At 58.0% G+C, this 55,902-nt stretch carries 45 protein-coding genes and 1 pseudogene; 28 read left to right on the top strand and 18 right to left on the bottom strand.

The annotated features are described in order from the left end of the window. The 3 genes from BN874_RS08660 to BN874_RS08650 all read left to right on the top strand — a co-directional run. The coding region (locus tag BN874_RS08660) for a GTPase (RefSeq protein ID WP_034432117.1) at window positions 1-1,136 on the top strand (1,136 nt) is incomplete at its 5' end. Then, the gene (locus BN874_RS08655; RefSeq protein WP_230314376.1) at window positions 1,114-2,415 is read left to right on the top strand and encodes a YcjF family protein; all 1,302 of its coding nucleotides are present in this window, start codon (window positions 1,114-1,116) and stop codon (window positions 2,413-2,415) included. The genes BN874_RS08660 and BN874_RS08655, both read left to right, overlap by 23 nt. Beyond that, window positions 2,412-2,735: a DUF3301 domain-containing protein gene (locus BN874_RS08650; RefSeq protein ID WP_034432100.1), complete on the top strand. Its 324-nt coding sequence runs from the start codon at window positions 2,412-2,414 to the stop codon at window positions 2,733-2,735. Before BN874_RS08655 ends, BN874_RS08650 begins: the two co-directional genes overlap by 4 nt. Window positions 2,736-2,741: 6 nt before the next feature. Here BN874_RS08650 and BN874_RS08645 read toward each other — a convergent pair whose 3' ends face one another. Next, complete coding sequence (locus BN874_RS08645) at window positions 2,742-3,884, bottom strand: MFS transporter (protein WP_034432099.1); 1,143 nt, start codon at window positions 3,882-3,884, stop codon at window positions 2,742-2,744. Window positions 3,885-3,987: 103 nt separating this feature from the next. On the opposite strand from BN874_RS08645, the gene BN874_RS08640 reads away from it, so the two are divergent. Beyond that, on the top strand, window positions 3,988-4,809 hold the full coding sequence (locus BN874_RS08640) for a carbonic anhydrase (RefSeq protein ID WP_034432116.1): 822 nt from the start codon (window positions 3,988-3,990) through the stop codon (window positions 4,807-4,809). An 11-nt stretch (window positions 4,810-4,820) separates the two neighbouring features. Here the strand turns inward: BN874_RS08640 and aroC are convergent, their stop codons facing one another. Next, window positions 4,821-5,927: a chorismate synthase gene (aroC, locus tag BN874_RS08635; protein WP_034432097.1), complete on the bottom strand. Its 1,107-nt coding sequence runs from the start codon at window positions 5,925-5,927 to the stop codon at window positions 4,821-4,823. 224 nt (window positions 5,928-6,151) lie between these two features. Between aroC and BN874_RS08630 the strand changes: the two genes are divergently transcribed. Continuing rightward, entirely contained in the window at window positions 6,152-9,370 is a 3,219-nt protein-coding gene (locus BN874_RS08630; protein WP_034432096.1) for a serine/threonine-protein kinase, read from the top strand. Between the two features lie 74 nt (window positions 9,371-9,444). Here the strand turns inward: BN874_RS08630 and BN874_RS24395 are convergent, their stop codons facing one another. Next, complete coding sequence (locus BN874_RS24395) at window positions 9,445-9,717, bottom strand: hypothetical protein (RefSeq protein ID WP_154724825.1); 273 nt, start codon at window positions 9,715-9,717, stop codon at window positions 9,445-9,447. Between the two features lie 253 nt (window positions 9,718-9,970). On the opposite strand from BN874_RS24395, the gene BN874_RS08625 reads away from it, so the two are divergent. Together BN874_RS08625 and BN874_RS08620 are read left to right on the top strand one after the other, a co-directional pair. Beyond that, window positions 9,971-10,927, top strand: coding sequence for an endonuclease/exonuclease/phosphatase family protein (locus BN874_RS08625; RefSeq protein WP_034432095.1), 957 nt, complete (start codon window positions 9,971-9,973; stop codon window positions 10,925-10,927). Between the two features lie 103 nt (window positions 10,928-11,030). Beyond that, window positions 11,031-12,011: a serine hydrolase gene (locus tag BN874_RS08620; protein ID WP_195912143.1), complete on the top strand. Its 981-nt coding sequence runs from the start codon at window positions 11,031-11,033 to the stop codon at window positions 12,009-12,011. Between the two features lie 57 nt (window positions 12,012-12,068). Here the strand turns inward: BN874_RS08620 and BN874_RS08615 are convergent, their stop codons facing one another. From BN874_RS08615 to BN874_RS08585, 7 genes are all read right to left on the bottom strand, one after another. Beyond that, a complete protein-coding gene (locus BN874_RS08615) occupies window positions 12,069-12,383 on the bottom strand; it encodes a DUF6763 family protein (protein ID WP_034432093.1) in 315 nt (104 codons plus the stop codon). 222 nt (window positions 12,384-12,605) lie between these two features. Further along, window positions 12,606-14,543: an acetate--CoA ligase gene (gene acs / locus BN874_RS08610; RefSeq protein WP_034432091.1), complete on the bottom strand. Its 1,938-nt coding sequence runs from the start codon at window positions 14,541-14,543 to the stop codon at window positions 12,606-12,608. A 137-nt stretch (window positions 14,544-14,680) separates the two neighbouring features. Next, on the bottom strand, window positions 14,681-15,637 hold the full coding sequence (gene gluQRS, locus BN874_RS08605; protein WP_420886116.1) for a tRNA glutamyl-Q(34) synthetase GluQRS: 957 nt from the start codon (window positions 15,635-15,637) through the stop codon (window positions 14,681-14,683). After that, window positions 15,595-16,023 (bottom strand): RNA polymerase-binding protein DksA, encoded by a 429-nt coding sequence (gene dksA / locus BN874_RS08600; RefSeq protein ID WP_081756255.1) that lies wholly within the window; start codon window positions 16,021-16,023, stop codon window positions 15,595-15,597. Before dksA ends, gluQRS begins: the two co-directional genes overlap by 43 nt. 198 nt (window positions 16,024-16,221) lie before the next feature. Further along, window positions 16,222-18,012: an acyl-CoA dehydrogenase gene (locus BN874_RS08595; RefSeq protein ID WP_034432090.1), complete on the bottom strand. Its 1,791-nt coding sequence runs from the start codon at window positions 18,010-18,012 to the stop codon at window positions 16,222-16,224. Between the two features lie 86 nt (window positions 18,013-18,098). After that, window positions 18,099-19,049 (bottom strand): electron transfer flavoprotein subunit alpha/FixB family protein, encoded by a 951-nt coding sequence (locus tag BN874_RS08590; protein ID WP_034432089.1) that lies wholly within the window; start codon window positions 19,047-19,049, stop codon window positions 18,099-18,101. Between the two features lie 18 nt (window positions 19,050-19,067). Further along, on the bottom strand, window positions 19,068-19,817 hold the full coding sequence (locus BN874_RS08585; protein ID WP_034432088.1) for an electron transfer flavoprotein subunit beta/FixA family protein: 750 nt from the start codon (window positions 19,815-19,817) through the stop codon (window positions 19,068-19,070). A gap of 196 nt (window positions 19,818-20,013) precedes the next feature. On the opposite strand from BN874_RS08585, the gene BN874_RS08580 reads away from it, so the two are divergent. Beyond that, window positions 20,014-20,472: a MaoC family dehydratase gene (locus BN874_RS08580; protein ID WP_034432087.1), complete on the top strand. Its 459-nt coding sequence runs from the start codon at window positions 20,014-20,016 to the stop codon at window positions 20,470-20,472. Window positions 20,473-20,524: 52 nt separating this feature from the next. Here BN874_RS08580 and BN874_RS22430 read toward each other — a convergent pair whose 3' ends face one another. The 4 genes from BN874_RS22430 to BN874_RS08560 all read right to left on the bottom strand — a co-directional run bounded on the left by BN874_RS22430 (window position 20,525) and on the right by BN874_RS08560 (window position 26,910). Further along, complete coding sequence (locus BN874_RS22430; RefSeq protein ID WP_051497607.1) at window positions 20,525-23,191, bottom strand: bifunctional serine/threonine-protein kinase/formylglycine-generating enzyme family protein; 2,667 nt, start codon at window positions 23,189-23,191, stop codon at window positions 20,525-20,527. Window positions 23,192-23,250: 59 nt separating this feature from the next. Then, entirely contained in the window at window positions 23,251-24,147 is an 897-nt protein-coding gene (locus tag BN874_RS08570; protein WP_154724824.1) for a PP2C family protein-serine/threonine phosphatase, read from the bottom strand. 107 nt (window positions 24,148-24,254) lie between these two features. Continuing rightward, complete coding sequence (locus BN874_RS08565; protein ID WP_034432086.1) at window positions 24,255-24,716, bottom strand: peroxiredoxin; 462 nt, start codon at window positions 24,714-24,716, stop codon at window positions 24,255-24,257. Window positions 24,717-24,921: 205 nt separating this feature from the next. After that, window positions 24,922-26,910 (bottom strand): SDR family oxidoreductase, encoded by a 1,989-nt coding sequence (locus BN874_RS08560; protein WP_034432085.1) that lies wholly within the window; start codon window positions 26,908-26,910, stop codon window positions 24,922-24,924. A gap of 116 nt (window positions 26,911-27,026) precedes the next feature. On the opposite strand from BN874_RS08560, the gene BN874_RS08555 reads away from it, so the two are divergent. Further along, window positions 27,027-27,512, top strand: coding sequence for a hypothetical protein (locus tag BN874_RS08555; protein WP_154724823.1), 486 nt, complete (start codon window positions 27,027-27,029; stop codon window positions 27,510-27,512). A 29-nt stretch (window positions 27,513-27,541) separates the two neighbouring features. Here BN874_RS08555 and BN874_RS08550 read toward each other — a convergent pair whose 3' ends face one another. Then, window positions 27,542-27,802 carry an acyl-CoA-binding protein gene (locus tag BN874_RS08550; RefSeq protein WP_034432083.1) on the bottom strand — a complete coding sequence of 87 codons (261 nt, stop codon included), beginning with the start codon at window positions 27,800-27,802 and terminating at the stop codon, window positions 27,542-27,544. A gap of 184 nt (window positions 27,803-27,986) precedes the next feature. On the opposite strand from BN874_RS08550, the gene BN874_RS08545 reads away from it, so the two are divergent. The 3 genes from BN874_RS08545 (at window position 27,987) to BN874_RS08535 (ending at window position 31,265) form a co-directional block, all read left to right on the top strand. Then, window positions 27,987-29,456 carry a wax ester/triacylglycerol synthase family O-acyltransferase gene (locus BN874_RS08545; RefSeq protein ID WP_034432108.1) on the top strand — a complete coding sequence of 490 codons (1,470 nt, stop codon included), beginning with the start codon at window positions 27,987-27,989 and terminating at the stop codon, window positions 29,454-29,456. A gap of 76 nt (window positions 29,457-29,532) precedes the next feature. Further along, window positions 29,533-29,937 (top strand): phasin family protein, encoded by a 405-nt coding sequence (locus BN874_RS08540; RefSeq protein ID WP_051497605.1) that lies wholly within the window; start codon window positions 29,533-29,535, stop codon window positions 29,935-29,937. Window positions 29,938-29,993: 56 nt separating this feature from the next. Next, window positions 29,994-31,265, top strand: a complete 1,272-nt coding sequence (locus BN874_RS08535; protein WP_051497604.1) for a patatin-like phospholipase family protein — start codon at window positions 29,994-29,996, stop codon at window positions 31,263-31,265. Window positions 31,266-31,274: 9 nt separating this feature from the next. On the opposite strand, the gene BN874_RS08530 is transcribed toward BN874_RS08535, so the two are convergent. Next, window positions 31,275-31,904 (bottom strand): TetR/AcrR family transcriptional regulator, encoded by a 630-nt coding sequence (locus BN874_RS08530; RefSeq protein WP_034432081.1) that lies wholly within the window; start codon window positions 31,902-31,904, stop codon window positions 31,275-31,277. A gap of 129 nt (window positions 31,905-32,033) precedes the next feature. Here BN874_RS08530 and BN874_RS08525 point away from each other — a divergent pair, with 129 nt between their 5' ends. From BN874_RS08525 to BN874_RS08450, 16 genes are all read left to right on the top strand, one after another. Beyond that, window positions 32,034-33,692: a long-chain-fatty-acid--CoA ligase gene (locus BN874_RS08525; RefSeq protein ID WP_034432079.1), complete on the top strand. Its 1,659-nt coding sequence runs from the start codon at window positions 32,034-32,036 to the stop codon at window positions 33,690-33,692. 284 nt (window positions 33,693-33,976) lie between these two features. After that, complete coding sequence (gene leuS / locus BN874_RS08520) at window positions 33,977-36,604, top strand: leucine--tRNA ligase (RefSeq protein WP_034432105.1); 2,628 nt, start codon at window positions 33,977-33,979, stop codon at window positions 36,602-36,604. A gap of 9 nt (window positions 36,605-36,613) precedes the next feature. Next, on the top strand, window positions 36,614-37,120 hold the full coding sequence (locus tag BN874_RS08515; protein WP_081756251.1) for an LPS-assembly lipoprotein LptE: 507 nt from the start codon (window positions 36,614-36,616) through the stop codon (window positions 37,118-37,120). Then, window positions 37,117-38,136, top strand: a complete 1,020-nt coding sequence (gene holA, locus BN874_RS08510) for a DNA polymerase III subunit delta (protein WP_034432075.1) — start codon at window positions 37,117-37,119, stop codon at window positions 38,134-38,136. Before BN874_RS08515 ends, holA begins: the two co-directional genes overlap by 4 nt. A 23-nt stretch (window positions 38,137-38,159) precedes the next feature. Next, window positions 38,160-39,053: a hypothetical protein gene (locus BN874_RS22425; protein ID WP_154724822.1), complete on the top strand. Its 894-nt coding sequence runs from the start codon at window positions 38,160-38,162 to the stop codon at window positions 39,051-39,053. Window positions 39,054-39,326: 273 nt separating this feature from the next. Further along, entirely contained in the window at window positions 39,327-39,998 is a 672-nt protein-coding gene (locus BN874_RS22420; RefSeq protein WP_051497602.1) for a PGRP and LysM peptidoglycan-binding domain-containing protein, read from the top strand. Window positions 39,999-40,016: 18 nt separating this feature from the next. Continuing rightward, window positions 40,017-40,520, top strand: a complete 504-nt coding sequence (locus tag BN874_RS08495) for a hypothetical protein (protein ID WP_034432074.1) — start codon at window positions 40,017-40,019, stop codon at window positions 40,518-40,520. A 26-nt stretch (window positions 40,521-40,546) separates the two neighbouring features. Next, entirely contained in the window at window positions 40,547-42,886 is a 2,340-nt protein-coding gene (locus BN874_RS08490; protein ID WP_034432073.1) for a hypothetical protein, read from the top strand. 133 nt (window positions 42,887-43,019) lie between these two features. Beyond that, complete coding sequence (locus BN874_RS08485; protein ID WP_051497601.1) at window positions 43,020-44,300, top strand: glutamate-5-semialdehyde dehydrogenase; 1,281 nt, start codon at window positions 43,020-43,022, stop codon at window positions 44,298-44,300. Window positions 44,301-44,348: 48 nt separating this feature from the next. Then, window positions 44,349-45,026 (top strand): nicotinate-nucleotide adenylyltransferase, encoded by a 678-nt coding sequence (gene nadD / locus BN874_RS08480; protein WP_034432071.1) that lies wholly within the window; start codon window positions 44,349-44,351, stop codon window positions 45,024-45,026. 16 nt (window positions 45,027-45,042) lie between these two features. Next, complete coding sequence (rsfS, locus tag BN874_RS08475; protein WP_034432069.1) at window positions 45,043-45,399, top strand: ribosome silencing factor; 357 nt, start codon at window positions 45,043-45,045, stop codon at window positions 45,397-45,399. Window positions 45,400-45,417: 18 nt separating this feature from the next. Next, window positions 45,418-45,888, top strand: coding sequence for a 23S rRNA (pseudouridine(1915)-N(3))-methyltransferase RlmH (gene rlmH, locus BN874_RS08470; protein ID WP_034432068.1), 471 nt, complete (start codon window positions 45,418-45,420; stop codon window positions 45,886-45,888). A 1-nt stretch (window position 45,889) separates the two neighbouring features. Then, window positions 45,890-46,471: a Maf family protein gene (locus BN874_RS08465; protein WP_034432067.1), complete on the top strand. Its 582-nt coding sequence runs from the start codon at window positions 45,890-45,892 to the stop codon at window positions 46,469-46,471. Window positions 46,472-46,505: 34 nt separating this feature from the next. After that, complete coding sequence (gene rng, locus BN874_RS08460; protein WP_034432066.1) at window positions 46,506-48,008, top strand: ribonuclease G; 1,503 nt, start codon at window positions 46,506-46,508, stop codon at window positions 48,006-48,008. After that, a complete protein-coding gene (locus tag BN874_RS08455) occupies window positions 48,005-51,853 on the top strand; it encodes a YhdP family protein (RefSeq protein ID WP_081756250.1) in 3,849 nt (1,282 codons plus the stop codon). The genes rng and BN874_RS08455 overlap by 4 nt, the downstream gene beginning before the upstream one ends. A 20-nt stretch (window positions 51,854-51,873) precedes the next feature. Further along, window positions 51,874-52,695 carry a carbon-nitrogen hydrolase family protein gene (locus BN874_RS08450; RefSeq protein ID WP_034432063.1) on the top strand — a complete coding sequence of 274 codons (822 nt, stop codon included), beginning with the start codon at window positions 51,874-51,876 and terminating at the stop codon, window positions 52,693-52,695. A 47-nt stretch (window positions 52,696-52,742) separates the two neighbouring features. Here BN874_RS08450 and clpB read toward each other — a convergent pair whose 3' ends face one another. Next, a complete protein-coding gene (gene clpB / locus BN874_RS08445) occupies window positions 52,743-55,340 on the bottom strand; it encodes an ATP-dependent chaperone ClpB (RefSeq protein ID WP_034432062.1) in 2,598 nt (865 codons plus the stop codon). Between the two features lie 197 nt (window positions 55,341-55,537). Then, window positions 55,538-55,902 (bottom strand): annotated as a pseudogene (locus tag BN874_RS25535) (hypothetical protein); the annotation flags it as partial.

Genomic DNA, 55,902 nt, shown 5'->3' with positions numbered 1-55,902 from the left:
GCGAGATCGTGGTGGCAGTGTTCGGCGAGATCAGCGCGGGCAAGTCCTCGTTGATCCGCTCCCTGTTGCCGGGTACCGAGATCGCCGTTGACGTGCGCGGTGGCACCACCCGCAGCGTGAACTACTACATCTGGACCAGTTCCGCCGGTGACCGCTTGATTTTGGCGGATCTGCCGGGGTTGAATGAAGCGGATGGAACCATGGATCCCTTGGCCCGTGACGAGGCATTACGCGCTCATGTCGTCCTCTACGTTTGTGAGGGCGACCTGACCCGCGATCAGTACCAGGCGCTGCGCACTCTGGTCGATCTGGGCAGCCCGCTGATCGTGGCGCTGAACAAGATGGATCGCTATACCAGGCGGGAACTGGAACTGGTGCGCGAACGACTGGCTGAGAGGGTCGGCGAGCGCCTGGAAGTGGCGCCAGTGCAATGCGGCGGGATGGAGGAAGTCACCCGCATTTATCACGACGGTCGCGAGGAAACCAGTGTGCGTGAACGCCCGGCGCAGACTGATGAGTTGCGCCGCGCCCTGCAACGCTATCTCGACAGCGATCCGCAGGTGCTGGATGCGCTGCGTGACACCGCCGTGTTCGTGCTGGCGCAGCAGAAGCTGGATACCGCTGTCGCCCAGCACCGCCGCGAAAAAGCCGATGCCATTGTCCAAGGTTATTCGCGCAAGGCCGTGTTCGGCGCACTGGCCGCAGTCAGTCCCGGTACCGACGTGCTGATTCAGGGCTATCTGGGCTTTAATCTGATGAAGGAATTATGCGCACTGTACGAAGTGCCGGCGCGTGAGGTGGATATGCAGCGCTTCCTGGATTTGGCCGGCAACCAGCTCAAGCGCAGCCTCAACCTGTTGCTGGCTCTGGTCGGCAACGTGTTCAAGGCTTTTCCCGGCATGGGCACCGTGGTAGGTGGCATGATGCACGCTGTGGTCTATGGGCTGATCTTCGAGAGTCTGGGCAAAGCGGTCGCCCGCTCTCTGGAAAGCCGTGGCGATCTGGCAAGCGGCCCCGCCTTGCGGATGTTCGAGGATAACCTGAGTGAAGATTTGGAAGCGCGTGCAAAACGATTGGCCCAACTGGTTTGGGCGCGGCAACGGGAGGGTGACAGTGCCGGAACCCCTCCCGGTTAACGGCGATGCCCACTTGGCGCTGGCTCGCGACAGCCTGCGGGAACTGCTGGACGACAAACGGGTACCGCCGCCGGTGCGGGCGGCGCTGGCTGAGGAGTACCAGCAACTGCAAGTGCTGCTGGACAAGATTGAACACGGCCATGTTCACATCGCGGTGTTCGGGCGGGTCAGCGTCGGCAAGTCGGCACTGCTGAACGCCTTGCTAGGCGCAATGCGGTTCTCGACCAGCCCGTTACACGGCGAGACCACCCGCGCCGACCACGCCCGCTGGCAGGAGTACGACGCCGGCGGCGTATTCCTGATTGATACGCCCGGCATCAACGAAGTGGCGGGCGAAGCGCGGGAACAACTGGCGCACGATGTAGCCACCCGCAGCGATCTGGTCATGTTTGTGGTGGACGGCGACATCACCGACACCGAGCTAAAGGCGTTGCGGCAGGTCAAGGGCGTGGCGCAGCGGCTGGTGTTGGTGCTGAACAAAATCGACCGCTACACCCGCGCCGACCGCGAATTGTTGTTGCAGACGCTGCGCGAGCGCACTGAGGGGCTGATTCAACCCCAGGATATTGTGATCGCCGCCGCCCAGCCGACCGAGCGCATCGTGATTCTGGTGGACGCTGACGGCAATGAAACTGAAACCCGCCGCTGTCCTCCCGCCGACGTCACCGCCTTGCGCGAGCGGATTTGGGACATCCTCAAAGCTGAAGGCAAAACCATGGCGGCGCTCAACGCGGGACTGTTTGCCGGGCGCTTTTCCGACCGGCTGAGCCGCGAGATCATCACCATCCGCCATGATGTCGCGGATAAGATAGTACGTAATTATTGCCTGGGGAAAGGCGTGGCGGTGGCGCTGAACCCGATTCCGGTGGCCGACATTCTGGCGGCGGTCGCCACCGACGCCGCAATGATTCTGCATCTGAGCCGGGTGTACGGCCTGCCGATCAGCCGCACCGAAGCCGGTTCGCTGCTCAAAACCATCTTCACCCAACTGGTGTTTCTGATGGGCACGGTGTGGGGAATGAACCTGGTGGCGTCAGCGCTCAAAGGCATCAGTCTGGGGCTGTCTACGGTAGTAACAGCCGGAGCGCAAGGCGCGGTAGCCTGGTACGGCACCTATGTGGTAGGGCGCGCCGCCGAGCAGTATTTCGCTCAGGGCAAATCCTGGGGCGAGGGCGGGCCGAAGCGGGCGGTGCAGGACATTCTTGACAGCCTGGATCGGGAATCGCTGCTGGCCCAGGCGCGGGATGACATCCTGGCCCGATTGAAACCGCTGCTATGAGCTTTTCCTTCCTGCTCGGATTTTTCGCTTTATCCGGCATCGGCTTATGGTTCTGGCGCGACAGCCTCGGCGCCCGTGAACACGCCTGTGCCGCCAGCGCCAGAGCCTGCCAGCAGAGCCAGGTGCAACTGCTGGACGATACCGTAGCGCTGGAACGGCTGTGGTGGCGGCGCGACCGCGATGGGCGATTGAAGCTGGAGCGATTGTATCTGTTCGAGTTTAGCGACACCGGGCAACATCGCCGGATCGGCAGCGTACTGCTGGTGGGCTGGCGGGTGGAAGTGCTGCATATGGAAGGCGGCGATCTGCTGGTGCCGTAATCCCGCTCACACCCGCAACCCTCGCCATGCCACCCACCAGCCCAGCGCGCCTAACGCCGTTGCCAAATCGAACATCGCCACCGCTCCCAATCCTTGCCACAGATAACCCGCAGCCAGACTCCCCACCGCATTGCCCGCACCGAAACTCAAACTGCTGTACAACGCCTGGCCGCGTCCTTGGAGCGATCCGGGAAAGAATTGGTGAATCAGATGCATGGACACCGCATGGAACACCCCGAAACTGAAGGCGTGCAGGGTCTGGGCGAACAACAGGATCGGCAGCTCACCGGCAAAATGACCGATGAGCCACCAACGCAGCGTGGCCAGCGCCAGTGCCGCCAACATCAACCGACGCGGCCCGAAGCGCGGCAGCAACCGGTGCATCAGCAGGAACATTCCCACCTCGACCGTCACCCCCAGCCCCCACAACAGGCCAATGAATTCGCGGGAATAACCGTAGCCTTCCAGATACAACGAGAAGAAGCCGTAATACGCGCCGTGGGCGGCCTGATTGAGAAAGCAGGCAGTAAAAAAAGCGATCACCGCAGGCTGGCGCAGCACCTGGGCAAGCGGTGGCGCAGCCTGAGTCAGTGGTGCGGCGGGTCGATCCGGCACCAGCAAGCTGTTCAACCATATTGCAATAAATAACCCCAGCATCAGCGCCGGCACGAGGCTAATACCCCAGTCCCGCACCAAAAAGCCCACCCCAACTGCGGCTACGACAAAACCCACCGATCCCCACAACCGCACCTGGCTGTAATGGTGGGTGTGTTGGCCGAGATGATTGAGGGTGACCGCCTCAAACTGGGGCAGCGCAGCATTCCAGAAGAAGCTGAACAGCAGTCCCACCAACGCCAGTCCGAGATAGGAATTCCCCGCTGCATAGACCCCGGCGAAGCTCAGCGCCGTCGCCAGACAGGCCCAACGCACCATCCGCATCCGCCAGCCGCTGCGATCCGCCAGCCAGCCCCACAGATTGGGCGCGACCAGCTTGGTGGCTTGCGGGATTGCGGTTAATTCGCCGATCCGCGCCGGATCAAAACCCAGCGCTTGCAGATACAAACCCCAATACGGTAGCAACACTCCCAAGGCGGCGAAGTAGAACAGATAAAAACCGGACAGACGGGCGTAGAGACCGAGAGTGAGCATGGGAGATCGGGTGAAAATTCAGTGCAGCTTGCCGACAACAGCGAGCGGAACTTCTACAATGCGCCCTGATAACGACAAACTGATTGCTACAGGGGGAATTCTCATGTCCGAGCCCATTTTTTCACGCCGTGATTTTTTGCGGCTGTCCAGCATGGCCACCTTGGGCGCCACCGTAGCCGCCTGTGCCGGTTACCCGGCGCTGGCGGAACAGGACATGCCACCGCAAATACCCAAGACACCCGGCGGCGCTACGGTCGATCCGCCCACCGAGACCGGACACAGCACCACTGAAGCGGCGATGACTTCGCCGCAGCAAGCCTTGCAGCGGTTGATGGATGGCAACCAGCGCTTCGTCGCCAACCGTCTTACTGACCCCAATCGTTCGCTCCAGCGGCGCGCTGAAATCGCCAAGTCGCAGCAACCTTTCGCCACCATTCTCGGCTGCGTGGATTCGCGAGTGCCGCCAGAGCTGGTTTTCGACCGTGGTCTGGGCGATCTGTTTGTGATTCGCACTGCCGGTCAGGTGATCGATGAAGCGGTGCTGGGCAGCATCGAGTTTGGCAGCTTTGAACTCAAGATTCCGCTGATTATGGTGCTGGGGCATGAACGCTGCGGGGCGATCAAGGCCAGCATCGAAGTGCTGGAACACGGTGGCGGCGAGCATCGGCGCGGTAAGGGCGAACCCGCCGCCGTGCCGGGTGAGATCGGCTACCTGGTCAAAAGCCTGAAACCCGCTATTGACAAAGCCCACGCCTGGGGGATGGGCGATCTGGCCGAAAACGCCATGCGGGCCAACGTTTCACTCACCGTGCAGCGCCTGAAAAAATCACCGGTGCTGGCCGCCGCTGAAGAGAGCGGGCGATTGAAAATCGTCGGCGCCCGCTACGATCTGGACAGCGGCATGGTAGAGATGCTGTTCAATTGATCCAGGCAGGGTCAGAGGCTGCGGATCGCGCCGGGAATCGTCGGCGTAGCCGTGCGCACATCCAGATTCTGGGCCCGATGACGCAGGGCGTGATCCATCAGCACCAGCGCCAGCATCGCCTCAGCAATCGGGGTGGCGCGGATCCCGACGCAGGGATCGTGGCGACCCTGGGTCACCACCTCCACCGCCTCGCCCTGGAGATTGATGGTGCGCCCCGGCAAGCGGATGCTGGAGGTCGGTTTCAGCGCCATGCTGGCAACAATATCCTGACCGGTGGAAATTCCACCCACAACCCCACCCGCGTTATTGCTCAGAAAACCTTCCGGGCTGAGTTCATCGCGATGTTCGGTGCCGCGCTGTTCCACGCTGGCAAAACCCGCGCCGATCTCGACACCCTTGACCGCGTTAATACTCATTAGCGCGTGGGCAATATCGGCATCCAATCGGTCGAAAACCGGCTCGCCCCAGCCCACCGGCGCCCCAGTAGCGACTACCGTTACCCGTGCGCCGATGGAATCGCCGGATTTGCGCAGCGCGTCCATAAACTGCTCCAATTCCGCCACCTTATCCGGGTCTGGGCAGAAGAACGGGTTATTGTCCACTTCTTCCCAGACCAGTCTGACCGGTCGAATCGGCCCCAATTGGGCCAGATAGCCGCGAATCTCCACCCCGTAGCGTTCGCGCAGATATTTTTTAGCAATGGCGCCTGCCGCGACCCGCAGTGCGGTTTCCCGCGCCGAGGAGCGACCACCGCCGCGATAATCACGCCGGCCATATTTTTGCTGGTAGGGATAATCAGCGTGGCCGGGCCGGAATCGATCCATAATCTTGCCGTAATCCTTGGATCGCTGATCCACATTCTCAACCAACAACCCAATCGGCACCCCGGTGGTTCGGCCTTCAAACACCCCGGACAGGATGCGCACCTGGTCCGGCTCGCGGCGCTGAGTAGTATGGCGGTTCTTGCCTGGCCGACGGCGATCCAGATCATATTGTAAATCGGCCTCGGCCAACGCCAACCCCGGTGGGCAGCCGTCCACGATGGCGCCCAGCGCCGGGCCGTGGCTCTCGCCAAAGGTGGTGACGGTAAACAGCTTGCCAAAGGTATTACCGGACATGCGCAAAGACTCCTCGCACGAAGGCGGTGGCAGATCGCGCCACCGGTTGTAAAATGGGAGGCACATTATTTGCTTGGTTCAAATTTTATCGTTTTTGCCGCAACCCAACCGACGACTTACACTTTGTGGAACTATCATACCGTGCTAAACCTGCGCCGTATCTTGTTCTCCGCCCACCGGCACCGACTCACCCCGTGCGACGCCCATAGCAACAGGACCTGAACATGCATATTCCAGGCTATCAGATCGAGCGCGAACTCGGTCAAGGCGGCATGGCGATTGTCTATCTCGCCCTGCAGGAGTCGCTGCACCGCCATGTCGCGCTGAAAGTCATCAAGCCCGTTCTCACCACCGACGAAGAATTCGCCCAGCGCTTCCTGCGGGAAGGCCGCATCATCGCCCAGCTCAGCGATCCGCATATCGTCACGGTCTACGACATCGCGTCCTACGAGGGTAACTATTACCTGTCCATGGAGTACCTGCCGGGCGATACCCTGCAACAGCGGATCCGCGATGGCCTGCCGCTGAAAGAGGCGCTGGCCGTCGCCCGGTCCATCGCCGGTGCCCTGCACTACGCCCATCATCGCGGCATTATTCACCGCGACATCAAACCGCAGAATATTCTGTTCCGCGAAAACGGCAGCCCGGTACTCACCGACTTCGGCATCGCCAAAACCCTGGGCAGCAGCACGATTATGACTCGTACCGGGTTGTCCATCGGCACCCCGCGTTACATGAGTCCAGAGCAGATACGCGGTCAGGATGTGGACGCCCGCGCCGATCTGTACAGCTTTGGCGTCCTGCTTTATGAGATGCTCACCGGCGCAGTGCCTTACAACGCGAATGACAGCTTTGCGCTGGCGATGATGCATGTGACTGCACCGATTCCCGAACTGCCGCCAGAACTGTGCCGCTTTCAACCCCTGCTGAACAAATTGCTTGATAAGGATCCGAACCAGCGTTTCCAAAGCGGTCAGGAGTTCATCGCCGCCCTGGATAACCCAGATGCGATCCCGGTAGGTCCGCTTAATATCGCCGATCTGACCCGGAGGAGCGCCACCCCCACCCAACCTCGCCGGGGTTGGAAAGCCGAGGCAGTGGCCGTGCTTCTGGCGGGGGTGACGCTGGCCGGCGGTTCCTGGTTCTGGTTCCTGCGCACCCCGCCAACCCCGCCGCTGGTGGTCGCTACACCCACGACGACGCCTGCTGCCGACCCGGCGGTTCAGCGGCGCGCTGAAGTTGAGCAACGGCTCGCCCAAGCCCACCAGCGCCAGCAGGAGGGCGCACTGGAGGACAGTCTCGGCCTGATCGGACAGGGTTTACAACTCGCACCCGACCATCCCGAACTGCTGGCGCTGCGCGAGCAGGTCAACCGGCAAATCACCGATGTCCAAACCCGTAAAATATGGGAAGAGCAGCGACAACAGGCGAAATTGCAGGCGGATCAGTTTTTGGAACAAGCCCAGCGTGCCCAACAGGAAGGTGCGCTGGATCGGAGCCTGGTCCATATCGAACAGGGCTTGCAGGCCCTGCCCGATCATCCCGGTCTGCTGACCCTCAAACGAGAGGTGCAGGCGCGATTCACCAAAAACCAAGGTCAGTCCGAGGCGGCGCGCCAGCAGGCGGCGGCGGAAGAACGGCGTAAAGCGGAACAGGCTCGCCTGCAAGCTGACGCCGAGCAGCACCGGAAGAAAGCCGATGAGTCGTTGGCGCGGGCGCTGGATGCTCAGCGCAACCGCGCCTACGAGACCAGCCTGGTGCAGATCGAGCAGGGCTTGCAGCAGGCTCCCGACCACTCCCGGCTGCTGGCGCTGCGCGATGAAGTGCGCAGGCAATTACGCGATGCCAAGGCCGCACCACTGCCAGTTCAAACACCGGTCGAGCCAGTTGATCGGGTGGCTGCCCTGCTCCGGGAATGCACTGGTTATTTGCAAGCCAACCGGCTGACTTCGGGCAAGGGCGGCAATGCCGCTGACTGTTATAGCAACGTACTTCAGCGCGATCCAGGTAACGCCGAAGCGCGCGCGGGTCTGGCTCAAATCGCCGATCACTATGCGGACCTGGCGGCGGCGGCGGTGCGGCGTGGCGATATCAAGGCGGCACAGAGTTCGCTCGACAAACTGGAGCGGCTTAACCGCAGCGATTCCCGGATCACCGGTTTACGCGAACAATTGACGGCCCGGACGCAAGCCGTCGTTAAAACCCCGTCACCTCCGACCGACCAGGCTGAAACCGAAATCGCAGCGCCTTCAGCTCCGATCCGAACCGAGCGACCCGCAGACGTGAAAGCGCCGCCGCTCGATCTGGTCTCCGTCCCCCAGCCCCAGGATCGCTCCTCACCGGCGTCAACCTCCAACGATACCGAAACCCGGATCATTGCTCAGGATCGCCATGCCCGACTGTCCAAGACCGAAACTGCGGATAGCGTCAGCATGCAGGTGACGGTAGCCCCACAGGGCATTCTCGATGGTCGCTCGCCAGAACCGTCCGATGCGACAGCCAAGCCGCGTACCGCCGATCAAGCCTGGGCAGCGGTCAGGAACAGTACCGATCCCACCGAGATTGAACAGTTCCTTTCCGCTTACCCCAAGAGTCGGCAAGTCTCATCGGCTCGCGCCAAATTGAAGCAGTTGCAACAACAACCTTCCGCTCCGGGGCTGCTGAAAATCCGGGCGAACCTGGACGACGCTGAAGTCTGGATTAACGGACGCAATGTAGGCACCGCGCCGCTGGAAGTAGAACTGAAGCCGGGTTCCTACAAAGTGCGCGTCCGCCAAGAAGGCTATACCGACTGGAATGGACAGGTTGATCTGCGTGCCGGTGACGAAAGTACCCTCTCAGCCGTCCTTCCCCGGAAATCGGAGGTCGCTACTGCCAAACTTGCTACACCGCCGTCGGTATCGGAACCGGAATCCCCGAAACCGCATGTCCCAGACACTCAAACCGTGGCCAAGGCGACCCAGCCCGGACAGTCCGCCAATTGCCTGCGTGGCAATTGCGAGAATGGCGAAGGGACTTACCGCTATCCAGACGGCAGTGAATACTCGGGGCAGTTCCGCGACGCCAAGATGCATGGACAAGGCACTTATGTCTATGCGGGCCGTGGGGAGAAATACACCGGTGAGTGGCGCAACGGTGTGATCAGCGGCCAAGGTACTTATTATTACCGCAGTGGCAACCGCTATAACGGCGAATGGCGCAATGGACGCAAGCACGGTCAAGGCACCTATCTCTACGCCGACCGTGGCGATAAATATGTCGGTGATTTCGCCAACGACCAGCCCAATGGTCAGGGTGTGTACTATTACAGCAGCGGTGACCGCTACGAGGGCGAGTGGCGTAATGGGCGCAAGAATGGACAGGGCATACTTTACGAGGGTGGGCAGAAAATCGTTGGCGAGTGGCAGAACGACCAGAAAATCCGGGTGAAGGTGGAGCCGTGATCAGGCGCTTAGGGTAGGGCATTGCCGCCTACCCTTGACCGGAATGACACGCCTGATTGGCACCCAAGGCTGTATTAACGAGGTTGTAGAGGGTGCATCATCCGGCGCGGCACTCCCGGCCAGCCATACGGAATGAAGTCCGTATTGTTCTCTTCCAGGCACCTGACCGAGTGCAACTGGCTACCTTTAATGGGTGCATCCCCACCGTAACCACCGCAATAACTACCGCCACTGGCACTGACACAAGAGGTTGTGCCGCGATATGGACAGCTATGCTTGTCCGCTGGCATCAATCCTTCGCTACCATAACGCTTGGCTTTCACCGGACGGGTAATGTCGTTTTTCATTTTGAATTCCTCGCTTTGGTAGTCAGTGGCGCCACCGCTGGCCCTCCCTGAGCGCCATTTTTTGATTTTTTATACGATGTTATCGTTTCAGCCTTGTCTCTAGCACGGGTAATATCAAGATTCGTAACCTTAGAGTAAATCAGGAATTTCGCGAGTGCTATCGTGGTTTTCCCTGATACCTGTCAGGGTACCAGCCCAGCACATTTCGCAGCCCCACCTATCCATCCTCTATGACGATTCCAGGGTTCCAGTCATGAAAACCAGTGTCAGTTTCAGCGGGTTGCTCATCGCCGCCGGCGTTTTGGGCTGCTGGGTTACGCTGGCCGGTTTCGCTGGAAATTTCTGGTGGGTCTTTGAACTCACTACGCATTTCCGGGTGCAGTATGCGCTCGCCCTGGGCACATTCGTGATCCTTCTACTGCTGATGCGTCAATGGTACTGGGCAACGCTATTCGGAATCTTTGCCCTGCTCAACGCAGCAGTCATCGCGCCGGCATTCTGGAGCGATAACCCCACGGCGCGGGCTGCTCGTGATGGATTACCTGTGTTACGGGCCTTGCTCGCCAATGTCAATATCGACAACCGCGACCACGAACGCATCCGGCAAGCCATCATGGAGTTCGATCCCGATGTAGTGGTGCTACTGGAAGCAACCCCATGGCTGCTCGACCGTCTGCGTGATCTAAACGAACACTATCCACATCGTATGGCCGAGCCGCGAGATGACCCCTTTGGCATCGCCCTCCTCAGTCGCCATCCCTTCTCCTCAGCTCGCGTCATTCACTTCGGCGATGCAGGTCCACCGGCTATTGTGGCTGTTATCGCCGCCAGCGGACATCCGTTTACCGTAATCGGGGTTCACCCGTGGCCACCGGTCAGCGCCGCGTTTGCCCAAGGCCGCAACGAACAACTGCATCAACTGGCGACACTGATACGCCAGACTCCGCCACCGCTGCTGGTACTGGGCGATCTCAACACCTCACCGTGGTCGCCGTATTTCACTCGCTTGCTGGCCGATTCCGGTCTGCACAACAGCCTGCAAGGGCGCGGCATTCAGCCGTCCTGGCCTGCCGACTGGCCGTTGCTGTGGACGCCGATTGACCATGCGCTGTTCTCCGAAGGAATCCAGACTCTGCAACGGAAAGCTGGATCGGCCATCGGCTCCGATCATTATCCGGTCATGGTCGAATTCCAGGTCATCGGCCCATAATAACCGTTCAATCTCACTCCATCCTGCTGGAGACCGCCTAACCATGAGTTCTCGCCGCACCTCTTTAACTTCACTCATCGAATCTGACTCTGACGCGGTTGCCATGGCTTCCAGGCGCACGTTTCTCACTCGATTGACGACCCTGTTCGCAACCGCCGGCCTCGGGATTCTGCCGCAATCCAGCACTGCGGCCCGGTGGATAGAGCCACCGCCTGTGGCCCACCCAAACGGGCCGGTGCGCTACTTTCAACCTTCGACCCCACTCAGGATTCAGCGCCTAGAATCCACTGATCTTAATCTCACGATCCAACGCTATCTGATGCAGTTGCGCCAGGCGGGTCGACTCGCGGCCAATGAAAGCACGGCCTGGTTGGTCCATGATTTCACCAGCCGACGATTCCTGGTCACCATCAACGCCGCTACGCCCTATCAAAGCGCCAGCATGATCAAGCCGTTCATTGCGCTGGCCTTTTTCCACAAGGTGCAGGAAGGCAAACTCAGTTATACCCCGTTCCATCGCCAGCGCATGGAGGCCATGATCCAGCACAGCGACAACCGCGCCACCAACTATTTCATTGAGTTACTGAGCCGGACCAGCCACCGCTCCGGTCCCGCCGAGGCGGAACTTACTCTCAAGCAGCGTTATCCCGGCGTTTTCCGCCAAACCCGGATCGTTGAACGCATCCCCGGCGATGGACGGAGTTACCGCAACCGGGCCTCTGCGCTCGACTACCATCGCTTCCTGCAAGCACTCTGGTACGACCAACTTCCTTATTCCGGTGAACTCAGGCGGCTGATGTATCTCCCGAACCGGGATCGGATTTACACCGACGCGGTGGGGGTAGCGCGACAGACACAGGTTCTCGACAAGACTGGCACTACGGCGCGGCTGTGCGGCGATATGGGCATTCTGGTAGCTCGAGGTCGCGATGGACGAAGTTACCCCTATACTTTCATCGGCATCATCGAAAAGGCCCAACCAGCCCAGAACTATCCGGCCTGGCAGCAGGCGCGTGGCGATGTGATCAGGGAAATATCCGGCATGGTATATGAGCAGTTGCAACACACTTACCCTCTGGTGTGATTCAGGCCGTCACGGTTTCCGCCGGTGTTGCAATACCCACCTGCTGAAGTTACGGGTTCAATCCTCGTCGTGGTCCGCGAGCAAATCATCCTCGTCGCTCACATCGTCTTCGTCCTTCGCTGCATCTTCCTCTTTTTCGTAGCCCAGATCGTCCGATTCCATTTCATCGAAGGGACCGGACCAGTCCTCCGGGGCTTCGATGGACTCAATCGGCAGCTCGTACCAGGCGTCCAAATCCAGATCTTCCAATTCGCCATCAAAGTATTGAATTTCGATGGTCTGGGCATCCTCATCCAGGGCGACAACCTCGAAATCGTTGCCGGTTTCCTGGTTGCGATACCAATTACCAATGATGGGATCAACGTCGCTCATACCGGTCTCCTGTTGAGGCGGGGGGTGGGGCGCCGGCAGGCCTACCGGCTTGGCTTTTAATTGTTACGGTCAATTTTGAACAATTCCCCGCCTACAATTCAACCTTGGGATCAACAGAAATTCAACAACCGAGCGCTAAAAAAACCGGCCCTTCAGGGAAGGACCGGGTTCATGGTACAGGTTCAACCAGCCACAGCCTGGGCTGCGGCCAATCACTCAGCGCTACTTGACGGCGCGGTTATCCACCAGATCGCTGACCACATTCGGATCGGCCAGCGTCGAGGTATCCCCCAGGGCATCCACTTCATTGGCCGCGATCTTGCGCAGGATACGGCGCATGATCTTGCCGGAACGGGTCTTGGGCAGACCGGGCGCCCATTGCAATTCGTCGGGTGAAGCAATCGGACCGATTTCCTTGCGGACGTGGGCGATCAGTTCCTTACGTAACGCCTCGGTCGGTTCGATGCCCAGTTTCAAAGTGACATAGGCGTAGATGCCCTGCCCCTTGATGTCATGCGGATAGCCGACCACGGCAGCCTCAGCGACCGCTGGATGCAACACCAGCGCCGATTCAACTTCAGCGGTGCCCATGCGGTGACCAGAAACATTGATCACGTCGTCCACCCGACCGGTGATCCAGTAATAGCCATCCTCGTCGCGACGAGCGCCGTCACCAGTGAAGTACAGTCCCTTATACATCGAGAAATAGGTGTCGACGAAGCGCTGATGGTCGCCGTACAAGGTGCGCATGATCCCCGGCCATGGCCGGGTGATGACCAGATTACCGTCGGTGGCGCCTTCCAGAAATTGGCCCTCGGCATCTACTATCGCCGGGCATACCCCAAAAAACGGGCGGGTAGCGGAACCGGGCTTCAGCGCGGTAGCGCCGGGCAGCGGGGTGATCAAAATGCCACCAGTCTCGGTCTGCCACCAGGTGTCCACAATCGGGCAGCGGCCATCGCCGATATGGTTGTAGTACCACTCCCAAGCTTCGGGATTGATCGGCTCACCCACCGAACCCAGCAGCCGCAGCGACTTACGTGAGGTGCGCTTGACCGGTTCCTCGCCCTCACGCATCAGCGAGCGGATCGCGGTCGGCGCGGTGTAGAAGATATTAACCTGATGCTTGTCCACCACCTCCCAGAACCGGCTCACGTTCGGGTAGGTCGGGATGCCTTCAAACATCAGCGTGGTAGCGCCATTGGCCAATGGGCCGTAGACGATGTAGGAGTGGCCGGTGACCCAACCCACGTCAGCGGTACACCAGTAAATATCGCCGTCATGATAGTCGAAGATATATTTGTGGGTGATCGCGCTATGCAGCAGATAGCCGCCCGTGGTATGCAGCACGCCTTTGGGCTTGCCGGTGGAGCCGGAGGTGTACAGGATAAACAGCGGATCCTCGGCGTCCATGTGTTCGGGCGGGCAGTCGGCGGACGCCGTAGCCATCAGCTCGTGATACCACACGTCGCGGCCTTCGACCCAAGCAACGTCGCCACCGGTACGCTTGACCACCACAGTCTTCTGTACGCTCGGCGTACTCTGCACCGCTTTGTCGATATTGGCCTTCATCGGCACCTTGCGCCCGCCGCGCATCCCCTCGTCAGAGGTAATGACCAGGGTGCAGGTCGCATCGAGGATGCGATCTTTTAGCGAATCGGGCGAGAAGCCGCCGAATACGATGGAGTGAATGGCACCGATGCGGGTGCAAGCCAGCATGGCGACCGCAGTTTCGGGGATCATCGGCATGTAAATGCAGATTCGATCCCCTTTCTTGGCGCCCAGCCCCTTCAGCACATTGGCGAACTTGCACACATCGGTATGCAGTTGTTTATAGGTGACTTTCCGGTCTTCGTTGGGGCTGTCGCCTTCCCAGATGATGGCGACCTGATCGCCGCGTGTCGCCAGATGGCGATCCAGACAGTTGTAACTGACATTGAGCGTGCCCCCCTCGAACCAGCGAATGTGGCCCTTGGTGAAATCCCAGTCCAGCACCTTGTCCCAAGGTTTGAACCAAGTGACGAATTGCTTGGCTTGCTCCGCCCAAAACCCGTCTGGGTCATCCACCGAGCGCTGATACATTTCCTGATATTGCGCGTCGTTGATCCAGGCGTGGGCGGCGACTTCGGCGGGTACCGGATAAATTTTGCTGTCAGACATTATCGTATGTCTCCTTTAGCGGTGGTGGTGATATGCGTAGTGCATTCAGCGCAGGCGGCGGTGGAAGCTATTTCCGCGCCTATTTGGGACTCATTATTTTTAGTCTACGACCTAAGCCTTGTCTACACGGTCGGGATTTACGGGCAGGCGAAAAAAGCGCGATGACAGGACCGGATCGCAGGCACCCGATCCAACCGCCAATGGGCCAGCGCCCAGTCCAGGATGATCGTTGGCGGTTCCCGCACCAAATCAGACGGCGGTTGTTGCCCCAGAAAATCCAGCGCAGCCCACAACGCGGAACCAAGATTGCGTTCGTCCAACGGCGGCGCCCCGGTTTGTTTGCTCAACTTGTCGCCACCGGAGTTCACCGCCACCGGTAGATGTGCGTAATCGGGAGTGGGTAGTTTGAGTAGACGCTGCAAATAAATCTGCCGGGGTGTGGAATCCAGCAGATCGCTGCCACGCACCACCTGGCTAATACCTTGGTCAGCGTCATCCACCACTACCGCCAGTTGATAGGCAAACAAACCATCAGCGCGGCGGATGATAAAATCGCCAACCTCGCTTTCCAATCGTTGTTGATAGCTGCCTTGCAACGCATCCTGGAACAGGATCGGCGCGTCATTCACCCGCAGGCGAATGGCGCAAGGTCGATCCGGCTGGCGCACACCGCAGCGACACGTTCCTGGGTAGATTGGGCTGCCGTCGCGGGCACGAGGATTGCTCGCCAATTGCCGTCGGGTACAGGTGCAGGGATAGGCTCGTCCGGCGCGCAACAGCCACTCCAGCGCTGCTTGATAGCGTTCCGTCCGCTGACTTTGATAGCACACCGGCCCATCCCAGTGCAGCCCACACTGTTCGAGGGTACGCAAGATGGCATCCGCCGCTCCCGGCACGGTGCGCGGACTATCTACATCCTCGATGCGCAGCAACCATTCACCACCACACCGCCGCGCCTCCAGAAAACTGCCCAGCGCGGCAATCAGCGAACCCAAATGCAGCAAGCCGGTTGGGGACGGCGCAAACCGACCGCGTACCTTACATGCCGAGATTAGCCACCCCGCTTTTCGCGCACTTCTTCCAACATCTTGCAATCAATACACCGCGTGGCGGTCGGTCTGGCTCGCATCCGTGGCAGCCCAATCGCGATGCCACAGGTTTCGCAATAACCGTAGTCGCCGCTTTCAATCTGAGCCAAGGATTCACTGATCTTCTTTAGTAGCTTGCGTTCCCGGTCACGGGTGCGTAGTTCAAGGCTGAACTCCTCCTCCTGAGTCGCACGGTCGTTGGGGTCAGGGAACGCAGTAGCCTCGTCCTGCATGTGGTTCACCGTGCGGCCCACATCGTCCAGCAGACTTTGTTTCCACTCCAGCAGCACTTGGCGAAAATCAGCCAACTGCGCATCATTCATGTACTCCCCGTTGTCGGCGGACGAGTAGGACACGGGCATCCTCTGCGCAAGCGGATGGGTAGCGACCATGGCGATTTGCTCCTGCATTTGCAGCCAAGCCAGCGTGGCGGAACAAGTCGTCAACTCGTCCACCACGACACTGACATCAGCAAGGGGTGATGCCATCAGCAAAATGTACCGCAACCGTTTTTCCGTGGCAAAAATAGGCAACCGAAACTTCGCGCTGCCCTTGCAAGACCGCAGGGAATGACCTGTCAGGACGCCACGCTAGAACTGCTCGGCAGTCAACGCCATGATTGAGACCCCGCCGTTCCGTATTGAGATCAGCAGAGCGGCTGTCTTGGGCAACACATGTTCAGCGTAGAAGCGAGCGCTCACCAGTTTGGCTTCGTGGAACAAGAGATCCTCGCCGACCCTCAACTTTCGCTGCGCTGCCTGCGCCGCCCGCGCCATTTGCCAGCCGCCGCAGACCGTACCCGCCAGCATCAGATAATCCACCGAGACCGCCATGACGGCGTTAGCGTCGCGAGTATCGAGTATCCACTGAGTCGCCTCGGCCAATGCCCGCACTCCCTCGCCCAAACCGGTGCGGATCGCAGCCATATCATCACCGGGCGCTTGACCCAACTGTTCAGCAACCTCTCCCATCTCGGTAATCAGCGCCCGCATCGCCGCGCCCTGATCCATGCTTAACTTGCGGCCCGCCAGATCGGCGGCCTGAATCCCGGTTGTCCCTTCATAAATGGTGGTGATGCGGGAATCGCGCAGATGCTGGCAAGCGCCGGTTTCCTCGATGAAACCCATGCCGCCGTGAACCTGGACCCCCAGCGACGCGATTTCGATACCAATCTCGGTGAACCAGCCCTTGACCACCGGAATCAGCAAATCCACTCGCGCCTGATGGATTTTACGGATCGCGGCATCGGGATGATAACGCGCCAGATCCATATATCCGGCCACCACGTAGGCCAGCGCCCGCATCGCCTCGTTCTGGGATTTCATCAGCATCAGCATCCGCCGCACGTCGGGATGATGAATGATGGTCACCCGCTCACCACTCTTAGCGCCCACCGGCCGACCCTGCACCCGATCCCTGGCGTATTCCCGCGCCGCCTGATAGGCGCGTTTAGCGATGGCCAGCCCTTGTAACCCGACCTTGAAGCGGGCCTCGTTCATCATGATGAACATGTAGACCAAGCCCTTGTTCTCCTCGCCGACCCGATAGCCCACCGCACCGTCCTGGTCGCCGAAAGCCATCACACAGGTCGGGCTGGCATGGATACCCAACTTATGCTCGATGGACACGGCATTAACATCATTACGGGCACCCAGCGAACCGTCCGGGTTGATCAGGAACTTGGGCACAATGAACAGCGAGATACCCTTGACTCCCTCCGGCGCATCCGGGGTACGGGCGAGTACCAGATGAACGGTATTCGGGGTCATGTTGTGCTCACCCCAGGTAATGAAGATTTTCTGGCCGAAGAGGCGGTAATGATCGCCCTCCGGTACAGCGCGGGTGCGCACCGCCGATAAATCAGAACCGGCCTGCGACTCGGTCAGGTTCATAGTGCCGGTCCATTCGCCACTGATCATTTTCGGCAGGTACAGCGCCTTCTGTTCAGCGGATCCGGCGTGACGGATCGCTTCAATCGCGCCGGCGTTGAGCAACGGACACAGCGCGAAGGACATGTTGGCGGAGTTCCACATCTCCTGGGTGGCTGTGTTAATGATCTCCGGCAGCCCTTGCCCGCCAAATTCGGTAGAACAGCCGATGCCGTTCCAGCCACCTTCGACAAACTGCTGGTAAGCCTCGGCAAAACCATCGGCGGGAATCACCCCCTGCGGCGACATCCGTGCGCCCTGGATATCACCGACTTTATTGAGGGGTGCCAGCACCTCTGTCGCCAGCTTGGCGGCCTCCTCCAGCACCGCTTCCAAGAGTCCGGGGCCGATCTCCTGTTCGGCGAACGCGGGCAGCGCAGCGACTTCCGCTAAACCGGCCAATTCATTGATGACAAACTGCATATCGCGGGTTGGCGCAGAATAGGTGGTCATAAACGTCTCCTCTGGGGGGAGTTACGATAAGGGATTAGGGGAATGAGCGCCGCTGGAACAGCGGCGCGGGATCAGAATGGGAATGTTTAACCAGCGGCTTTCAGCTTGTCCAATTCCTTGGACAGTTCGGGGATGGCAGTGAACAGGTCCGCCACCAGACCGTAGTCAGCCACTTGGAAAATCGGCGCTTCCTCATCCTTGTTGATGGCAACGATCACCTTGCTATCCTTCATTCCGGCCAAGTGCTGGATAGCGCCGGAGATACCCACCGCGACGTAAAGTTCGGGTGCGACCACCTTGCCGGTTTGGCCCACCTGGTAATCATTAGGCACAAAACCGGCGTCTACGGCAGCGCGGGAGGCGCCTACCGCTGCGCCCATCTTGTCAGCTACATCCTCCAGCAATTTGAAATTGTCGCCGTTGCCCATGCCACGCCCACCAGAGACGATAACGCGGGCGGCGGTCAATTCGGGCCGGTCGGATTGGGTCAATTGCTGACCAACGAAGCGGGAAATACCGGCATCGGCAGCGGGGGCTGCGGCTTCAATACTGGCGGATCCGCCGACCGCTACGGCGGCGGGAAACGCCGTACCGCGCACCGTCATCACCTTGACCGAATCTTTGGATTGCACCGTCGCCAGCACGTTGCCCGCGTAGATCGGGCGCACGAAGGTGTCGGCGCTCTCCACCTTGATCACGTCGGAAATCTGCGCCACATCCAGCAGCGCCGCGACCCGTGGTAGCGTGTTTTTGCCGCCAGCGGTCGAAGGCGCCAGGATGTGGCTGTAACCGCCCGCTAAGCTGACTACCAGCGCCGCCATATTCTCGGCCAGTTGATAGGCATAGTGCGGCGCGTCGGCCAGCAGCACTTTTTTGACGCCCGCAACTTGGGCGGCAGCCTCAGCGACTGCGCCGCAACCGTGACCGGCCACCAGCACGGCGATATCGCTGCCGAGTTGCGTAGCGGCGGTAATGGTGTTCAGAGTGGCCGCCTTGAGGACGGCGTTGTCGTGTTCGGCAATAACCAGGATGCTCATGATTCGTTACCTGAGGCGTTAGATGGCGTGCGCTTCGTTGTGGAGTTTATCGACCAGAGTGGCGACACTGTCAACTTTAATCCCTGCCTGCCGTTTGGGTGGTTCCTGCACTTTCAAAGTGATCAAACGCGGCGCGACATCCACGCCCAAATCTGCCGGTTTGAATACGGCCAGCGGCTTTTTCTTGGCTTTCATGATGTTGGGCAGCTTGACGAAACGCGGCTCGTTCAAGCGCAGGTCGGTGGTGACCACCGCCGGCAACTTCAGCGCCACCGTTTCCAGCCCGCCATCCACTTCGCGGGTGACATTGACTGTGCCCGCCCCAACCTCGACCTTGGAGGCAAAAGTGCCTTGCGGCCAACCCAGCAGCGCCGCCAGCATTTGGCCGGTCTGGTTGGCATCGTCATCAATAGCCTGCTTGCCGAGGATAACCAGATCGGGTTTTTCCTGATCGACCACCGCCTGGAGCAGCTTGGCGACTGCCAGTGGTTGCAGTTCAACCTCGGTTTCCACCAGGATGCCCCGGTCGGCGCCCATCGCCAGCGCAGTGCGGATCGTATCCTGACAGGCGGCGATCCCCAGCGAGATCGCCACAATTTCCTTGGCTGTGCCCGCTTCCTGCAAGCGGATCGCTTCCTCCACCGCAATCTCATCGAACGGATTCATCGACATTTTGACGTTGGTGGTTTCTACCCCGGAACCGTCCGCCTTGGCTCGAACCTTGACGTTATAATCAACCACCCGTTTTACCGCGACTAGAATTTTCATTGTTCACCTTTTGGTTGTGAGTCTCTGCGTTCTGAAATTCTGGAATGGCGCTAAACCCTACTGAAGCATGGTATTTAGTCCCCCTTGGCGATGCAATGCATTTATTGGCTACACCACGGTCAGTGGGAAGTTTCACTCCGTTCCTGCCGCTCGTGTAGGCTATGCGCCTGAACATCCCCCTAATCTGGAGAAACGCATGTACTCGACTCACGAAGGCTATAACGACAGTATCCACGGCTACTATCTGGAAGATCTGGAAGTCGGCATGAGCGCCTCTCACGCCAAGACCGTCACCGAAACCGATGTAGTGATGTTTGCAGGACTGACCGGTGACAACAACCCGGTGCATTGCAACGAAGTATTTGCCGCGAAGACACCATTTGAGAGCCGCATCGTCCACGGCATGTTCTGCGCCGGACTGATTTCCTGCGTATTGGGCACTCGGTTGCCCGGACCGGGCTGCATTTATTCGGATCAGCAATTACGTTTCAAGGCCCCGGTGCGGATCGGCGATACCGTCACCGCTGTTTGCACCATTCAGGAGATCATCCCGGAGCGGCGGCGGGTGATCATCAACACTATTTGTACGGTGCGGGACAAAATTGTGGTTGAGGGCAATGCCACGATCATGGTCAGTCGCCGCAACAAACCCTGAGTCCGCAGCCAGAGCCGACGACGCTGGGTCAAGGTTCCAGCTCAGCATCGGCTTACTCTTCCATAATGACCCGGAAACCGGTCATGGCATCCTGATAGCTGGGTTTGCGGGGCAGACGCCGGGCTGATCGCAACTCGCCAGCACCGCTGCTCCAGGAACCGCCACGAACCACCCGTTGGCCTTCGTTGGAGCGCCGGGTTGAGCAGCGTTGTTCAGCGCCACTGTAGTTCGGATCGTATTCCGAGCAGGTCCATTCCCAGACATTACCGGCCATATCGCGCACATCCAAAGCATTCGACGGATAACTGCCGACCGGCGCGGTGATGGCTTGTCCATCATCCAGACTACCAATGGACGCGCCGGTTGGGTCGTTACGGTCGGAAAAATTGGCGTAACGCGGGTCAATGTCGTTACCCCAGTAATAGCGGGTCGTTGTGCCCGCCCGGGCGGCGCGTTCCCACTCGGCTTCGGTGGGTAGCCGGAAACGCTTGCCGGCGCCGGCTTCCCACGACAGCCACTCGGCGAAAGCGATGGTATCGTTCCAGTTCAAATTGACTGCGGGCTGAGTATCGCCATTCAGGGAAAGCCCTTGGAAGACACCGCTGTTATGGCCAGGTTTGAAGCGCCGATATTGACTGTTGGTGATTTCAGTCTTGCCGATCCAGAACCCTTTGACGCATACCTGGTGCGACGTTTCATCGCTATTGCGATCCCGTTCGGTGGCGGGACTACCCATACTAAAGCAACCGCCTTCGACCCAACTGAGTTCCAATCCCGTGATGGGATCAGTGCGGGTTTTGGTGTTGGCGCTGGGCTGCTGGGCCACCAGCAGTTCGGTACGGACGGTGGCTATAGCCAAATGACCGGGATTCAGGGTCGCCGCCCGATTCAGATAGTGATCCGCCAGCGCCCAGTTTTTATTGGTGATGGCCCGGCGAGCCTGGTCAATGTGACCGGCAATTTCCGCCTCGCGGCGCTGGGTTTCTTCCTCGCCCCGCTGCGCTGTTTCCTGTTGCTGCTGAGCGGCCGTTGCCTGCTGATGCTGCTCCTGGAACGTTTTGAAATACTCATAGGCGAGAATTCCCGTTCCCGACAACCCTGAGATGGCGAAGACGGTGAGCAGCACCCGCGTCCAGTGAATGGATCGAACCGTACCCCCCGAATCCACCACCGGCGAGCGCGGTGCAGAAGTCGGTTCGCTACGGTCTACGGGAATTGGAGTGGAAGCGGGCGCGTCCGGCAGATGCACGCTGGGGACGCTGTTTCGCCGGGACGGCGCGGCTTTTTTCAGGTAGGCCACCGCTGATTGCGGCGAGCGATTGAGCAGAGAAGCTGAGGGTTGCGACCGGGGTTGCGACCGGGGTTGCGACTGAGGTTGGGACGATACTTCGATCTCAGCCGCGTTGGGTTGACTGGGGGCTGAGGGCAGCGTGAACTCGTCCAGATGATCCCATACATTTTCCAGTAACGGTAACGCTGCATCGGCAGGCGTCGTTAGTGGAGTCACCGAGCGCATTTCGATCCGCTCGGGTTGGGACAGGGGCGGTACACGGTCAGAGAGAGTCCAGTCAGGCGAGCTGGCGCCGCCGGTGGCTGGGCGGGAATCTGGCCGAGGGGAAGGCCGTGAACGGTCAAGCGCTGGAGGACGATCCGGCAGTGAGTTGACACCCCCTAGCCAATTTTCGCGGGTGGATGGCGCTGACGATTCCGAACGGGCCACGGCGGAACCAAAGCGTGCGGCGCTCATCGGCGAGGGCAAATCCAGGAATGCGGAGTCGATAGGCGGAAGTTGGGAAAAATCGGCCAAGGCATTGGCCGAATCGGTAGTCTGCAACGACTCCCGCATGGCGGCTACGCTCTGGAAGCGATCTTCGGGGCGGACCGCCAGCGCTTGATCAACCGTGTACAGCAAGCCGCGTGAATACAGTCCAGCGCCAACCTCAATCGCCGGATGTACTGGATCCTTGAGTACCCGACCGGGCGCTTCGATAGGCGGCGCGCCGGTGATGCAGCGATACAACACCGCACCGAGCGCGTAGAGGTCGGTCCAGGGGCCGTAATCATCGCCGACCGTCACGTATTGCTCGATAGGAGAGTAGCCCGGCGTGACCACACTGGTGACGCTGCGGGTGCGCCGCCCCAGCGCCTGGCGGGCGGCACCGAAGTCAATCAGGATGACCCGATTGTCGTTTTTACGGACGTAAAGGTTGCTGGGTTTGAGATCGCGGTGCAGGTAGCCTTGGGCGTGGACCGCCTCCAGCGCGGGCAACACGTCGCCCAACAGCCGTATTAAATCGGGCTCCGGCAAAATACCGCCGCGCTGCAATGAAGTACTCAGCGATTCGCCCTCTTCGTATTCCATCACGATGTAGGCGCTACCGTTCATAGTGAAATAATCTCGCACCCGCACCACGCCGGGGTGATTGATCTGCACCAGAATCTTGGCTTCGTCGAGGAACCGTTGCAGTCCCCATTCGTAACACGGCGGCTCGCCGCTCCGGGCCGGAATCTGGCCTTGGGAATTGGCGCGCACGGTAGTGCCATTGTGATCGCGATAGGCCCACTCGGCCGGGAAATACTCCTTAATAGCGACTTCGTTTTCCAGCGCTTCGTGCATTGCTTTGTAGGTGATGCCGAAACCGCCGGCGCCTAACACCCCTTCGATCTGGTAACGGTGCAGGCTATAACCGGTGGGCAGCGCGTTGGTTTCCTCAGCCATCGGTCTTCCCTTTCAGTAAGTGAGGGTGCAGGGCAGCGACAGGGGAAGACAGGGCAGCGCTAACGACCGAACCAGGAGGCGAACCCTACCGACAAGCGTTGCAACCAGCCTGATGAGTCGCCGGCATCATGCGAATCCGCACGCAACAAAACCAGGGTCGCATTGTCTGCCGCCGCGCCGCCGCGCCGGGTAGCCTGCTCAGTCAACAACCGGGCGGCAGCGTCGGGGCCGCTGGCAAGGGTAGCGCTCCACAATTCGGATTCAGTCACATGTTCCCAAATCCCATCGGAACACAGTGCCAGCAGATCACCAGGGCGGATCGAAACTCGGCCCAAGTCAGGTTTAGGCGCATCATCACCGCCCATGGAGCGGTAGAGCCGGTTTTGCGCGGGATGAGTCGCCATCTCGGATTCGTTGATTTCACCCAAATCCATAAGCAACTGCACCGCAGAGTGATCGCGGGTGCGCATCAGGCGCTGCCCATCGCGGAAATGATAGAGCCGACTGTCGCCGATGTTCAGCCAATGGGCCTGATTACGGTCAATCCAGACCATCACCACCGTACTGCGGGCGGTCTCCGACTGACGGTTAATGGCCTCGTGCATTCGTCGGCAGAGGCGTTCAAGTTCGGCGGATGGATCGGTACGCAGCACTGCGGGCGGGTTCTGGATGAACTCGCGGGCGATGTCAATCACGATTTGCGCACCCAAAGCGCCTCCTACATGACCGCCCATCCCATCTGCCAGGATTGCCAGCAGGCCGCTCTTGCCGGGCGGCTCGAAAACGGCCCAACGATCCTGCTGTTCATGGCGTCCGCCTTGCTGGCTGGCGCCGCCCCACTGCCATCGGTGGGGAAGGTTCAAGGTGTGGAGGGTCATGGTGGCATCTTCAGCAGCGTGGCAGCTCAACAGCAGGTGGTTGGAAGAGGGATCGCGTGGAAGCTGATGCGGATTCACAGCGATCCCCTGCACTCTGACGGCAATGCCCTTATGTTACCCGACGATCAGGGATAAACCACCCAAAATGTCGGATCGCATGGGAATGATGCCGGTGTGCGCTGATCCTACAACAGCTTGAGGACTTCTTCGGCGTGGTGGGCGCAATCGGGCTTATCAATGATGTGGGCGATATGGCCGTTTTCGTCAATGATGAAGGTAATGCGGCTGGCCATACCCATCAGATTCATCGCCGCACCCAGGAAGCCGTCGCCCATAGCGCCATAGGCTTTACCAATTGCGCCGTCGCTATCAACTATCAACGGAAAATTGAGCTGATATTTGGCGGTGAAGCGCTGGTGGGAAGCCGCATCCTGAGTGGACACGCCGAGAACGGCAGCCCCGCAGTCACGGATTTCACCGTGGTGATCGCGCAACGAGCACGCCTGCTTGGTGCAGCCGGGGGTGTCATCCATCGGGTAGAAGTACAGCACCACTTTCTTGCCCAGATAATCAGCCAGATGGACGGTGCTGCCATCGGTCGTAGTGGCGGTGAACATGGGGGCGGGATCGCCAATTTTCAGTTTCATGGTTTAACTCTCACGGGCAGGTTTTAGGGGTTCAGGAATCGAAAGGTGTGGTGGTTCCGGCGCGCGGACTCGCCGAAACCCACCGGGATAGCCGCCTCGCAAGGCGACTGCGTGGAACGATCCACGCCAGCCTTTGACCCAGCGGTTGCAAAAAGCTCCCCAACCGCGCACTACCGATAATGGAGCAGTGCGCAATGGGTCAGTACTACCAATAAATACCCCGGGTGAACTGGGCGAAGGATATTTGCTCCAGTGACGGTTCCTGGGCGTCGCTGGGCTGTTGGCCCTTGGCGGCAGTGGATTCCGGGAATAGCCGGAACGCAGTATTCATAATCACGGCGTACAGCTTGGGCGCCACGGCGTGCAGCACTTGGGCGAAAATTCCAATCCGGGTAGCGATACGCTCCGGCTTGTAAATGATCGCCTGCACGATCAAATCAGCAGCCTCTTCCGGACTGAGCGTAGGGATGTGCTGGTAAAGCTTGGTAGGCGCGATCATCGGCGTGCGCACCAGCGGCATGTTGATGGTGGTGAACTCAATACCGCTGTCGGAGAACTCGGCGACCGCGCAGCGCGAGAAAGCGTCCAGCGCTGCCTTGGACGAAACGTAGGCTGAAAAGCGCGGGGCGTTACTCAGGACACCGATGGAGGAAATGTTGATAACGTGGCCGCGCTTCCTATTCAACATGGTGGGAATAAAACCCATGATCAGCCGTAGCGCGCCGAAATAGTTGAGCTGCATGGTGCGCTCGTAGTCGTGGAAACGATCCAGCGAGTGTTCAATTGAACGGCGGATGGAACGCCCCGCGTTGTTGATAAGAATGTCCACTCCACCGTGATCCTCCAATACTCGGCGAATCAGGGCGTCACAGGAATGAATATCCGCCACATCAGCGGTATAGATAAAAGCGGAACCGCCCAGCACCTGAATCTCCTGTTGCGTTTCCCGCAATTTTTCTTCAGTGCGGGCGACGATGAGAACCTTGGCACCAGCCTCGGCAATCTTGAGCGCGGCAGCTTTACCAATACCGGACGAGGCGCCAGTGATCAGGACCACCTTATTTTTCACCGCACCGTTCAGGCTGCGGTCAATGAACAGTTCCGGATCAAGATGGCGTTCCCAGTAATCCCACAGCTTCCAGGCGTAGCTTTCCAGCGGTGGCACCGCGATGTCGGTGCCTTTCAGCGCCTTTAGCGTCTCCCGACAGTCGAAGCGGGTGGGATAGTTGACGAAGCGCATCACATCCCCCGGCATCCCCAGATCCTTGAGTACCTGATCACGCATCCGCTGCACCGGCTTGATGTGCGCCAGCCCGGTTTTGATGATCTCCGGCACAAAAGCGAACATCAGGGCGTTAACCCGCAGACTCATTTCCGGAGCATGGGCGGCACGGGCGAAGAGATTCAGAATGTCGCCGACCCGGTGCGGATGGGGATCAACCAGATGGAAACACTGTCCATCCAGATTCGGCTGATGGGCAATATGATCCATCGCGTCCACGATAAAATTGACCGGCACCAGATTCTGCCGACCGCCCTCGATGCCGATGACTGGCATCCACGGCGGTAATAACTTGCGCAACTTCTGAATCAGCTTGAAGAAATAGTAAGGACCGTCAATTTTGTCCATCTCGCCAGTGCGCGAATCACCGACTACTATACCGGGCCGGTAGACTCGCCACGGGCGCGAACATTCACGGCGAACGATGCCTTCCGATTCATGTTTGGTGCGGTAGTAGGGATGATCCAGTTCTTCGGCTTCCTCGAACATATCTTCGCGGAACACGCCTTCGTACAAGCCGGCGGCGGCGATGGAGCTGGTCAGATGAAAGCAGCCGACTTCGACCGCTTCGGCGAAAGCGACCACATTGCGAGTACCAGCGACATTAACCTTTTCCTGAATCTCGGCGCTGGCTTTGAGATCGTAGATTGCGGCCAGATGAAACAGGTGCTGGATTTGGCCCTTGAGCCGGGCGAGATCAATTTCCGCTACGCCCAGGCGCGGCAGCGTCAAATCGCCGATGATCGGGATCGTGCGGTCGGCAGCGGCGCCCCAACGCAGCCGCAACGTCTCCACTATCGGTAATTCACGTTCCAGAATCAGGTAGTACACCGTGGTATCGGGACGTTGCAGCAGCTTTTCGACGAGACGCCGGCCAATGAAGCCGGTAGCGCCGGTGACGAAATAGTTCATGTTATTTTGGCTCCTGACTTTAATTAGTTAACAATTGTTAATTATAGAAGTGACTGCCCTGAAAATCCTTGCTACGACAAGCCATCCGCAGCATCAGCGGAGTGAGAAAGTGATCAATGAACAGCACACAACTCCTGATAATGATCGTCGTTACCGCGCTGGCGTCGAGCCTGTGTACCCTGACCCTGGGACTGGTGGTGTTTCAGCGCTGGCTGCGGCCACGGCTGGAGACCCGGCTGGAAGCGTTCGCCGAGGTGCTGGAAGCACGGGTGAAAGCGGGCGCGGGCGCAGCCGGTCAGGAACTGCTGGAACCGCTGCGCACCCAGGTACGGGGCGGTCTGGAGGATGCGGCCAGCGAGTGGCTGCCACAGGCCCGCACGGAATTGACGGCGGGATTGCGGGAGGCGGCGGTAGCGACACTGCCGGCGTTCCGGGAGGAAGTGCGCAAGGGATTCGCCGACGCCATTACTTCATTGGCCACCAGCGAATTGCTGGATCGAACCGCCCGGAAGGTAGTTCGCACCGGTTCGTCGCTGATGGAAAGTGGATTAAGCCTGTTGCGGGGCACCCGCCCGGACAGCCCGGATGAACCGCCGCGCTAACGCCGCTGGAAAGCCGAACTATGCTGTATTCAAGCGGACTTGAGTGATTCGATCAGATCGATGTACTGCTGCATTGCTGTTTCCTGAGGCGTCCCCTTCAGCTTGGCCCAAGCGTCGTACTTGGCGCGGCCCACCAAGTCAGTAAAACCGGGACGCTTGCCTTCAATATCACCGTGTTCGCCTTGTTTGAAGCAGGCATACAACTTCAACAGCGTATCGTTGTCGGGTCGCTGGCCCAATTTCTTGCTGTCTTCAGCGGCGGTTTGGAAGCAGCGGATTAGATCGGACATGGTGGATTTTCTCCAGTGGTGAGGGTTTGCGAAATTGGCGCTCAGTGTAGATCAACCCGCGTAGGGGTTCATTGCATCTAATGGTTATGTGCAAAATGATGTAAAAGTGCGGCGGCCAATTCGACAAAGTGCCTTAATAATCCGACAGCTTAGAATGACAATAATCATGATTCTGGATTTCTTTATGCCCAAGAAAAAAGACAGCGAGCGCATATCGGGGATCGATACCGCCTGGTTGCGCATGGAACGCCCCACCAATTTGATGATGATCACCGGCGTGATGATTTGCGCCGAGCCGCTAACCTATGCGCGGTTGCAAGAGGTCATCGAAACCCGCTTTCTGAAATATCATCGCTTCACCCAGCGCGTGGTCCAGAAAACTGCGGGTGCGTTCTGGGAAAGCGATCCTCACTTTGATATTCGTCGGCATCTGTTGCGTACCGCGCTGCCGGGTCGAGCCGACAAGACCGAGCTGCAAAATCTGGCCAGCGATCTGATGAGTGCGCCGCTGGATTTTTCCAAGCCGCTGTGGCAATTCCACCTGATTGAAAACTATCAGAGCGGCAGCGCGCTGATCCTGCGCATTCATCACTGTTACGCCGACGGCATCGCGCTAATTCATGTCCTGTTGTCGCTTACCGACTCCTCCGCTTCCGTCGTGTCCTCTCTCACCGCAGCGGCGGTGGAACCGGCGGCTTATGGCGGCGTATTCCGGCGTTTTTTCGAGCCGATGGACAAGGTAGCGCGCACGACGTTCAAGCTGGGTCGGGATCTGGTTGAGGAAGGTGCCGACATCGTCATGCATCCGTCCCACATTCTCGACTATGCCCGCAATGGCGCTCGGCTGGCAGCGGAGATCGCCCAGTTGGCGCTGATGAAAGACGATTCCAAAACCCGCTACAAGGGGGCACCGGGGGTGTCCAAGCGGGTCGCTTGGGCCGAACCGCTGCCGCTGACCGAAGTGAAAGCCGTCGGCAAGGCACTGGGTGGCTCAGTCAATGACGTGCTGCTGGCGGCGGTGGCCGGTGCGCTGCGGGCCTATCTGGTCGAAAAGGAGGATCCAGTGCCCGCCGATTTGGAGGTGCGGGCGGTGATTCCGGTCAATCTGCGGCCACCGGAGCAAGCAACTCGGCTGGGCAATTTCTTCGGCCTGGTGTTCCTGGCACTGCCGGTGGGCATCGCTAATCCGCTGGAGCGCGTGCGCGAAGTCCGGCGGCGGATGAACGAACTCAAGGAATCCTATCAGCCGATCCTGGCGCTGGGTTTGCTGGGCGCGGTCGGCATGGGTCCCAACCTGTTGCAACAACCGCTGCTGGATCTGTTGAGCAATAAAGCCTCGGCGGTGATGACCAATGTGCCCGGCCCGCGCGATCCGCTCTATTTGGGTGGGGCGCGGGTGGCCGAGATGATGTTCTGGGTGCCGCAGTCGGGTTCAGTCGGCATCGGCGTCAGTATTCTCAGCTACAACGACCGGGTCCATTTCGGCCTGGTAGCGGATAGCCGGATCGTGACTGATCCCGAAGCGATCATCGGCCGCTTTGCCAGCGAATTTGAAAAATTGCTATTGATCACGCTGATGAGTCCTTGGGGCGAAGCCATGGACGCGCAACGGATCGAGCAGTCGTTCAAAGCGCATATCAATTTGGACCCCTAGCCGCGTTTATTTAGGGTGTTTGTTCTAAGTTATGGTCACAGAATAAGCATAAGAACTCATCAATTGGAGCAGCGTTATGGTTAAAAAAGTCCTGGATAATGTTGATAGTCCGTGGTCCCAATCGGTACAGGAATCTGCGCATTTGATCTGGCTGGCCGGATTGGGCGCATCCGCCAAGGTGAGCACAGAAGGTGGCAAGCTGTTCGAGGCGCTGGTTGCGGAAGGCGCAAAAATTGAGGAGCAAACCCGCGCTGCCCGCGTTGGCACGCTGGAAACGGTACGCGAAAAAACCGATGAAACCCGTAGCAAAATGACCGATGCCTGGGACAAGATTGAGCAGATTTTCGAGGATCGGCTGGCGCGAGTGTTGGGGCAGATCGGAGTGCCCAATCGCGATGATCTGCTGGAACTGACCCAGCGGTTAAACGCACTGAACGCCCAGCTTGACGCCTTGCGCCAAGCACGGGAAGACCATCCGTAACCCGCTCATTTAATGGCGTATTACGGATGGTTTAATAAAGGATTGACGGAGGATTTATGCTCGTTACCCAGCCCGAAAGCATTCAGCGCCAAGCCAGTGGTCCCCGGATTGGCTTGGCGGTCGCCGGTGGCGGGCCAGTCGGACTGGTCTACGAGATCGGCGCGTTGCGGGCGCTCGACGAGGCGCTCGACGGAGTTCATTTCAATCATCTTCATGTGTACGTAGGCGTCAGCTCCGGCGCGGTGATCGCGGCGTTGCTGGCCAACCGGCTCGACACCGGGCGGATTTGTCACACCTTCATTAGCAACGAATCCGAGGAACATCCGCTCGACCCGCGCATTTTTCTGACCCCGGCCTTCGCTGAGTATTGGCGGCGGCTGGCGACGCTGCCTCGGCTGACATGGGAAGCGTGCTGGCGCTATCTGCAAAACCCGCTGGATTTGAGTCTGCTGCAATCACTGACCCGGCGGCTGGGGCGGGCCTTGCCGACCGGATTTTTCGACAACGAGCCGATTCATGAGTATCTGGCCCGCATGTGGAGCGACCCTGGCCGGAGTAATGATTTCCGCCAGTTGGCGAACAAGCTGTATGTGGTCGCCGTGGATCTGGATACCGGCGAGTCGGTGGAATTCGGCGCGCCGGGTTACGACCATGTGCCTATTTCGCGGGCGGTCCAAGCCAGCAGCGCGTTACCGGGACTCTATCCGCCGGTGGAGATTGATGGCCGCTGCTATGTGGATGGCGCGCTGCGTAAAACCATGCATGCCTCGGTGGCGCTGCGGGAAGGACTGGATCTGTTGCTGTGCATCAATTCGCTGGTGCCCTTCGACGCCCGCCTGAGCGCTGCGACCGGCACCCCGACCCCAGTAAGCCGGTTGGTAGAGGGTGGCCTGCCGGTGGTGTTGTCGCAGACATTTCGGGCGCTGATTCACTCCCGGTTGCAAGTCGGAATGAAAACCTATGACAGCGAGTTCGAGCATACCGACGTGGTGCTGTTCGAGCCGAATCGTGACGACGCCAAGATGTTCTTCACCAACGTCTTCAGTTTTTCAGGGCGACACTGGGTCTGCGAACATGCGTATCAAACCACTCGCCGCGACTTGCTCACCCGACGGGCGGAACTGGAACCGATTTTTGCCCGCCATGGAGTGCGGATGCGGCTGGACGTGCTGCAAGATCCCGAGCGGCATTACTACACCGGCCTACGCCACCCGCACGATCTGGCCGCGCCCGTCAAACAGCGCAGTCGGCTGACGGGCGATCTGCATTCGGCACTGGATCAATTGCAGGATTGGGTAGCCTCGACGCCCACCGGAAGTGTACGCTAATTGCCGGGATCAGGTCAGATATTCGCGGCTGATTTGTTGCAGCAGTCGTCGTGCTTCACCGGTCAGGAACGGCGCAACCAGCGATAACACCTGGTAAACCCCCAGCGCGAGATGGTCGCTATCGTTGCCGGGGGTGGGACTGCCGCGAATGCGTTGGAAGTTCAGCCAATAAGTAGCCACCACCGCAATGTTGCGGGCGAGCGCCGCGATCTCTTCGTCGGTGGCGTTCATGACGCCTGCGCTGGTCAAGCCGTTGCAGATAGCCACTGCGGTGCTAACCTTGCGTTCCAGGATGCGGCGGAAATGAGTCCGCAGCTTCTTGTTCCGGCTGAGAATATTGTCGAGATCGCGATAGAGGAAGCGGTATTCCCAGATGTTCTCGAACACCAGATGCAGATATAGCCACATGTCTTCCATGTCCGGCACCCGGCGTTCCGGCGTTTGCAGCACCGTATCCATTTGCCGCTCGAACTGCTGGAACAACAGCCCGATAATCTCGTCCTTACTGCGAAAATGGTAATACAAATTTCCGGGGCTGATGTCCATTTCATCGGCAATATGGTTGGTAGTGATACGCGGCTCGCCCTGTTCGTTGAACAGTTGCAAGCTGGTGTGCAGAATGCGGTCACGGGTTTTCATAGCGGGCGCAGGTCCATGCGGAAGAGTGAAATCGAAGTGCAAATCGGGATCATTTTTTAATTGTGGGCGGTTTCGGGCCGTTTTCCAATGAATCGGCTTAATCGGAATAACGAAAATGAGGAGAGCGGCATGGAAAAAATTTGGTTGCGCGAATATCCACCGGGCGTACCGGCTGACATCGACCTGAACGAATTCACGTCGATCAAGGATATTTTGGAGAAAAGCTGCCTGCACTTCGCCGATCTGCCGGCCTATTCCAACATGGGCGTGAGTTTGCGCTATCGGGATATGGATCGGCTTAGCCGCGATTTTGGCGCGTATCTGCAAGGGTTGGGGCTGGGCAAGGGTGAACGGGTTGCCCTGATGATGCCCAACCTTCTGCAATATCCAGTCGCTCTATTCGGTATTCTGCGCGCCGGTTTGATTGCGGTGAACGTCAACCCACTCTATACCCCGCGTGAGTTGGAGCATCAACTGAAGGATTCCGGCGCATCCGCCATTATCATCCTCGAAAATTTCGCCCGAACCTTGCAGGAAGTGATCGATCAGACGGCGGTAAAGACCGTGATCACCACTCAATTGGGCGATTTATTCCCGTTTCCCAAGCGCCCATTGATCAATTTTGTGGTGAAGCGGGTCAAGAAACTGGTACCGACCTGGAATATCCCTGGGGCGGTACCATTTCGCCAAGCATTGAACATCGGCGCGGCGCGACCCTTGGCCGATGTACCATTGAATCATGACGACCTTGCCTTTCTGCAATACACCGGCGGCACCACCGGCGTCTCCAAGGGCGCGATGCTGACCCATGGCAATATGGTAGCCAATTTGCAGCAGGCGTCGGCGTGGTTGAGTCCGTTTTCCCGGCCTGCCGAAGACACCATCATTACCGCCCTACCGCTCTATCATATCTTCTCGCTAACCGCCAACTGCCTGACCTTTATGAAAGTCGGCGGTCACAACATTCTGATTACCAATCCCCGCGATATGCCCGGCTTTGTCAAAGAACTGGGCAAGATCAAATTCACGGTCATCACTGGAGTGAATACCCTGTTTAATGGACTGTTGCACACGCCGGGTTTTGATCAACTGGATTTCAGCACGCTCAAAATCAGTCTGGGCGGCGGCATGGCGGTACAGCGGGCGGTAGCGGAACGCTGGCAAAAAGTGACCGGAACACCATTGATTGAAGCCTATGGCCTGACCGAGACCTCCCCGGCGGCCTGCATCAATCCTCTAACTCTTAAGGAATATAATGGCAGTATCGGCCTGCCGATTTCGTCTACCGAACTGTCAATCCGCGATGACCAGGATCGGGAACTGGGGATCGGGGAGACGGGCGAAATCTGTATTCGCGGGCCGCAGGTGATGCGCGGCTACTGGAACCGACCGGAAGAGACGGCTCAGGTCATTAACCGTGACGGCTATTTGCGCACCGGAGACATCGGCATCATCGATGAGCGAGGTTATACCCGGATTGTGGACCGCAAAAAGGATTTGATTCTGGTGTCCGGCTTCAATGTCTATCCCAACGAAATCGAGGATGTGGTGGTGCTGCATCCGGGCGTACTCGAAGCGGCGGCGGTAGGGGTGCCGGATGAAAAATCGGGCGAGGCGGTCAAACTGGTTGTAGTGCGCAAAGATCCGGCACTAACCGCCGAGGCGCTGATTGAGCATTGCCGCCAACATCTGACCGCCTACAAAGTGCCGCGTCGGATTGAGTTCCGCACCGAGTTACCCAAGACCAACGTCGGTAAAATCCTGCGGCGATTGTTGCGCGATGGATAGCGAAAATGCCCGCTTCCGCTGGGCAGTGCTTCCGAAACCATGACTCACTTCCTGGAAACTGCCCCGGAATAAACCGGAATCGGGTCGGTCTGCTGTCAATATAAAAAGTTATGCTATCGTACTGCGCTCTGGTTTTAGGGCGGAAAAAGTGCCGCAATCGTCGCTATTAATCACCTCCTTGTCATCATTCAAGACCGGCTGGAACGCATAACCCACGCATCCGGCTGGCGATGCTGTGTAGCGCAATTTACTTTGAACTGTTTGAAAATTGGGAAATCACCGTGATCGCCGAGTCTTACAACCCGCAAGCTCTTGAAGCGGAAGCACAACGCCATTGGGATGAGCAACGAACTTTCGCCGTGCGTGAGGAGCCGGGGCGTGAAAAATTCTATTGCCTGTCCATGTTCCCCTATCCCAGCGGGCGGCTGCACATGGGCCATGTGCGCAACTACACCATCGGCGATGTGATCACCCGCTATCAGCGCATGTTAGGCAAAAACGTGCTGCAACCGATGGGCTGGGACGCCTTCGGCCTGCCGGCGGAAAATGCGGCGATGGCAGGTGGGGTTGCTCCAGCGCAATGGACTGACAACAACATTGCCTACATGAAACAGCAACTCCGGTCGCTGGGTTTTGCAGTGGACTGGGATCGGGAAGTGGCGACCTGTCGGCCTGACTACTACCGCTGGAATCAATGGCTGTTCTTGCAGATGTTAGAACGCGGGATCGTCTACCAGAAGACGGGCTTGGTAAATTGGGATCCTATCGATCAAACCGTGCTGGCTAATGAGCAGGTCATTGACGGACGCGGCTGGCGCACCGGCGCAGTGGTCGAGAAACGTGAAATCCCGATGTATTACCTGGCGATCACCCAATACGCCGAGGAACTGCTGGCGGAATTGGACCAGTTGCCCGACTGGCCGGAACAGGTTCGGCTGATGCAGAAAAACTGGATCGGCAAGAGTTACGGGGTGCGAATTGGCTTTCCCTATCAACTCCCCTCGCCCGTAACCGGGAGAGGGGCTGGGGGTGAGGGCGAAAGCGGCGTCCTCTGGGTTTTCACTACCCGCGCCGATACGCTGATGGGCGCAACCTATGTAGCAGTGGCCGCTGAACATCCTTTGGCGCTCTATGCCGCGCAAAGCAATCCCGCACTGGCAGCCTTTATTGATGAATGTCGCCAGGGTGGCGTCACCGAGGCGGAGTTGGCGACCCAGGAGAAAAAAGGTTTCGCTACAGGTCTTACAGTGACTCATCCGCTCACAGGGGAACCATTACCCCTGTGGGTCGCCAACTATGTCCTCATGGCTTATGGCGAAGGCGCGGTGATGGCGGTGCCGGCTCACGACGAGCGCGATTTCGCCTTCGCTCACCAATATGGCTTAGCAATTAAGCCGGTGATCCGCACTCGCGCCGGCGATGAAACCCCTGCGCCATGGCAAGAGGCTTATGCGGATTACGGCATCTGTATTCATTCCGGCCAATATAACGGCCTCGATTTTGAGCAGGCCGTAGACGCGATTGCCGCTGATTTGAATGCCAGGCAGTTGGGTGAGAAAAAGGTGATTTGGCGGCTGCGCGACTGGGGCATTTCCCGCCAGCGTTATTGGGGAACGCCAATTCCGATCATTCATTGCGATGATTGCGGCACAGTCCCGGTGCCCGATGATCAATTGCCAGTGATCCTGCCCGATTATCTGGTACCGGATGGTTCGGGTAATCCGCTCAATAAATATGCCGAATTCCTGAATTGCGCCTGTCCAAAATGCGGCCGCCCCGCCCGGCGTGAGACCGATACCATGGATACCTTTGTGGATTCGTCCTGGTACTTCTTCCGCTACTGCACACCCGGCGCGAGTGCGATGGTGGATGCGCGAGCCGATTACTGGATGCCGGTGGATCAATATGTCGGCGGCATTGAACATGCCATTTTGCACCTGCTTTATTCCCGGTTCTGGACCAAGATCATGCGCGATCTGGGTCTGACTACGGTGTCCGAGCCTTTCACCAGGTTACTGACGCAAGGCATGGTGATCGCGCCCACTTTCTACCGGGAAAGCGCAGAGGGCCGCAAACAATGGATTAACCCCGCTGACGTATCCGTACAGACGGATGACAAGGGCCGCCCAGTCGCTGCTACTCTCAAATCTGATGATCAATCCGTGGTGATTGGCGGCATCGAAAAGATGGCCAAGTCCAAGAATAACGGCGTTGATCCGCAAGCCTTGATTGGGCAATACGGCGCGGATACCGCCCGGTTATTCATCATGTTTGCTGCGCCGCCGGAACAGGCGTTGGAATGGTCAGATTCGGGAGTTGCGGGAGCCTACCGTTTCTTGCGCCGACTGTGGATTTACGCCGCCGAACACCAGGAAACGATTCGCGCCGCTGGCGACTTGGACGCCGCAACGCTCTCCGAACCCTTGCGCGAAATTCGCCATGAACTGCATGAGGCATTGCGGCAGGCGCTCAATGACTTCGGTCGTCACCAATTTAATACTGTGGTTTCTGGCGGCATGAAAATCTTGAATGCGCTGGGTCGGATTGAAACCGGTAAAGAACCGTCCGCCGCTGCGGTTCGGCGCGAAGGATTAAGTGTTCTATTGCGGCTGCTGTCGCCGATTGTTCCTCACATCACCCATGAGTTATGGCGAGAACTCGGATACGGCGATGATGTATTAAATGCCGCTTGGCCGACTCCCGACGAAGCAGCGCTGGCGCGGTCCTTCGTGGCGATGGTGGTACAGGTCAATGGCAAATTACGCGGTCAGATTGAAGTGCCGGTCGATGCGGAACATGGGGTTATTGAGCAGGCGGCACAGACTGAACCTAATGTTCAGCGTTTCATTGAGGGCAAGCCGATCCGCAAAATCGTGGTAGTGCCCGGTAAGCTGGTTAACCTGGTCTGCTGAGTCGCCGCCATGCACGAGAGGATTCGGAGTGGGCTAGGACTGGTGATATTGCTGCTGGCCGGCTGTGGTTTCCAGTTACGGGGTCAGGCGCAATTACCGCCGGAAATGGCCGTGACCTATGTGCAAAGCCAGCAGGCTATCGGAGTACCGCCCGGCGTCCTGAGCCGCAGGCTCCAGACCTTACTGGCGAGCAACGGCGTGACCGTGACCCGCGATCCGGATCAAGCGACGGCAACCCTTACTATTTTACGCGAGGGCAGCAGCCGGCGCACGGTGGCTGCCGACCGCTTCGATGTCAAACGTGCGTATTGGCTGGCCTATGACGCCAGTTATCAGGTCACGCTCCGCAATGGTAAAACCCTGGTTCCTGCTGAGAGCATCAGCGCCAATCGCAGCCTGCTGTTCGACGAGAACCGGGTACTCGGTTTCGAGGCCGCGCAAGAATCGCTGGTAGACAGCATGGCGGAGGATATGGCTTGGCAAATTATCCGCCGCTTGCAGGCGATTAAATCTTGAGACAGCGCCCCGACCAGCTTGCCGCGCATTTGCGCAAGACGTTATCGCCGCTGTATTTGGTCTATGGCGAGGAGCCGTTGCAAGCGCAGGAAGCCGCCGATGCCATCCGTGCTGCCGCCCGTGAGCGTGGCTACAGTGAGCGGGAATGCTTGACTGTGGAGACCGGTTTCGATTGGGATACGCTGCGGCAGCAAGCGGCCAGCCTGTCCCTGTTCGCCGGTCGGCGGCTGCTTGAACTGCGCTTGGGCAACGCCAAGCCGGGTGATGCCGGCGCCAAGGCGCTGAGCGAGTACGCGACGCGACCGGCGGAGGATACCGTATTGCTGATCACTGCTGGCAAATTGGACTGGAGCGCGCAAAAAACCCGCTGGTTCACTGCCTTGGATAGCGCCGGGGTCGTGGTGGTGTGTGCGCCGTTGGATTTGCGGCAATTGCCGGCCTGGATTGAAAAGCGCTTGCGGGCGCGGGGCCTGAATCCTACGCCGGAAGCGGTGATGCTGCTCAGCGAACGGGTCGAAGGCAATCTGTTGGCCGCTGCCCAGGAAATCGAAAAACTGGTCTTGACGGTCGCGGATCGGCAACTCACCGCCGAGGCGGTGCTGGCGGCGGTAGGCGACAGTTCCCGCTACAGCATCTATGATTTAGTTGACGCCGCTCTGCTCGGACAACCGCAACGGGTGGCGCGAGTTCTGAATGGGCTGCGTGGCGAGGACGTGGAGCCGGTGCTGATCAACTGGGTTTTGCACCAGGAGATTCGGGTATTGACCGCGCTGGCCTTTGCCCGTAGTCAGCGTCAGCCGCTGGAGGCGATATTCGCCGCCCACAAGGTTTGGGACAAGCGCAAACCGCTCCTGAACCAAGCCCTGCAACGATTGACGCTGGCGGATTGTCGGCAACTGTTGCGGACTTGTTCCTGGATTGATCGGGCGATTAAGGGGGCTGAAACCGGCTCGCCGTGGGATGCGCTGCTGGCAAGCAGTCTGCGGTTGGCGGGTTTGGAGTTGTTGCCAAAATGATTTAGCTTTCAGGAATGAATCCGGTGCGTATTTCCTCCAAATTAAAAGTGTGGCCGCTCTGTCAAGGGCATCTGTGCAGAGGATGCGAGTCAGATTTTCACTCGATGGATTACGACTCGGTTCATTTCTGGCTGCAAAGCTTTAAGACTGATCCTTTGGCGATGGCCGATTTGCAGCGGATCGTGCATCAGCATGGGGAGGTTCAAGGGCTTTTCCGGCTGGATGATGAAAGCATTATCAAGCAGGTTGCCCGGATGATTGCTATCGGTCGGGTGCGGGTCTGCGGCCAAATTCACGGTCGTGAAAACGCGGCGGCGACCGGAAGCCCGGTCAATCAACAGCGAGTGGCTGAGGAGCGAGTGCTTCGTGCGTTACGCATGATGGCTGGGAGTTTTCTGTTTGAAGGGCGCAGGTTTCAGATCATCCGGGCTTCGCAATGGCTTAAAGAATATTCCGATGAGCAATATGAGATCATTCCGCACGACGAGGCGCGGAGACTTCTCGAAAAAATGGTGGCGGCACCGACACTATCCCAAGCTGAAAAAACAGCGCTGCAAGAAGCCATTGCTCTGGTTCCCGACCTTCGTTACCATCGAAAACTCCACAGCGGTCTGTTGTTGTTACGAACGATTCCCATGCGCCATATTTCCATGCGCAGTGAAGAGTCGGCAGCCACCCCGTCGCAGCTCGCCAAAAAACTGCGAGAGGAAAAGGAACAGCACTGGATTGAAATAGAACTGGTCGATGAAGACGGCGTAGGGATTCCTAATGAAGCTTATTTGATCGTGACTCCCGATAAGCAGGAGTTCAAGGGTAAGACCGATGGCGATGGTTGGGCGCGGCTGGATAAGATTGTCGAGGGGCAATGCAAAATTAGCTTCCCAAATTTGGACAAAGATGCTTGGCATTCGGCCTAATATTTGTGGCCTATTATTAAACGTGGTTGATCCTGCTCCACGATGAGTGACGGTGATCAAAAATGAGTGATTATACCGCTATGGGCCTACAATGCGGTACGCTCTTCATCATAGCGTCGCTAACTTCTTGGTCAACCTTGTTGCCGGGCTGATCACGATCAGCCTAAAAAACTTTCCCTGAATTAGCCCCAAACTAAGTTGTACCAATTAAATTCTCTACTAGAAACCCCGTTTTGACTTAAACGAAACTCACCTTAAAAAGGTATAACAGTAATGAGCGATAATCAAAAAGATTACTTAAATGATGATAAAGTGGGTCAAGGTAAACATGTCGTTCAATACGGTGAGTGTCTTGACTCTATTTCTTTGAAGTATGGATTTTTCTGGGAAACCCTTTGGAATCACGGGGAGAATTCTGATTTAAGAAGTGTCCGTAAGGATCCATTTGTACTACTGAAAGGTGACAAAGTTTGCATCCCCGACCTTCGTCCCAAACAGGAAAATCGACCAGTTGATGCACACCATCGATTCATCCGAAAAGGTATGCCAAGTCGCTTAAAAGTTCAATTACTTGAAGAAGATATTCCTTTGGCAGATGAACGCTATACCTTGGACGTCGAAGGCTCCGTATTGATAAGTGGGGTAACCGATGCAAACGGATGGCTGGATGAGCGGATAAAGCCGAATGCCCGTCACGCGATTCTTCGTCTGGAGAGCGGAGCCGAGTACCGGCTTGACCTCGGCGGATTGGACCCAGTGACTACCCTCAGTGGGCTACAGGCACGCCTACATAATTTGGGCTTCGAGTGTTCCGCAGAGAAGGGGAAACTTGGCCCCTTAACAGAAGGGGCCATTCGTGCATTTCAGGGTAAGCATGGACTGGAAACATCCGGTGATCCAGATGAACAGATGCTAAGTAAACTTATAGAGATCCACGGTTGTTGATCCCGAGGCCCGCAAAAAATGTCTTTGCCACAAAAAATAGCACGACGGAATGAAAATGTATTTAATTCACTCCCTGCGTTAGCGGTTGATTTGCATATTAACCCCGACGCGCCGCAGGCTAAGGATGATCACTACCGGTTGCTCAATGAGGACGGTTCTTTGCACCAAGAGCGAACTGTAATAGATGACGCAATACCCGGTGATGGCTACCTGACACTCATTTTTACCGGCTTGATACCAGGCTGTAAGTATTCACTTGAAGTCGATCTTGGCGCGGAAGGACGCTACCTGTCGTTCTACAAAGTTCTTCTGGAAGATCTATTGGAAACGGCAAGTAACCCTTCGGCGACCGTTCAGAGCGAAGAAGAATCCGCATTACCTAATTCCTTTGAGGAAGCGGAGCGTGAATCTGATATTCCTGATTCAAAACCAGAGGCGCAGTTAATTCGAATTGCCTTAAGGGAACAGAAGGATGGTGAACCGAATTCACCTTGGAAAGAAGGTAGTACACTAATCCTTTAACTAGATACCACGTGAGTTTTTGAAAAATGACGCAAAACAGCAAAGTAAAAAATATTAAGCGTATTGCTAGAAAAGTGCCGGTCCGGGTAATCCAGAAAGACATGGTTTCTTTTTCATCATGGCTTCCTTTTTCATCATGGGACTATTCACGTTTGCTTGGGAGCTGTTTCTTCACCGACAAAGTCCTTTGGGGTGAGATATGGTTGAAGGATCTCAGCAAGCGCCAAACCGTTTGGCGAGGCTATGTCCTCGATGGTGAATTGTACTTGGACGAAACTACTCGTCGAGGTTTGAACGCTGTCACCGTACCCAATACCGGTAAAGTGCCTTCTCTCCTGCCCGCAGGTAAATACAAGGTTTGGCTGGACGCCTTTGTGCGACGCGACGAATTTCCTAACATATATGGTGATGATGTACTAACTAACGACGATCACCACGATCAGTGGATCGCAGCGCCCGTACCTCATTCAAGCTATTGGCCAATGATCGAAGTGGCGGTTCCACCACAAGGTGAGAAGGCGCGAATGGTCGTTCCCAGCAGCCGTTTTCACTTCCTGTATCGGGTTTCGCGCCTCGTCGATACGTTGGACGAGCTAATCCATACACATGAATTCCAAGTTGCCAGAGTCTCAAACGTAAGCGAGATAGCGTCTCATATCTCCGCGTTCATGGACGTGATTTTCCAAGCCGGCAGAAATATGCGTATTAACGTGCAGTCAATGGATGACTATAGGTATATGCAGGGAACCCTTCGAAATATCGTGATCGAATCCCTCAATTTAATTAATTACGGCTATCCCAACGACTCCATCGTTTTATTTCGGAAACATGTCAATAATATTGCAGAACTGCTCTGGCAGCTTGTGCAAGATGATCGTTATCAAGATCATATTCATAAAGCGGATGCTGTAATGGCGGAGGAACATCGCATCATGCTGGCGCGCTTGGGTCTTGTGTTTAACAAGATTCCCAAAACCTGTGATTTCGTTCGAGAGGATCCTAACGCGCTTTACGGCGAGTCTTTTAACTATGGGCAAAATTACGCTCAGGGTTTTGTCATGCCTTACCTGAACATGGTAGCGGGTAAGACCCATTTCACCACTGAAAAACCCCGTGGTGCCATCAAGTGGATGGACAGCACACGCAAATATGTAATAACCATGGTGAACTATTTATCAATCGAATGGGTCACAAAGCGTATACCATTAGAAAAGATCGAAGGTTTATATCAAAAAATTGGAGAGTACGCAGGACAACGCTCCTCGCTCATTATGCCTGAGAAGGCTTTGCTACAAAAAATCGACCAAAGGAGCAGAGAGCTTGAGGATCTGGCAAAATCGTATGCCCGTGAAGGATGTAAGGAATCTGAGCGCCTTGCCAGTAGGTTTGCTGGAGGCAAAATGCGTGAGCGCAAAATTGTTGAAGATATGATCCGCTCTAACAATGAAGTTAATAAAATTAACCAAGAAATTAAGAAACTAGGGGCAGAAATCAACAAGCTTAAGGAAGAGACTCCGGCAAAAATTACTGACCGACTAAAGGAAGGTGACGGAAAAAGTGCTTACAAAGCTGTGTATTGGATTCAAGGTTTAGAAATCTTTCTCAAGGGTGCTGTTGCAATTGCCGCATGGGATGCGTTTGCCGAAGCTTGGGAAAAGAATGGGGAGGGAAAAAAGAGTACTAGCTATAAGTTCGCCGACGCTTTTTTCAAAACGAGTACTCTCATGTCATCGGTATTTCAATTTTCCGGCCTTGCGGCACTAGGCCACGTTACCCCGTGGTATACAAAAATTGTAACTAAACAAGGCGAAGATGCCGCCAAGAAGCTACTAGCTGATAAAATTGGTAAATGGGGCAAAGTTGGGAAGGGACTTGGGGCGCTAGCAGACGTAGGTTCTGCAGGGCTAACAACTTATGAGTACTTCTATGATAAGACTTATGGTAAGGATTTACTGGAACGATACACACCTGACGATGCATGTGGAATGCACAAATGGCATCTGGTAATTTGGGGAGGCAAATGGTTTACTGGTATCGGGAGTACATTAGGTAGTTTTTCTGCAAATCCTATCAGCGTAAAACTACAGGGGATTGGATATCTGATACAGGGTTTTGGCGAATTTGGCGAAGCCGTCTATAAAATTGGGCTTTCTGAGAAAGCTCATTGCATCAAACTTCTGGAAGAAATGCGCACTTGGAATAATATCAGCAAGGCAGGATTGCAAAACGCAGGCTTCGAGATCACCGATCTTTTGACTGAACCTGAATATGAGAAAATGAAAGCAACAATGGAACGCTTCGAGTGGCGCGACATTGATCCTGTTGCTCTCGAAAATTTACTTGGTGTTTCTGTCCAACGTTCCTAAAGCAGACCAAGTAGTTTAATTATGAGTAGTCGCAAAATAGCGTGAAGTTTTCCTTATCGGCTTGTCGGAGAAATACCAAAGGCTAACTTGCTATATTACCGATACTGATAGGGTATCAATGAGGAAATTTTTAATGAACACAAATGTAGAAACGACCAACGCTATTAGCCACTACATGACCACGGTTGGTCAGTGCGCCCGCGCCGCTTCCCGTATCATCGGTCGCGCCGAAACGCGAGTTAAAGACGCTGCGCTGCTGGCGATTGCCGAGGCACTGGAAGCTGCGACGGAAGCCCTATTAGCTGCCAACCGGCTGGATATGGACGCAGGCCAAACGAACGGGTTGGAACCGGCCTTGCTGGATCGGTTGGAGCTGACGCCCAAAGGGATCAAGACGATGGCGCAAGGCTTGCGCGAAATCGCCGCCCAAACCGATCCCGTCGGCGAAATCACCGATCTGAAATATCGCCCATCGGGAATTCAGGTTGGGCGGATGCGGGTGCCGCTGGGGGTGATTGGCATCATCTATGAATCGCGCCCGAACGTGACCGCCGACGCCGCCGCGCTGTGTTTGAAATCGGGCAACGCCGCCATTCTGCGCGGCGGTTCCGAGGCGCTGCATTCCAACCAGGCGATTGCCGCCTGCATCCAGCACGGTCTAGCCGCCGCCGGTCTGCCTGCCGACGCAGTGCAAGTGATCGAGACTGCCGACCGCGCCGCCGTCGGCGAACTGATCCGCATGGCCGAATATGTCGATGTGATCGTGCCACGCGGCGGCAAGAGTCTGATTGAGCGGATCAGCCGTGAAGCGCGGGTGCCGGTGATCAAGCATCTGGACGGCGTTTGCCACGTTTATATTGATGACCGCGCCGACATGGACAAGGCCGTTACCGTCGCCTACAACGCCAAAACTCAGCGTTACGGCACCTGCAATACCATGGAAACCCTGCTGGTGGCTGATGGGATCGCCGAGCGGGTGTTACCGGTGCTGGGCGAAAGGTATCGGGCAGCCGGGGTCGAGTTGCGCGGCTGCTCCAAAACCCGCGATCTACTGCCCGAAGTCAAAATCGCGACCGAAGAGGACTGGTACGCTGAATATCTGGCGCCCATTCTCGCTATTCGGGTGGTGAAGGACATGGACGAGGCCATGGATCACATTGCGACTTACGGTTCCGCCCACACCGACGCCATCATCACCGAGGATTACAGTCGGGCGCGGCGGTTTTTGCGCGAGGTGGATTCCAGTTCGGTGATGGTGAACGCCTCGACCCGCTTCGCCGATGGTGGCGAGTACGGTTTGGGCGCGGAAGTCGGCATCAGCACTGACAAGCTGCACGCGCGCGGCCCGGTCGGGGTGGAAGGGCTGACCACCCAGAAGTTTGTGGTGCTGGGCGATGGTCATATCCGCCAATAACTTGGTTATCTACACCCTCCTCAGCCCGCCCGCGCCGAGACCGGATTCATGGGCCTCGCTCCCCGTCCGATAGGGATTTTGGGCGGCACCTTTGATCCGATCCATTACGGCCATTTGCGTCCGGCGCTGGAACTGCTGGAAACGCTGGAGCTGGCCGAAGTCCGCTTCATTCCCTGCCGGATTCCCGCCCATCGCGCCACGCCACTGATCACCGCTGAACAGCGGCTCACGCTGGCGCAATTGGCGACAGCGGGACAACCCGGCTTTGTGGTTGACGACCGGGAACTGCGTCGGGAAGGGCCGTCCTATATGGTGGATACCCTGGTCTCGCTGCGCGCCGATTTTGGCGCTGACATTCCGCTGTGTCTGATTCTCGGTACCGACGCCTTCCGGGAACTGCTAACTTGGCATCGCTGGCAAAATCTGAGCGATCTCGCTCATATTGTGGTGATGCAACGGCCTGACGTTTTGCCGGCCTTGCCACCGATGCTGGAGAAATTCATGGCACCGCGCCTAATCCAAGATACTCTTGCGCTGCGTCGAAAACCGGCGGGCAGTATCCTGTTCCATGCGGTCACTCAGTTGAGCATTTCTGCAACCCGGATTCGCACCCTGCTGGCGCACGGCCAATCGCCCCGTTACCTGTTGCCGGAGGCGGCGCTGGCCTACATCCACGACCGGGCGCTGTACCGGGCGCCGCCTGTTAAAATCACGATTTCTGAATGAGGATGACCCGAACTTTATGCCACTTGAAGCGCTGAAAAAGATTGTTGTTAATGCCCTGGAAGACCTGAAAGCTCAGGACATCAAGGTGCTGGATGTGCGCGACATCGCCAATTTTACCGATCTGATGGTCGTTGCCAGCGGTAGTTCTACCCGCCAGGTTAAAGCCCTTGCCGATAAAGTGGTGGAAAATTGCCTCACCGCTGGTGTCCGCCCGCTGGGCGTTGAGGGTCAACAGGAAGCGGAATGGGTGCTGGTCGATCTGGCCGACATCGTAGTCCATGTCATGCTGCCGCAGACCCGCGATTTCTATAACCTGGAAAAGCTGTGGTCAGTGGACCATCGCGCCAGTGCCCACCGGGCGGCGCGTGGCTAAAGCCCTGCGCTTACATCAATGAAAATTCACCTGCTCGCCATTGGTACCCGGATGCCAAGTTGGGTTAAGGCGGGCTACTCAGAATACGCTGAACGGCTGACCCGGGAATGTATGCTGAACCTGGTTGAAATTCCTGCGGGCAAGCGCGGCGCTCATCCTGATCTGGCCCGCATCGTCCATGACGAAGGCGAACGCCTGTTGACCGCAGCGCCAGCCGGTTCCCGGATCGTTGCTCTGGACGAGCGCGGCCAGCCGTGGAGTACCGCCGAATTGGCTGAACAGTTAGCCGGCTGGCTACGCGATGGACGCGAGATCAGCTTGCTGGTGGGCGGCCCGGATGGACTTGATCCCGCCTGCCGCGCCCGCGCCGATGGGCTGTGGTCGCTATCGCGATTGACCTTGCCGCATCCGCTGGTACGGGTCGTGGTCGCTGAACAGATTTACCGGGCGTGGAGCCTGTTGCATCATCATCCTTATCACCGCGCCTGACATGCCGGCTATCCAGATCTATCTCGCCTCAGCCTCGCCGCGTCGTCGCGCATTGCTGCGTCAGATGGGCGTTGCTTACCGTTTGATCCCGGTAGCAGTGGACGAAACGCCGTTGCCCGACGAGAATCCTCCAGCCTATGTCGCCCGGCTGGCGCGGACTAAGGCGCAGGTGGGTGTACAAGCGCTGGGTCGCCGTAAACCCTGTCCGGTACTGGGTGCGGATACCGCAGTCGTCGTGGATGGCGTCATTCTCGGCAAGCCTGGCGACCGACAGCAAGGGTTGGCGATGCTGGCCTTATTGTCTGGCCGTGAGCATCAAGTGCTGAGCGCAGTGGCGCTGGCAACCTCGACCGGCGCGGCGGTCAAAGTGCAGGAGAGCCGGGTTCGGTTCCGCGAACTGACGCCGCTGGAATGCGCAGACTATTGGGACAGCCGCGAACCGCTGGATAAAGCCGGCGGTTACGGTATTCAGGGCCGGGCCGCCGCCTTCATCAGCGAGCTTCACGGCAGCTACTCCGGCGTCATGGGTTTGCCACTGTTTGAAACCGCTGAGCTGCTGCGGGAGTTCGGTATCCACTTTTAGCGATTTTCTACTTCCCCCGATGGATTGAAACCGTATGGCCACACGCACCGAAGGCGGCACGGGCGACGAAATCCTGATTAACGTCACGCCCCGCGAAACCCGGGTCGCCGTGGTCGAAAACGGCGTCTTGCAGGAAATTTTGATTGAGCGCGCCGGCAAGCGCGGCTTGGTCGGCAACATCTACAAAGGCCGGGCCTGCCGAGTGCTGCCCGGCATGGAAGCGGCGTTTGTGGACATCGGCCTGGAGCGGGCGGCCTTCCTGCATGTCTCCGATATTCGTCCGGAGTCTTTGCCCGAAAGCGGCGCGAGCGCCACCCACAGTGATCGGGCGGCGCTCGCCATCACCGATCTGGTGCGTGAAGGCCAGGAACTGGTGGTGCAGGTCATCAAAGATCCCATCGGCACCAAGGGCGCGCGGCTGACCACGCATATCACCCTGCCCTCGCGGTTCCTGGTGTTCCTGGCCGACTCTGACGTAGCCGGGGTATCGGTCAAAATCGACGGCGAGCGCGAGCGGCAACGGCTGAAAGAAGTGGTCAACGCCTTCCGCGCCGAATTCGGCGGCGGCTATATCGTCCGCACGGCGGCGGAAGGCGCGGAATCCGAGGCGCTGCAAGCCGACATGCAGTTTTTGCAACGGTTATGGAGTTCGATCCGGGAGCGGATAAAGGAAACCAGCGGCATTCTCACTCTGTACGAGGACTTGCCGCTGGTGTTGCGGGTGTTGCGCGATTTTATCGGCGACAACGTGGAGAAGGTTCGCATTGACTCCCGCGAAACCTGCCAACGGATGCTGGAGTTCGCTGACAAGTTCGTGCCGGAAATGGGACCACGCCTGGAACATTATCCGGGGGAGCGACCCATTTTCGAGTTGTACGGCATTGAAGATGAGTTGCAGAAGGCGCTGGGCAAGAAGGTTCCGCTTAAATCCGGCGGCTATCTGATCGTGGATCAGACTGAAGCTATGGCCACGATTGATGTTAATACCGGCGCTTATGTCGGGCATCGCAATCTGGAAGAAACCATCTTCAAGACCAACCTGGAAGCCGCCGCCGCCATCGCCCGGCAATTACGACTGCGCAATCTGGGCGGGATCATCATTCTCGATTTCATTGACATGGTCAGCGAGGAACATCGGCAGGCGGTGTTGAAAGCGCTGGAGAAGCATCTGGAGAAGGATCGGGCCAAGAGCCATATTTCCCAGGTGTCGCCGCTGGGCCTGGTGGAAATGACCCGCAAGCGCACCCGTGAAAGTCTGGAGCAGATTCTATGCGAGCCCTGCCCCTTGTGCGACGGGCGCGGCTCCATCAAGACCGCCGAAACGGTGTGTTACGAAATCTTCCGCGAGCTGCTGCGCGAAACCCGCCAATATTCGCCGCGCCAGTTTGTGGTGCTGGCCGCGCCGGATGTGGTGGATGCGATGCAGGATCAGGAATCCACCAGCGTGGCGCAACTGGAAGCATTTATCGGCATTCCCATCAAGTTCCAGGCCGAGGCGCTCTACACCCGCGAACAATATGACGTGGTGTTGATGTGAGACGGGTTTGGGGCGCAGCCCGCCAACCGTTGCGGTGGGCGCGCCGGCTGGTTCTGGCGCTGCTGTTGCCGTTGCTGCTGCTGGCGGCGTTCGGGCAATGGTGGCTGTTGCCACGTTTGAACGACTATCGTGAAGCCCTGGCTACCGCGTTGGGCGACTATCTCCACGTACCGGCGCAGATTAAGGCGGTGACCGCCGAGCGCGAAGGTTGGTGGTTGGGTCTGCGGTTGCAAGGCGTCAGCCTGCGCGATCCCGAAACCGGTGCGGTGCTGGCCAGCTTCAGCCGGGCAGCGGCCACAGTGAACCTGTGGCGCTCGGTGTGGGAATGGCGACCGGCGTTCAGTCATATCCGACTGGAGGGCGTGAATCTGACGCTGGAACAAGGGCCGGAAGAGACGCTACGCCTGCGGGCTGACGCCAGTGCGGCGGAAAGCGCGCCGTCGCTGCCGGAGGTCGCCCGCTGGCTATTTGAGGTGGGCCGACTGGATCTCATCGGCGACCAGTTGACCCTGCGGCGCCGTGATGGCGTTGCCCTGCACCTCCTGCATCCTTATTTTCAGGTGCGGGACACTCCGCACGGCCAACGCTTGCTCTTCACTGCTGAATTACCTGGCGACATCGGCGACCGGATCGAGTTCAGTGTAGAACGGCCCCATGCCGATCCGGAATTCTGGCAGGGAACCTTCGAGTTCCGCGCCGACCGGCTGCATCTGGCCGATTGGAAATTGCCGCTGGGATTCACCGCTGGCCAGGCGGCGCTGGAACTGCGCGGCGACTGGCGCGACTGGCGACCGACTCGCATCGAAGGCCGGCTGCGGCTATCCGGGGCGGAATTGGACGCGCCATCGCGTTTCGCTCTGCTGGGACGATGGTTGACGAATCAGCCGGCAACCGAATTAACGCTGGACGGCCAGAAGCTGGAAACCGGTTGGCAACTGCGAGGCCACGCCCAATTCGAGGATCGCAAGGGCCAAATTGTCGCTGAACCCACCTTCGAGTTGAGCCAGACCGGCGAACAGTGGCAGGGTCGAGTCCGCGATCTGCGCGCCCAGGATGTCGCCGCATGGGCAACCCGGTGGCTGAATGAACCAACCCGACCATGGCTCGCATCGCTCAATCCCCAGGGTGATCTTCCGGAAATCGCAGTTCAGGCCGCTACCGGCACTTATGCCGTCACTGCCCAGTTGCGCGATGTGGCGTTGCAAGCGGCTCACGGTCTGCCGGGACTGAGCCATCTGACTGGAACTTTAGAATTCGCGCCTGATCAGTGCCGCGTCAAACTCGACAGCCGCCAAGTCCGGGTAGATACCGCTGGCCTGTTACGCGCTCCTATTACGCTCGATACTTTGGCTGGAACGCTGACGTGGGCGCGTGAAGCGGATGGATTGCGCTTGGAAAGCACCGGCCTGGATTTGGCCAATGCCGATCTTAACGCCCGTATCTGGGGTCGCGTGACTGTGCCAAGTACGGGTCAACCGCTTCTGGATTTGCAGGGCTTTTTACGTGATGTCAGAGTTGAGCGGGTGCGGCACTATCTACCAACAACCCTCCCTGCTGATGGTCTCGCCTGGCTGGATCAAGCGCTGGTGGATGGGCGAGCGGCAGGCAATCTGATGTTTCGAGGCTCGCTCGCCGATTTCCCCTTCGACAACGGTCAAGGGCTATTTGAAACTCGGCTGTGGTTCGAAAATGTAACACTGGATTATGCCCCCGGCTGGCCGCGACTGGAGAGATTGCGGGCGGCTGCAACCTTTCGCAATCGTGGACTACGGGTAGAAGCGGCCAGCGGCCACCTGCTCGATGCTAAAGCAGAACGCATCACCGCCTGGATCGACGATCTCGATCAGGCGACGGTGCGGGTTCAGAGCCAGATCAAAGGGCCTGGAGCTACCCTGTGGCGGGCGCTCAAGGACAGTCCGGTTGGACAAGAACTGGGCGAAGACCTGCCGGATTTACGCATCAGCGGCGCTAACACCCTGGACCTCGACTTGACGCTGCCCCTGCCGGTCAATGCCCGCACCAACCGGGTCAAAGGCCAAGTGGGCCTGCTGGGCGGCGGCGTCATCTTGCCCGGCTGGAATCTCGAACTCGGCCGATTGCGTGGCGAGGTGCGTTTCACCGAAGCCAGCCTGGATGCCAAGGACGTGCAAACGCTGTTGCGCGGTGAGCCGATCCGGCTGGATCTGGATTTGATCGATCGCGAAGGTCGCCGCGAACTGCAAACCCGATTGCGAGGCCGATTAGGACTTCCAGCATTGGTTGGAGAACCCACCGCAACGGCGTTAGCGCCGTATGTCAGCGGTAAAAGCGCTTGGGAAGCGGTATTGACAGTACCCACCGGACGCCGCGAACAGCGCGATGAGGCGCCACGCTTTGCTCTGGATTTACATTCGGATTTGCGCGGCATCGTCATTCAGTTGCCGCAACCCTTGGGCAAAACGGCGACCGAAATTCGCCCGCTGCGGATCGATCTGCATCCTCATCCACCGGATGCGCTGGAATTGGCGCTGGAGTATGGCGAGGAAGTGCGGGCAACGCTGGAATTGGCGGGTTTTCCCCGCGATCCCCGACTGGCAAGTGGCGAACTGCGGATTAATGCCGGTGCGGCGAAATTGCCCGATGTTCCAGGATTAGCGGTCGTTGCCCGCCTCCCGCGTTGGGAACTGACCGCGCCTGCTTCCCCTCTCCTACCCGCGCCAAAGACAAAAACGCTTGAGAACGCTCGTCCGTGGCGCGTACTGCGCAACCTTGATGCCCGAATCGGTGAACTGATCGTCGGTCGCCAACGCTTCTCCGGGGTCACGCTGAACGCAACTCGTCAAGATCAGGGGATGCAGCTTGAATTGGATGGCGAAGCGTTGGCCGGGCGCGTGATCCTGCCGGATCAACCCAGCCCAGAGCGCCCGATCCATGCGGCGCTACGGCGGCTGTACCTGCATCGCTTAACGGATTCCATCCCCTCCGTTGCTAAAAATACCCGCGATTCAGATCCACGCCAGTTGCCGCCGCTGGTATTCACTGCGTCCGATCTGCGGTTGGATAAAGCCATGCTGGGCCAGTTGCGGCTGGTAGCCATGCCCTACCCCAGCGGTATCCGCCTGAGCGAATTTACTCTGGATTCCGAACGACAGCGCATTGATGCCAGCGGCGACTGGCGATGGGCCATTGGCGGCCAAGCATCACGCTTGCAGGCTACGTTACACAGTCGGGCGTTGGGTGAGACGCTGACCGCGTTTGGTTATTCGGGTGCTGGCATCGCTCGTGGCGAGACCCAAGCGGAACTGGTGGCTGAATGGGCAGCAGCATTACCTGATTTCGCGCTGGATCGCTTGGAGGGTACACTGAAGTTTCAGGTCGGCCCCGGCCAGCTACTGGATGTTGACCCAGGCATGGGGCGGATGATTGGGTTATTCAACGTACAAAATCTGATGCGCCGCCTAAGCCTCGACTTCAGTGATCTCTTCCAGTCCGGGACGGGATTTGATCAGATCACCGGTGAATTCACCTTCAGGCAAGGACAGGCCTACACCGATAATCTGACGATTGAAGCGCCGGCGGCCCACATTCAGATTCAGGGTCGAACCGGATTGAAGGAACGCGATTACGAACAGCGCGTCACGGTCACCCCCCGCTTTGGCGGTGCATTGCCTATCGCGGGAGTCCTTGCCGGCGGGCCAGCAGTGGGCGCAGCGGTTCTGTTGGCCGAACGGTTGCTGCAAAAAGGTATCGAACAGGCGACCCGCTATCACTATGCACTGACCGGTTCCTGGGATCGCCCGGTAATAAAATTAGTAGAAGAACCGCATCCCACCGCCCCACCAAAAGGGTGGGTGGGTGACCAGTAAATCGCGAAGGAGAACTCCGAATGCCGATCATCGCTGCGATTCAGATGGTTTCCGGTCCCAGCGTCGCCGAAAATCTGGCTGCTGCTGCCAATCTTCTAGCCCAAGCCGCTGCCGGCGGAGCGCAACTGGCGGTCTTGCCGGAAAACTTCGCCCTGATGGGCCAGCGGGAAAGTGACAAGCTGGCGGTGCGGGAAATCGAAGGCGCAGGACCGATCCAAACTTTCCTGGCCGAACAGGCGGTGCGGCATCGGCTGTGGCTGGTCGGCGGTACGATTCCTCTGCAAACCACCGCCGATGCAGCGCGGGTGCGGGCGGCGTGCCTGCTGTTCGATAATCAGGGTCGGCAGGTGGCCCGCTATGACAAGGTGCATCTGTTCGATGTTCAGGTGGTGGGCAGCGCAGAACACTACGCCGAATCGGCCACCATCGCCCCGGGGGATCGCTACGTGGTGACCGAGACCCCGCTGGGCCGGCTGGGGCTGGCGGTGTGTTACGACTTGCGCTTCCCAGAGCAATTTCGCACTCTGGTGGAGCAGGGGATGGAAATTATGGCGTTGCCGGCGGCGTTCACCGCCGCCACCGGCCAGGCGCATTGGGAAATCCTGTTGCGCGCCCGCGCTATCGAGAATCAGTGCTACCTCATCGCGGCGGCGCAAAGTGGCAGACACGCCAGCGGCCGGGAGACCTACGGCGACAGCCTGATTATTGACCCGTGGGGCGTCATTCTAAACCGGCAGCCGTGGGGACCTGGGGTGGTGCTGGCCGAGTTTAGCCGCGAGCGATTGGAGAGTGTGCGGCGGCAATTTCCGGTGCTGCAACACCGGGTACCTTCTGTTGCATAGGTTTTGATCGGCTATGGCACGGGCAGGAGGCCCGCGCCACCCCGGTTTTACTTCCTCAACTGCACTCCCCCACCCTTGCGGAACGTCAGCCCGCCCGTTCCGACATCCACCATCACGGTATCGTCCGGGCCAAACTCGCCGGCCAGAATCCGCCGCGCCAGTGGATTTTCCAATTCCTGTTGGATCGCCCGCTTGAGGGGCCGGGCGCCGTAGACCGGATCAAAACCCGCTTCACCCAGCCGATCCAGCGCCGCTGCGGTGACTTCCAGTCCCATTTGCCGATCAAGCAGTCGCTGGCGTAGATAACCGATTTGAATATCAGCAATCGCTCGAATCTGATCACGGCCCAGCGGATGAAACACCACCACCTCGTCAATTCGGTTGATGAACTCTGGGCGAAAATGATCCGCCACCTGCGTCATCACCATGCTTTTCATCAACGGGTAATTATCTTGCGCCGCCAACTCCTGAATCATCTGCGAGCCGAGATTGGAAGTCATCACGATGACCGTATTGCGGAAATCCACCGTGCGACCCTGACCATCGGTCAAGCGTCCATCATCCAGCACTTGCAATAGCACATTGAATACATCGGCGTGGGCTTTCTCGATCTCGTCCAGCAGAATAACGCTGTAGGGCCGTCGCCGTATCGCTTCGGTCAAATAACCGCCTTCCTCATAGCCGACATAACCCGGCGGCGCGCCAATCATCCGCGCCACCGAATGTTTCTCCATGAATTCCGACATATCGATTCGGACCATCGCCTCCTCAGTGTCAAACAGGAATTCGGCCAGCGCTTTGCACAACTCCGTCTTTCCAACCCCAGTGGGGCCAAGAAAAAGGAAGGAACCGTTGGGTCGTTTGGGATCGGACAAACCGGCGCGCGAACGGCGAATCGCATCGCACACGGATTTGACGGCCTCAGTCTGCCCCACCACCCGCCGCTGAATCGCTTCCTCCATCCGCAATAGTTTATCGCGCTCACCCTCCAGCATCTTGGCCACTGGAATCCCCGTCCATTTGGAAACCACTTCGGCGATCTCTTCATCCGTAACCTTGTTACGCAGCAGCTTGAATTCCTTGTGTTCCACGACCGCCACTTGCGTCAACTGCCGCTCCAAAGCCGGAATCCGTCCGTAAGTCAATTCAGACATTCGCGCCAAATCGCCAGCGCGGCGGGCCGTGTCCAATTCCAACCGCGCCCGTTCCAGTTCCTCTTTAACCTGCGCCGATCCGTGCAGCGCCAGTTTCTCCGCCTTCCAGATTTCTTCCAGATCGGCGGCTTCACGCGCCAGCTTGGCGATTTCCTGCTCCAATAAATCCAACCGCTTTTTCGAGGCTTCGTCGTTTTCCTTTTTCAATGCCTCACGTTCGATCTTGAGCTGGATCAGTCGCCGGTCGAGTCGATCCATTTCTTCAGGTTTGGAATCAATCTCCATGCGGATCCGCGAGGCTGCCTCATCCACTAAATCAATCGCCTTATCCGGCAACTGCCGGTCGGTAATATAGCGGTGTGACAAAGTTGCAGCGGCGACAATAGCCGGATCAGTAATATCCACCGCGTGATGAATTTCATAACGCTCTTTCAAACCGCGCAAAATCGCGATGGTATCCTCAACATTCGGTTCATTCACCAGAACCTTTTGGAAACGCCGTTCCAGCGCCGCATCCTTCTCCACATATTTGCGATACTCATCCAGTGTCGTCGCGCCGATGCAGTGGAGTTCACCCCGCGCCAGCGCCGGTTTGAGCATATTGCCGGCATCCATTGATCCTTCGGCTTTGCCGGCGCCGACCATGGTATGCAACTCGTCAATAAATAAGATGATCTGACCTTCCTGCTTGGACAGGTCTTTCAATACCGCTTTCAACCGCTCCTCAAACTCGCCGCGAAACTTGGCACCGGCGATCAATGCGCCCATATCCAGAGATAAAACTCGTTTGTTTTTCAACCCTTCCGGCACTTCGCCATTGATAATCCGCTGCGCCAGTCCTTCGACGATAGCGGTTTTGCCAACACCGGCCTCGCCAACCAGTACCGGATTATTTTTGGTGCGCCGTTGCAACACTTGAATGGTGCGGCGGATTTCGTCATCGCGACCAATAACCGGGTCAAGCTTGCCCTGCTCAGCGCGCTCGGTGAGGTCAATGGTGTACTTATCCAATGCCTGTCGTTGATCTTCAGCATTCTGATCCTCGACCTTCTGGCCACCACGCATCGCGTCGATACCCCGTTCGATCAAAGCATTGGTCGCGCCAGCCTTGCGGAGTAGGCTGCCCAGTTCGCCTTTGTCCTCTATAACCGCCAGTACGAACAGTTCAGACGAGATGTAGGCATCCTTGCGTTGCTGAGCCAACTTGTCGGCTTGATTCAGCAATCGCGATAGAGCGTTGGAAATCTGCACATCGCCGCCTGCGCCTTCGACTTGCGGCAGGCGATCCAACGCCTCGTTCAGTTGCGAGCGCAGCAGTTTGACATTGACGCCGGCTTGGGTGAGTAGCGGACGCACCGTGCCACCATCTTGATCGAGCAACGTCGCCAATACATGAGCCGGTTCGATAAATTGATGATCGCGGCCCACCGCCAGACTTTGGGCGTCGCTCAGGGCCATTTGAAACTTGCTGGTCAGTTTGTCCATGCGCATCTGGGTCTACTCTAGTGAACTCGAAAATTCCTTACTAGCTGGTGGTAGTTTTTAGGAATTCAAGTGCCTATTTTTAAGCGGTAGAAATCGCCAGCGATGATATTCTCTCGAAAACCACTCCGCCTCCGTCTGGTTTTATCCAGAATGGAGGCGGACTTTTTATAGCCGGGTTTACTGCGATGTTACCGGACTGTTGGTCACTGTGACGATTCCGGTGTTAACGATTCCGGGGTGAACTCGAGTGACGGTGAGGGCGCGGATGCGGTAGCTGCGGTTTTAGCAGCAGTTTTGTTAAAGGTAGCAACAACAGTGCATGTAGCCGGTGTACCGGTGCAGCCTTTATTATTCCATCCGGCAAAGGTGGAACCGCTGGCGACTGTAGCAGTGAGGGTCACAGTGGTACCGTTGTTGAATTTAGCAGAACAGGTAGCGCCGCAATTGATCCCCGCCGGGCTGGTGATCACCGTACCTGAGCCAGTGCCAGCCTTGCCGACGGTCAGAGTGTAGCTCTGGCTGCCCACCGTGAGGTTCTGCGTGACTTGCGGCGCGGGGTTGTAGCTGG

This window comes from Candidatus Contendobacter odensis Run_B_J11 (assembly GCF_000531125.1).
Classification (GTDB): Bacteria; Pseudomonadota; Gammaproteobacteria; order Competibacterales; family Competibacteraceae; genus Contendibacter; species Contendibacter odensensis.
Note: the sequence above shows the minus strand (reverse complement) of the source record. Positions and strands in the feature narration are given on the sequence as shown.

Bases quoted from the DNA above. Each gene is read 5' to 3' on its own strand.
- BN874_RS08650 (WP_034432100.1), top strand. From the start codon at position 2,412: ATGAGCTTTTCCTTCCTGCTCGGATTTTTCGCTTTATCCGGCATCGGC.
- BN874_RS08645 (WP_034432099.1), bottom strand. From the start codon at position 3,884: ATGCTCACTCTCGGTCTCTACGCCCGTCTGTCCGGTTTTTATCTGTTC.
- BN874_RS08640 (WP_034432116.1), top strand. From the start codon at position 3,988: ATGTCCGAGCCCATTTTTTCACGCCGTGATTTTTTGCGGCTGTCCAGC.
- aroC (WP_034432097.1), bottom strand. From the start codon at position 5,927: ATGTCCGGTAATACCTTTGGCAAGCTGTTTACCGTCACCACCTTTGGC.
- BN874_RS08630 (WP_034432096.1), top strand. From the start codon at position 6,152: ATGCATATTCCAGGCTATCAGATCGAGCGCGAACTCGGTCAAGGCGGC.
- BN874_RS24395 (WP_154724825.1), bottom strand. From the start codon at position 9,717: ATGAAAAACGACATTACCCGTCCGGTGAAAGCCAAGCGTTATGGTAGC.
- BN874_RS08625 (WP_034432095.1), top strand. From the start codon at position 9,971: ATGAAAACCAGTGTCAGTTTCAGCGGGTTGCTCATCGCCGCCGGCGTT.
- BN874_RS08620 (WP_195912143.1), top strand. From the start codon at position 11,031: ATGGCTTCCAGGCGCACGTTTCTCACTCGATTGACGACCCTGTTCGCA.
- BN874_RS08615 (WP_034432093.1), bottom strand. From the start codon at position 12,383: ATGAGCGACGTTGATCCCATCATTGGTAATTGGTATCGCAACCAGGAA.
- acs (WP_034432091.1), bottom strand. From the start codon at position 14,543: ATGTCTGACAGCAAAATTTATCCGGTACCCGCCGAAGTCGCCGCCCAC.
- dksA (WP_081756255.1), bottom strand. From the start codon at position 16,023: ATGGTCGCTACCCATCCGCTTGCGCAGAGGATGCCCGTGTCCTACTCG.
- BN874_RS08595 (WP_034432090.1), bottom strand. From the start codon at position 18,012: ATGACCACCTATTCTGCGCCAACCCGCGATATGCAGTTTGTCATCAAT.
- BN874_RS08590 (WP_034432089.1), bottom strand. From the start codon at position 19,049: ATGAGCATCCTGGTTATTGCCGAACACGACAACGCCGTCCTCAAGGCG.
- BN874_RS08585 (WP_034432088.1), bottom strand. From the start codon at position 19,817: ATGAAAATTCTAGTCGCGGTAAAACGGGTGGTTGATTATAACGTCAAG.
- BN874_RS08580 (WP_034432087.1), top strand. From the start codon at position 20,014: ATGTACTCGACTCACGAAGGCTATAACGACAGTATCCACGGCTACTAT.
- BN874_RS22430 (WP_051497607.1), bottom strand. From the start codon at position 23,191: ATGGCTGAGGAAACCAACGCGCTGCCCACCGGTTATAGCCTGCACCGT.
- BN874_RS08565 (WP_034432086.1), bottom strand. From the start codon at position 24,716: ATGAAACTGAAAATTGGCGATCCCGCCCCCATGTTCACCGCCACTACG.
- BN874_RS08560 (WP_034432085.1), bottom strand. From the start codon at position 26,910: ATGAACTATTTCGTCACCGGCGCTACCGGCTTCATTGGCCGGCGTCTC.
- BN874_RS08555 (WP_154724823.1), top strand. From the start codon at position 27,027: ATGAACAGCACACAACTCCTGATAATGATCGTCGTTACCGCGCTGGCG.
- BN874_RS08550 (WP_034432083.1), bottom strand. From the start codon at position 27,802: ATGTCCGATCTAATCCGCTGCTTCCAAACCGCCGCTGAAGACAGCAAG.
- BN874_RS08545 (WP_034432108.1), top strand. From the start codon at position 27,987: ATGCCCAAGAAAAAAGACAGCGAGCGCATATCGGGGATCGATACCGCC.
- BN874_RS08540 (WP_051497605.1), top strand. From the start codon at position 29,533: ATGGTTAAAAAAGTCCTGGATAATGTTGATAGTCCGTGGTCCCAATCG.
- BN874_RS08535 (WP_051497604.1), top strand. From the start codon at position 29,994: ATGCTCGTTACCCAGCCCGAAAGCATTCAGCGCCAAGCCAGTGGTCCC.
- BN874_RS08530 (WP_034432081.1), bottom strand. From the start codon at position 31,904: ATGAAAACCCGTGACCGCATTCTGCACACCAGCTTGCAACTGTTCAAC.
- BN874_RS08525 (WP_034432079.1), top strand. From the start codon at position 32,034: ATGGAAAAAATTTGGTTGCGCGAATATCCACCGGGCGTACCGGCTGAC.
- BN874_RS08515 (WP_081756251.1), top strand. From the start codon at position 36,614: ATGCACGAGAGGATTCGGAGTGGGCTAGGACTGGTGATATTGCTGCTG.
- BN874_RS22420 (WP_051497602.1), top strand. From the start codon at position 39,327: ATGAGCGATAATCAAAAAGATTACTTAAATGATGATAAAGTGGGTCAA.
- BN874_RS08495 (WP_034432074.1), top strand. From the start codon at position 40,017: ATGTCTTTGCCACAAAAAATAGCACGACGGAATGAAAATGTATTTAAT.
- BN874_RS08490 (WP_034432073.1), top strand. From the start codon at position 40,547: ATGACGCAAAACAGCAAAGTAAAAAATATTAAGCGTATTGCTAGAAAA.
- BN874_RS08485 (WP_051497601.1), top strand. From the start codon at position 43,020: ATGAACACAAATGTAGAAACGACCAACGCTATTAGCCACTACATGACC.
- nadD (WP_034432071.1), top strand. From the start codon at position 44,349: ATGGGCCTCGCTCCCCGTCCGATAGGGATTTTGGGCGGCACCTTTGAT.
- rsfS (WP_034432069.1), top strand. From the start codon at position 45,043: ATGCCACTTGAAGCGCTGAAAAAGATTGTTGTTAATGCCCTGGAAGAC.
- rlmH (WP_034432068.1), top strand. From the start codon at position 45,418: ATGAAAATTCACCTGCTCGCCATTGGTACCCGGATGCCAAGTTGGGTT.
- BN874_RS08465 (WP_034432067.1), top strand. From the start codon at position 45,890: ATGCCGGCTATCCAGATCTATCTCGCCTCAGCCTCGCCGCGTCGTCGC.
- rng (WP_034432066.1), top strand. From the start codon at position 46,506: ATGGCCACACGCACCGAAGGCGGCACGGGCGACGAAATCCTGATTAAC.
- BN874_RS08450 (WP_034432063.1), top strand. From the start codon at position 51,874: ATGCCGATCATCGCTGCGATTCAGATGGTTTCCGGTCCCAGCGTCGCC.
- clpB (WP_034432062.1), bottom strand. From the start codon at position 55,340: ATGCGCATGGACAAACTGACCAGCAAGTTTCAAATGGCCCTGAGCGAC.